Source organism: Pseudomonas sp. B111 (genome assembly GCF_026428275.1).
GTDB lineage: Bacteria > Pseudomonadota > Gammaproteobacteria > Pseudomonadales > Pseudomonadaceae > Pseudomonas > Pseudomonas aeruginosa.
Map to the genome: position 1 here is coordinate 6,524,366 of NZ_CP097857.1, position 52,076 is coordinate 6,576,441.

The window sequence follows — 52,076 nt, forward strand, 5'->3', positions numbered from 1 at the left end:
CGGATGCAGTCCCGCCAGGCGCCGATCAATGCCTCCCTGTCCATTTCCACGCTCCTTTGACGTCGATGCGCCTCAGCGGCCTTCGACGATGCGTTCGAAGCCCTCGCGGATACTGTCCTCCGGCAGGTTGTCGCCGATGAACACGATCACACTCTCGCGCGCCTCGTCGTCCCGCCACTCGCTATCCCAGTCGAAGCCGTAGAGTCGCAGCACGCCCTGGAACACCAGGCGACGCGGCTCGTCGGCGATGTTCAGCACGCCCTTGTAGCGCAGCAGGGAATTGCCATGCCACTGCAACAGGTCGTCCATGAACTCGCTCAGCCTTTCGAGATCGAGCGGCGTGTCGCTGCGCAGTACCAGGGTGCCGATGCGATCGCGGCTGTCCTTGGCTGCCACCGCTCGCAGCGGGCGCAGGCCGATGCCCGGACCGAGGTCGGCGTTGAGGTTGAAGCCACGTACGTCGAGCAGGTGCGCCAGGTCGATGCGGCCGTGCTCGACCACATGCACCAGCGCCCTCCGGTTGATCCGTTGCAGGCGCTGGCCCAGGGCCTCGAAGGTGGCGGCGTCGACCAGGTCGGTCTTGCTCACCAGGATGCGGTCGGCGAAGCCGACCTGGGCCTGGGCGATGGTTTCCTGCAGGTGACGCTCGGCGTTGGCGGCGTCCACCAGGGTGATGATGCCGTCCAGCACGTAGCGCTGGCAGAGTTCCTCGTCGGCGAAGAAGGTCTGCGCCACCGGCGCCGGATCGGCCAGGCCGGTGCACTCGATCACCAGGCGGTCGAAGTCGATCTCGCCGTTGTCGCGGCGCTCCAGCAGGAGGAACAGGGCCTTTTCCAGGTCGGTGTTGATCGAGCAGCAGACGCAGCCGTTGGACAGCGTCATCACCTGCACCGGCTCGACGCCGAGCAACTGGCCGTCGATCGGCGTCTCGCTGTACTCGTTCTCGATCACCGCGATCTTCATGCCGTGCTCGGCCTGCAGCAGGTACTTGAGCAGGGTGGTCTTGCCGGCGCCGAGGAAGCCGGTGAGCACGGTGACGGGAATCGGGGCGTGGTTGTCGTTGGCTACTTCGGACATGCGCAACTTCCAGAAAAGACGCGGGCCACGTCAGACGTGGCCCGCGGAAGGATGGGGATTCAGCAGCAGCGGATCGGCCGACCCTTGCCGCCACCGTAGCGCGCCTCCTGGCGCTCGCGGAAGAACTCCTCGTAGGTCATCACCGGCTTGTCCGGGTGCTTGTTGCGCATGTGCTCGACGTAAGTGTCGTAGTCGGGCATGCCGACCAGCATCCGGGCGGCCTGGCCCAGGTACTTGCCCATGCGGCTGAGGTCGTTGAACATGGCGAGTTCCTCGTTAAGGCTCCCCGGCGAACCGGGGAGCGCGGCCGGTCAGGCGTCGGGAATGGGCTCGAACGGGGTTTCCTTGTCGGTCCGCTCGCTCTTGCCCCAGGCCGCGATGCCGACCTTGATGGCGTAGAACAGTACGCTGAACACCACCAGCAGGAACAGCACGGTCAGACCGGCGTTGATGTAGGCGTTCAGCACCACGTGCTGCATCTGGCCGATATCCTTGGCCGGCGCCAGCACCTGGCCAGCATCCAGCGCGGTGGCGTACTTCTCGCCAAGGGCGACGAAGCCGACCGCCGGGTTGCTGTCGAAGATCTTGATCAGGCCCGCGGTGGTGGTGCAGATCAGCAGCCAGGCCGCCGGCAGGATGGTGACCCAGACATACTGCTGGCGCTTCATCTTGATCAGGACCACGGTGGCGAGCATCAGCGCGATGCCGGCGAGCATCTGGTTGGAAATGCCGAACAGCGGCCACAGGGTATTGATCCCGCCGAGCGGGTCGACCACGCCCTGGTACAGCAACCAGCCCCACAGCGCCACGCAGCCGCCGGTGCCGATGATGTTGGCGGTCCACGACTCGGTCTTCTTCAGCGCCGGCACGAAGTTGCCCAACAGGTCCTGCAGCATGAAGCGCCCGGCACGGGTGCCGGCGTCCACCGCGGTGAGGATGAACAAGGCCTCGAAGAGGATCGCGAAGTGGTACCAGAAGGCCATGGTGTTCTCGCCCGGCAGCACCTGGTGGAGGATGTGCGCGATCCCCACCGCCAGGGTCGGCGCGCCGCCGGCACGGGCCAGGATGGTGGTCTCGCCGATGTCCTGGGCGGTCTGGGTGAGTTGCTCCGGCGTGATGGCGAAGCCCCAGCTGCTGACGGTCGCGGCCACCGCGTTGACGTCGGCGCCGACCACCGCCGGCGGGCTGTTCATGGCGAAGTAGATGCCCGGCTCGATCACCGAGGCGGCGACCATCGCCATGATCGCCACGAAGGACTCCATCAGCATGCCGCCGTAGCCGATGTAGCGGGCGTCGGGCTCGCGGTTGAGCAGCTTCGGCGTGGTCCCCGAGGAGATCAGCGCGTGGAAGCCGGACACCGCGCCGCAGGCGATGGTGATGAACAGGAACGGGAACAGGCTGCCTTTCCAGACCGGGCCGGTGCCGTCGGTGAACTGGGTCAGGGCCGGCATCTTCAGTTCCGGCATGACGATCAGGATGCCGATCGCCAGGCCGATGATGGTGCCGATCTTGAGGAAGGTCGACAGGTAGTCGCGCGGCGCCAGCAGCAGCCACACCGGCAGTACCGAGGCGACGGCGCCGTAGCCGATCAGCATCCAGGTGATCTGGATTCCACTGAAGGTGAAATGCGGCGCCCATTCCGGACTGGCCGCGACCTGCCCGCCGAGCCAGATCGAACCGAGCAGGAGGAACACCCCGATGATCGAGATCTCGCCGATCCGGCCGGGGCGGATGAAGCGCATGTAGACGCCCATGAACAGCGCGATGGGAATGGTCGCAAGGACGGTGAACATGCCCCAGGGGCTGTCGGCCAGAGCCTTCACCACGATCAGCGCGAGCACCGCGAGGATGATGATCATGATCAGGAAGGCGCCGAACAGCGCGATGGTCCCGGCCACCTGGCCCATTTCCTCCCGCACCAGCTCGCCCAGCGAGCGGCCGTTGCGGCGGCTGGAGATGAACAGAACCATGAAGTCCTGCACCGCGCCGGCGAGGACTACGCCGGCGATCAGCCAGAGGGTGCCGGGCAGGTAGCCCATCTGCGCGGCAAGGACCGGACCGACCAGCGGACCGGCGCCGGCGATGGCGGCGAAGTGGTGGCCGAAGAGGATGTGCTTGTTGGTCGGGACGTAGTCCAGGCCATCGTTGTTGAGTACCGCGGGAGTGGCGCGGTTGGGGTCCAGTTGCATCACCTTGCTGGCGATGAACAGGCTGTAGTAACGGTAGGCGACCAGGTAGATGGCCACCGCCGCCACCACGATCCACAAGGCGTTGATCGCTTCGCCACGACGCAGGGCGACGACGCCCAGGGCCGCGGCGCCCACGATCGCCACCACCAGCCAGGCGAGGTGACGTAGCAGGCTATTGTTATTGTTCATAGTGTTTGGCTTCCGACAGATGGAGGGCGCAGTTCTGCAGCGAAAATTCTAGCCGCGAACCGACCAGGGGTCATACGACCTTAGTCTAGAGCGGTTACCGCACGATGGCGGTAGGCGCAATGTCGCAGGAATCCGCCGGAAAAGTCCATGGCCGACAAGGGCCGGCCAGGCGAAAACACTTCGGCGCGGCCTTGCCCTCTCCGTAGGAAGCGCCCTGGGAAAACGCCGTATGCCCAAGCCGTTCGTCTGCCGTGGCAACGGAGGCGGCAACCTCCGGCGGGCAGGCCGCGCACACGAAAAAGCCCGCCGTAGCGGGCTCTTTCCTGGGCCTGAAATCTCAGGCCGGTTGCTTGGCGTAGCGCGCCAGGGTGCCGTCGCGACTCATCACCGCCAGGGTGTTGCTCAGGACCTGCTCGCCCGTCGCATCCTTGCTCGCGAAGATCTCGCCGAAATGCTGCTGGGTGACCTGGGCGAAGTGCGCCCGGTCCTTGGCTTCCACGCCGAGCAGCACGGCATAGGCGTCGAGCGCTTCGCCCTGGCCCTTGGCCATGTCCTCGGCGATGTTGTCGAGCATCCCGTTCATGGCGAAGATCGAGCGGCCGCCGTAGCCCAGGCGTGCATTGGTGTTGCAACCGTTGGTCCCGGAGGTCATGCCGAAGGTGGCGTTGCCCGAGGTACCGTTGGTGGTGGTGGCCAGCAGGTGCGGGAACAGGCCGCGCTGGCCCTCGAACACCATGTTGCCCCAACCACAGCCATTACCGCCTGCCGCGTCGGCGTGTGCCGTCATGCTGCCCAGGCTCAGCAGCCCCAGAACCAACCCCTTGCTCAAAAGTCGCTTGTCCATGTCTGCGCTCCGCAGTTGTATTTTGGAGAAAAACGCTTTAGCAGCTTTGGCGAGACTTGACGAACTGTCAAACTCGGACACATGCCGCCGATCCAGCCGCACAGGCGAGGACGGACGGCACCGCCGATCGAATTCCGCCACTTCCCCGCCGGCATGGCTTGGCTATAGTGGTATCCAGCAGCGCGCACCGAGGGATCGCGACATGATGTAGCGCCGCGCGAAAAACTGTTGCCGTTTGCGCGATAAATGCTTGGCTCTGGCATTTTCACGCACGGCAACAGAATTGCCAAATCACGGTACCGGGTTCGTCCTGCTGAACTGGACTCGGTGCCGCTGCCAACTGTTCAACCCTCCCCGAACCGACCAGACCTCCAGAATGACCTGGCCCACATAGGTGGTGGTCAGCGTAGCGGTCGTGCCACTGATACCGGTCTGGCTTGCCAGCACACTGCTATTGTCAGCCCTGAGTAACCTGCAGCTGTAAGTGGTACCCGGTTCCGGGCCGATATCGCCTGCCGTAGTGTCGATCAACTGGTCGGCCTGGACGATGCGATCTCGGTGCGCCCAGTTGGCCACCACGTCACCAACGACCGACGCCGGATAGCTGGCACCACCAATAAGCAGCCGCCCCGGTGGGTACGGTAGCGCCTGACGCCCAACCAGCGCCAGCGTATCGATAGGAGCCAGCTCGGGGGCCAGCATGCCGCTGCTAGTGATCGTGCGCAGCCGCATCTGCACGCTGACGCCACTGGAGTACTCGGTAGGGTCGGCGCCGGCATAGTCATCGAAGAACCACACGCGCGCGCCAGCCAGGTGGGCGGCCGGTACCGTGTCCACGCAGCCACGGGCAATGGTCACCACCAACGTGCCGAGGTCGACCGACACAACCCGAATGATCTCGTCATCGATCAGCGCCGCAGTACCCACTGCTAACAGGTCGATGCTCTCTACCGACGTCAGCTGAATGCTGGTCTCGGTACGCCCAATTGCACCTACCAAAAGACCAGACGGGCAGAAGTCTCCGCTCTCGGCGCTGGAAAATGCGGCGGCACCCACCCGCGACTCGATGCCGAAGCCCAGGGACAAGGGCGTTGGCTTGAGAGCCAGGGCGGCAATGAATGCGCTGGTTTGATCGAATAGAGCGACGTTGGCGGGGTCGACGGTTTGCACCAGGTCGCGCCAAGTAACCTCTGTCAGTCGCCGGACAGTGGCGGCTGCCGGCGTCGTGTTTGGCGGCACCCAGCCTGGAGGCTGTGGAGGCGTCATGCTAGTGGCCGGCAACCCGAACACGTCTTGCACGGCCGTGATGGTGATCGCCCCACTGCCGAGGGTGCCATCCTCGAAACGGCCAGCCCTGACCACCATCATCTCGATGCCACGGCTCAGGCTGCGGATGCGGAATGCGCCACCAGGCTTGATGTCGCGGCCGCGCCGATCGAGCTGCACCTTGAAACGCTTCAGGCCGACCGACCGGGCCCGCAGATCACGAACAGCCACCCGGCCAGCCAGTTCATCAGTCGGTATGCCTGGGTACTCGATTGTGGTCGAGAGTATCTGGCCTGCGCCCTGGATCGCCGCGAGATTACGCTCCCGCTTCTGCCTGTTCGTGTTGTCGATCGGACTGCGCCACTTGATGATGACCTCATTCGCCGCACCAGCCGTCGCGGCGTTGTCATCCTCCATGATCGACAGCAGACCGCTGTCCTCGTCGAACAACGGGAGCAGCTCAGGATCGTAGTCGTCGCGTACCAAGGTCAGCTCAAACAGCCCCGTCCGACGACTGACGAAGAGATTGCCACCAATGTGATCGAGCACATGGCTGACGAACGTCGAGAGGCTATCCTGGCGCACCCAGCGCAGGCAGAGGCCGAAACCCTCAGCGTGCAACGCCGTTGCCGCAGCGCGAAAAGAGGCATCATCGATCCGGCTGCGATCCATGCCACCACCCCAGTCGCGGTTCGTGAGGCACTCATAGATGATGTGCGCCGGGTTCATCGCCTTGATCGCCCCGCTGGCCATCTCGATCACGCAGCGCTCGGCGTACCAGACTTCGCCGTCCCAGCCCTTCAATGCGCGGCGTACACGGAACGTCCAGGCCTTCGGGTAAGGGTTCAAACTGGTCACCAGGCCGTCATAGAACAACGTGCATACGCCACGGAAAGCCGGTACCAAACCGCCCAGCATGGCCGCCAAGCGCCCATTGAGCGGCTGATCAGGCGCGCCCATCATCACGTCGAGCGTTCCCTGGATGCCTCCCTCGCCGTTGTCACCTCCAAACAACTCCGGAGCGTTGATGTTGATGGTCTGGTTGCTGGTAACACTGCCAGACCAAGCACGCTTCTCACCGACCTTGATCTCGACCAACTCATCGATCGCCTTGCCGACACCCATGTGGATGCCGAAAAAGTAGCGATAGCCAACCTTGACTGCCTTCTTACTGCCCATTACGCACCTCCTGCCGCGCGAACTCGACCAGGTGTATAGCCATGGCATCACCCGTGGCGACCAGCTTGCTGGCCACGATGCCGCCATCGCTCACGATCTGCCCCCAGTCGAGCCCGTACCGCGCAGCCAGGGCGCGGCCGCCCTTGTGGCAGAAGCCCGCCCGACCATTGAATGCCGGCACGCTATGCATGTGGTCCAGGGTCACGAACAGTTCGTCGTCACTGATCATTTCTTGCCGCTCTTCGTCTTGATCGGTTGGGTCCGGTAATTGCCGTATGAGAGCACCATCCAGTCAGGCGTGTAGTTGTCCCCGAAGAACACGCACTGGGGAGTGCCTTCTTCGAACTGCGGGAAGCTGAAGTCCTCGAAGGCCACCGGCTTCGGTGCAACAGACTTGGGCCGGTTCTTGTACGAGACGTAGGCACTGATCGCCATGATGGCGATATAGGCCCAGGTATACGGATCCATGACTTGCCCCTAGAAAACCGGATTGCCATCGAACGGCGAGCGACCTGCGAGGTGCGGGATGCCGCCATGGTTGAGGATGTTGCCGAACTTGTCGTTGCACATCTGGGTAGTCTGATTGCAGCCGGGATAGACGCGGATGGCCTGGCCAGGCTGAAGCCCCGCGGTCCCACCCAGCAGGGCCAGGTTGCTGCCGGTGTGTCGCTCGATAGCACGGCGATCGAACTCACCTGAACCGACTGACCACTCGACCCAGCCAGCGGTGAAATAGCCGTCCGGGTAACTCGCGAACGCACCACTGCTGATCACCAGCCCGTTCTTGCTCTGGATCTCGGTCGTAACGCGGTACAGGTCTCGATTGACACCACAGCCGAGGTCGAATAGCGACCGATGGCAGGGCCGCTCCCAGCCTTGTCGCAGCCCCTGCATCGTCATGCGTGCAGAGAGTGGCTGGCAAACCAACTGAGCCTGGTCGCGCTTCGGCCAGTTCACGCTCTGTATACTGCCCACCCAGCTGACGACCTGCTCGTCCTCTCCCGCATGCCTGTCGAATATCGTCAGGGCGATCTCGTTCGACGGTGGCACCCCTCGATAGAGAGTGGCCACGTCGAGGTCGGCCGGCGCGGTGATCTTGAGCAGCTCAACGCTGGCCTCTCCTGTCTGGCGAATCCCGTCGTCCGATATACCGCCGCGAAGCGTGCGGAAGATCTGCGTGCCCACGACCTCGTCCCGGTCGCCACTGGTGTAAAGCCAGCGCATAACACCTCGGCTGAACTGGTAAAGCCTGATCGGCGCGCCATCAGCCAGTGAGTTCTCACGGCCGTTAAAACTCATCGTCACGCTCCTCGCGAAACACCGTTGCCCAGCCGGCAACGCCTTGGCTGTCTGTCATGTGCTCGATCTCCTGGACGTCGCTCTCGAACCGCATCAGGTTCATCCAGCTGATCCGCGCGATGTCGTCAGGCCGCAGCTCGATACCCAGGGCGGCATCGAGCGCCAAACGCTCGATTTGGGTATCCAGCTCGGTTGCGCCAGTGATGCGGCGCATCAGCACCGTGCCGTTCCACAGCTCGATGCGAATGTCGCGTCGGCCGGGCTTACCGTTGCTGAACCTGGTGTAACCGATGTTCACGATGTCAATGGTGGTGGCCACCGCAGAGGCCGTGGCGACGACGGTGAGGTCGTCCATGTGGCTCGGTACCCAAACCACCTTCTGTCGACCGTGCATGCCATAGATGAACGAGCGCACCAGGGCCCGTGCTTCTCGGCCGAGGTCAAGGTGGCGTTGGCCGAGAACCTGGAATGCGCGCTTGGCGGTGTCGGTGACCAATGGCTGGGCGAAGCCACTGTCGAGCGTCGATCGCAAGCGCTCGGCTGCGTGAGTGAGGTTCTCAGTGTCGTCTGGGCGTCGATCCCAAACCGGCAGCCCTCTATATAAGGTGGCCGGCAGCCACTCAGGCCAATCACAGACCTCGACCACCAAGAAGCGCACCTCGGCCTCGATCAGGCGATCGGTCAGCTTGCTGAGCGATGGCTCCTCAAGCAGTTGCGCGGCACGCGCAGGATAGATCCTGGAGCCAGCAGGCCAGGCCAACTGAGTATTGCGCTTCAGCTGCAGGCCATTGGTGAGGACTTCGAGGATCTCGACAGTCTCGCTGGTGAATGCGTCCTCGCCACGCAGCATTGCCAGGCCGCCGGCACGAAAGTCCAGGAACTGAGTGCTGCAGGGAATGAAGTCGACGTCGGCGCCGATGCCGGCATCGAGCAGCTGGATGTCTGGCCAGATCGGAATCGACCAGATGCGATCGCTCCAGCCAAACAGGGAGAGATCGAGCAACTGGCGCTCCCGGCCCTCGGCATACATCGGGCCGTTGAACTCACGGCGCGGCGAGCCACGCAGCTTGCGGCGCTGACTGACACCCGACTCGCTCTGCAGGATGTCAGTGGCGCCAGTAAGTCTTTCGCGGATGCTATCGCCCCAGTCGGGCACGAAAGTCCAGGCGATGATGCGGTTGGCGGTGATGCGCAGGCCTGTGCTGATGCCGCCATCGAACTGCCATTCGATTATGGCGTCGAGCACCGGCTGGCCGTCAGGGGTAACGGTCAGCTGCCAGGTCAGTTCTTTCAGCGCGGGGAATAACATGGGGGGTGCCGGCTGGCCGCTCACCTCGACTCCCTCATCCAACCCGGCGATGGCCGAGAGCGTGCGTGGTACGAGAAATGCGTTCCACAGGAACACCGGGGTGGTTTGGGAGGAAACGACATTACCTAGGTCAAGCTGCCGCGGGCTGATATGGATCCGGTGGTACCAGTCATCCACATGGGCGCGCAGGCGCTGTCCGGTGATCGCGCGGCCGCTGGCCTCGACCGGCCAGTGAGGTGTCAAGGTAGCCTGTCCAGCGCGCTGGGTACCGCTGACGTACGGCGATGGGGCGAACTGGTTGACCCAGGCAAACGCCCAGTGGTCGGCCGTCAGGTTGGGGTTGTCGTCTAGACCGCCCAGCGTACGCCGCGCGACCTGCCCGCTGAGCACTGGCATCTACGGCCCCTCGTAACGGATCGCCCAGCCAAATGTACCGGTATGATTTATCGATACACCACCGTTCCGAGCAGCGACGTTTTTCCTGTACCACGGAAATATTTTCCACCGCTCGCCGCCAATCGATATGACCTCTCCAGGGGTGTAATTATCTATTCGCGTGTTTCGAGCGTTTTCGAGGTCAACAGTCAAACTGAGCTTGTTGGAGGCGCGGATCTTATATGCGCGGATTGGCAGCAACACCGACTCGCTGTTCCAACTATTCGGTAGAATTCCCATAAGCGGAGCCATGGGTCTCCAGCCCTGCAAGGTGCCGGCCGCCGAGAGCCCTGATAACCATCCGCCACCGTCTAAATCTGAATGAATCCAGTAATCCTGCGTCGAGCTATTAGAGACCAGCTGGCGCCCGAATAATGCGCACCCTACCAATGACGATGCGGCACCAGAACCGCCATTTATACCGATATCTATCCCATTGACCGGCGAGGCCATGGCCGAAGCCCCACACCAAGTGCCAGTCCCAGGCAGACCGTCAACGCTAGACGTCCCAAACGCACACCACAGATAGAAATCGACGGCGAATCTCAGTACGCAGTAAACCTCCGTCTCAAACAGGAATAGCTCATAACTCACGGGGTATGTAATAGGCGTATCGAGCTTAACGGTGCCCATGCGTACAACCCCAGGAGCATCGCCCTCCGCTACACCGGTACGCCCCAGCAGCGTTAGATAGCCACTGACCACCTGCAACCGTAAAAATACCGGGGCCTTGCTCAGCACTTCAGTTGAGCTATTCCACGCCCAGCCCTCGGCCACGCACGCCGCTACCAACGCGGCACGAACTTCTGCCATGTCATTTGCCGAACCGCTGTAGTAGGCCATCAGTTATCCATCCTCAGTGCGTAGTAATCGGTATGCCCGGTGCGCCAAACGTCCTGGATCACCACGTAATCCACGCTGCCGATGGTCAGGGTATTTTCCACGGCGTTGTCGAACCCTGATATGTAGTAAATGCCGTCCAGCGCGCCCCAGAGGTTGGCGGTGTTGTCATGCAGCTCGACCGGCAGCAGCTGGTAGTTGCCGCCGGTGTCGCGCAGGTTGGTTTGGGTGGCGGAGCCGCCGGTGCCGGCGATGTATGTGTTACCCCACGGGTAGCAGCTTGGCTGCAGCCAGTTGTCGTTGCTACGCAGGGCCATGGCCGCTGTGACGCCCTTGAAATATCCGGAGTGCACGGTGTCGCTAAAACGGGCTACGGCGGCACCACTGAGCATGCCGCCGCAAACCACCGGGTACGGGTACTGGCTCGGGCGGCCGTAGGGCAGGCATTTGCCGACATAAGCAGACTCATAGACCGGTGTGCCGACCTTCATTGCCAGCGCAATGCGCTGCGGGTTGAGGGTCAACCAATAGTCGATCCGGTTGTTATGCGCCGGCACGCCGCTCAGGCGCGCACCTGGTTGGCTATCGAAGGTGTTGCCCGGCACATAGCCGGTGAATACAGCAGCAAGCAGGTTGTAATAGTCGGCGCCTGCGTCCTGGTACGTCCTGAACCCGACGAATATCTCCTCTTCCCCGGTGTAGCCCACACCCTTGAGGATCAACTCGCGGTTGGCCGGGGCGGTGTCGTAGCGCAGAACCGTCCAGCCGTTCGCCGAGGCGAAGTCGCGGATGGTCTCCAGCATCTTGTAATGGGCGAGCACGCCGCCCGAGTTGTCGACGAAGCCGATTTGATGAGGCATCAGGGATTCAGTCCTAGGATTTGGCGGAACTTGCCCGGCTCGCGGGAGATGGCCACGGCGATCGCCTCATTGCCGATCGGTCCGGACATCACGTCGCCGATCCGCTGCGGATCGTCGATCAGATAGAAGTTCTGGCTGTTCTTGAGCGTGGTACCCGACCCCTTCGCCGGCTCGGCCAAGCGGGTGCTGCCCAGGCTTGGCGCCGAGAGGGCCGGTGCCGGCACGCCAGCAAGGCCGCCGGTGTTGTGGCGCACGCGGTAGTCGTTGACTGCAGCCATACCGCGGGCGTTGAAGTCGTGCAGGAAGGCGAGCGCTCCGGGCTGCTGCACGACGGCGGCACGGGTGACGAACTCGTAGTTGGAGAGCCAGGCTGGAATGCTGTCGCTGGTGGTGGTACCAGGGCCGGTGATATGGCCACCGGTCGACGCTGCCACAGCAGCGACAGAGGCGACTCCTGAAATCGCATCGCTGGTCGAGCTTGCCGCTGATGCACCAATGATCGCCTGCGCCATCGCTGCGGCTGCCGTTGTGCCCGCAGTTGTGATTGCGCCTGCCATAGCAGTTGCCGCTGTCGTGCCACCAGCCGTGATCCCTGTACCCATTGCCGTGGCACCGGCAGTCGAAGCAGTGGTGATGGCCGTTGCCGTAGCCGTCGCAGCTGCAGTCTCTGCGGCAGCGTCCGCACCGCTGCCGAACATGCCCATCACACTATTGGTCAGCCCTTCGGCCAGGTTCTTGGCGGCCATCTGCGCCAGGGCATCGGCCACGCTCTGGCCGAGGGCGGTGACGGCCTCGCGCAAGGTCATGGTGCCGCGTGCCAGGCCCTGCAATGCTTCGGTCAGGCCAGAGGTCAACCCGTCGCGCAGCGTCTCTTGGAGCTTTGTCGTGGTCGCGAGCAGGCGCTGCTGCTCAGCCTCTAGCTCTGCATATGCACGAGATGCCGCCTCACCAACAGCACCAGGCTGCTGAGCAAGCTCTGCCAGGACGGGCTTCATTTGTTCAAGTTCGGCGTAGGTCTGGCGGTGGATCTCCAGGATGCGCTCGCGCGCCTGCAGCTCGGTGATCAGGCCAGCATCCTGCTGCACGTTGACCGACTGCTCCTGGCGCTGCTGCTCGGCCCGGATGCGGTCCATCTCGCGCTGCACGTCATCGACGCGCACCTTGGCTTCAGCCACCGGGATCAGCTTGTCGAGCCAGGCTAGGCCGGCTTCGTTGCCGGCCTTCTCGAACTCGGTACGCATGCCGGCGAACTTGGTGCGGATCTCCAGCAGCGCGGCATCTGTCTCGCGCCCTGCAGCACGCAGGAACTCAGCCTCAAGGCCGACATTGGTGCGGGCGTTGGCGTCGGCCTGGCGCTGTGCCTCGGCGGCATCGATCAGAGCCAGCGCAGCATCGGCCCGCGCACGCATGGCGCCGGTCAGGCCTTTCTCGGCCAGCTCGTACTGGCGCACTTCGGCAGCGGTCAGGCCGATCTTGGCGGCCTGATCCTCCAGGCCCTGCACGTAACTCAGCTGCTGGCGAACGCTCTGCTCGGTTGCACGCAGCGCGGCCTGGGCGGCGCGTTCTTGCTCGCGCAGGGCGGCAGTGGCCTTGCGCTGCTCTTCGGTGGCTGCACGTTTGGCATCGGCTTCGGCCTGGTTGGCCTCGCGCTGCTTATCGGTGGCTTCAGCCGCCTCCAGCATGCGCTTGCCCAGTTCACTGGTGGCCTCGATGTTCTGTTCCTGCATCACCCGCTGGGCGCGCTCAACGCTGGTCAGGTTCTGCAGGCTCTGCAGCTGAGCCTCGGCACCTTTGACGAAGGCGTCGGCAGCCTTGGTGCGCTCCTGGGAGGTTGCGATGGCCTCGCGCTCGGCCTCTGCCGCCTCTGCCGTCTGTTTCGCCTGCTCGTCACGCAGGCGAATCTGCTCGCGCAGGCCTTCTTCCTCGGCAGCCAGGCGCGCTTCCAGCGCCGGATCGATGCCACCGCCGACTCGGTCTCCACGCACGCCGAACATAGCGGTCTGCCGTTGACGCGCCACCTCGGCGAGTTTGTCTTCCAAGGTGTCAGCTCGGCCAATGTCGAGCATCGCATCCCAGGCTTCTGCGGCCACATTCTTGACCGCCTGCCAGGCAGATTCCACCAGCCCCAGGTTGCCAGCGATATCGGCAGCCCGACTCTGCATGGCTTCGGCCAGGGCCTCCATCGCTACCTGTGCCGCACCAGCCTGATCGCCCTGGGCTTCCAGCGCAGCGATCTGCTCGTACACCGCCAACGTCAGGTAGTTGTACTGCTCGTTGAGCTTGGCGGATGCCTCGGCCGGCTCCTCGGCCAGCTTCTTGAACTCGTCGACCGTGGTGCTGACAGCGCGGCCGATGCTGTTCTCCATCACCACAGCAGTAGTCGCGATGAGCTGGATCTGGTCGGCGGTGAACTTACCTGCAGCAGTTACTTCAGCCAGCGCTGCTGCAGCTTGGCGCTGGGTACCGGAGACCGCATCAATCTGGCGGGCCATTGCCGCCAACTGGTCAGCCGAGACGCCTGCCGAATTTCCCGTCAGGGCAATGGCCTTTTCATACTCGTAAGTCTCGGCCGCGCCCTGAACGGCCGCGATCACCGTCGCACCAATCGCCGCCGTGACACTGGCGATGGCCAGCGTCAGCGGATTGATGGTGCTGACCAGGGCCCGGCCGGCGTTGGCCCACCCGCCGAAGCTGTCGCGGATCTGGCCACCTTGCTGCACGGCCACCAGCCAGATCGGCATGCCGCTGGCCAGACTGGTGGTGATGTCGGTGATCTGCATCGGCAGCTGCCGCATGGCCTGCTGGTACTGCCCAGCCGTGATGCCGGCAACGCGCATTTGATCAGTGGTACCGCCCAGGAGCTGACGTTGCGTCTGCAGCTTGGCGTTGAAGTCGTCGAAGGTGTCCAGATCGATCTGGCCGGAGGCACGAGCGCGGCGTAGTTGCTGCTCCATGTTGTCCAGCTCGTCGAGCTTGCGGATAACCGGATCGATCTTGCCGAGCAGCTGCTGCAGCTCCTGGGCTTCTTTCTCGGTAGCCGCTGCGGCCTGAGCGGCGGCCTCGGCAGCTCGCAGATCGGCCTGGGCCTTCTCCTGGGCGGCGCGCTCGGCGGCGTGGTAGGCGCGCATCGACTCGTTCTGAGCCGCTGCGTTTTCCTGCCAGTTTGCGCCCGCCAGGCGCGTGGCGTTGGCGCTTTCCATCATGCTGGCCGCAGCAGCGTCGGCGGCGACCTTTTGCTGTACCGCCGCCTCGGCGATGCCACGCAGGCGCGCGGCTGCCTGATCTGCAGTCTCGCCCAGGTGATTGAGTTCAGCGCTTGATGTTGCTGCGCCCGCGCCGACCCCCTCGACGGTCTGAGCAAGCCCCTGCAGCTCGCGCTGGCCTTGTTCCAGGTCAGTCTTGAGGCGCAGAGCAAACTCGATATCACCGCGATTGTTCATCGGTCAGCATCCAGATGGGTGGGATGCCGACATGCTCGCGCGCGCGGGGCAGGATGTAATTTTGACGAGGCAAAAGCATGCACAGCCAGGCGCATCTAACGATATAGATGCACCTTGCTGTGTCGATGGCGGCTAGTTACCCGCCGCCAGGGTTCGGGTGTTACTTACAGGTCGGGAGAGTCGCCTTTCAACTGCTCGATCGCCTCGCGGCATTCCTGCGAGGTAGTGCGCTGCAGCTCGGCCTGGGCGGTGTCCCCGGCCTGCTCGCTGTAGGGCTGGTTATGTTCGGCAATCTCTGCAGTACGCTGCAGCTCGGCAATGGCCTGTTTCATGGTGCCTCCTACGGCAACAGCTCTTTGAAGTGCTTGTTGGCGGCCTCGCCACCGGCGAAGGCCAGGTTCATGTCCTTCAGCATCTCGGCACGCTCCGTGCGCCGGTGGCGCTTTTCAGCCTCGAACAGCAGCAGGATCTGCCGCTCGGTGTAGCGGCCTATTCGCTCGACGTCGCCGTAGCCGGCGCGGATGAGGCAGGCGTAGACGTCTGCCCAGCGCGCTGCTTTTCCGCCTCGGCCGCCCGGTAACGCTCGGCCAGAATCCGGCTTAGGGCGCGCCGATAGAAAAAAGGGCCGTTGGCCGTCCACCAGCGCATCAGCAGCAAGTCGCCTTCGTCCTGGTTCTTCAGCGTGCGCAGCTCTTCGACTTCGATGTCGGCCGAGGTGGCCACCGCCTGCAGGACGTCGCCCAGGTGCGCAACGACCAGCTCCATGATCTGTTCCAGGGGCGGCACCGATTCGGCCTTGATCAGCTCGTACAGCCCCTCCAGGAACGGCTTGAGCTGCTGGCGAACCTGCAGGCCCTCGACGAAGCCGTACTCGCGCACGACGACAATGCGCCCGTTCAGCTTCGCCTCCAGGTTGGGGTGAAGTTTCTGCAGGTCATCCGCGCCCTCGGCCGCTGGGGCCTCGGGCGCGGTAATGATGCCTTGCTTCTTCTTGCGCTGAGCCATGGTCAGGAAGCCATTTCAACGAAGCGGCCAAACTGACCCAGGTCGCCCGAGGCAGGCTTACTGGAATCCAGGAGCGTGGTGAAGGTAACCGGCGAGCCGGCCAACTGGTTGCCACTGGTTATCAGCGAGAGTTGCTGCAGCAGGCCGGCGCTGGTCTTGTACAGCTCGACCAGGACCGGCGCGCCGTTCTCGGCCAGGTTCTTGCCCTTGAATTTCAGGGCGTAGTTCTTGTCGGTGCCGGCCAGGAACGCGGCCTGCTTGGTTGCGCCATGGCTGTATGCGGCCAGCAGTGGAAAAGTCGGCGCGGGGCTGGTCGGCAGGGTGAGGATCTCGACATCACCAAAAATGTCGTAGTCGTAGTGAGTACCACGCACCAGCGTCGCCGGGGTCGGCGTGAGGCTGTCGGTGATCACCAGGTCGGTCACGTTCATGTAGTCGAGCGTGATCAGTTCACCATCCTCCACTGGGTTGGGCAGTTGCTCACCGGTCACGGTGCCGGCGATCTGCGCGCTCATGCGGGAGCGGGTGAAGCGGCCGACGTTGTCGGTGTCGAGCTGGTGCATGGTGGCGTTCCAGGTCATCCCAGCCTCTTTGCCAAAGTCACGCACCATTGCGTTAACGCCGCTGAACGACTCACGGTGTTGAACGCGGGTTTCGTTGCCCTGACCGGTCAGCTCAGACACATCACCCAACCATACCCAGTCGCCCAGGACACCGCCTGCGCCGATCTCAGCAATCCACAGCTTGCCTTGGCCGAAGTAGTAAGACTCAGACATTGTGCACCTCGTTATTCGGCAGCCGGAGCGGCGGCGTCGGTAGTTTCAGGGGTTGCGATCACACCCACGCGGATCAGAAAGTCGCGCTCGGGGGCGGTCACGTTGATGGTCGCGCCTTTGGGGTGATCCTCGCCGGCATGCTTGTGCGGCTTGGCCAGTTTCACCTTGTGCAGCTCGGGCTTGGCGGCCGGTTTGGCTGCGGTTTCGGGTTGCTTGCTCACGGGTTGCCCCCTAGTACGTGGGTGGTGGTGTAAATATCGATCCAAAGCACCCGGTCGCTATCGCTGTCGAGCACCTGGCCCTTGAGCCAGATGCAATCCTTCCAGCCGGCTGGGGCCCAGCCGATAAGTGCCTCTCGGGACTTACCGACATAAGTCATCACTTCATCCTTAGCCGCGTCCGCATGCACGTCGCGGTAATTCCTGGCGCAGATCACCACGCCGAACACGGCAGCAGCTGCTGCCTTGCGCCGAGGCTGGCCGCCATCGGCTGCCGGGTTGGTCTCTGCAGCCAGTACCACCCAGCAATCGCCGGTGCGGAAGTCCTGCAGGCCCTTGAGCGTGTGATACGCGGCGGCGCCGTTGACCTCGCCGAAGTCCTGCACCTGTTCGCGCAGGCGGTTCTCGACAAGGGTGGTATCCAGAGGCGCGAAGTTCATCAAAACACCCGCCTGCTTGTGCGATCGAACACGCTCGGCGCGGACTCGAAACGCACGTCGAGCTGGTTCGGGTTGCTGGTGATTGGATCTTCGGCGCCCAGGCTGAACTTGCCCTCGGCGACCAGACCCAGGAACTTCAGCGCATCCTTGTAGTTGCGCACGATCGGATCGTTGTCCTCTTTACCGCCGCGATCCTTGTGCAGCAGGTAGCGGGCGATGTCGCGCGTCCAGCCGGTGACCAGCTTCGGTACCGGGCTGAGCGGCAGCGGGTAGCTGCGCTTGGCCAGGTAGCCGTCGATCAGGCTTTCAGCCTCGGTGACGGCGTCCTGGATGCGCTGCAGGGCATCATCCGCAACGGCGACCAGGTCAGCCGCCCAGGCGCTGCGGTCAGCGCCGCGCAGGGTGGCCTCCATCAGATCGGTGGCCACCGCGCGCACGCCTTCCTTGGTGGCCACCTGGGCCAGTTCGCGTGCGCCTGGGCGTTCGGCCAGGTCGTCGAGGGTGATGTAGTTCATGGGTCAGTACACGCGCTCGCCGACACGGCCAGAGAAGATGCCGCGCTCAACCTTGAGGTTGGGCTCGGTCTCCAGCTGCTCGATCTGCTCGGCCGTCAGGGCGTCCAGGGCGATGCCGAAGCCCTCGCGGGTGAAGCGAAAACCGCAGCGGCGGAAGCCCTGCTCGGGAATCGCTGTCACCCACAGGCCCTCGATGTCGCCGTCGTCGTCCAGGCCATCAACAGCATCAGTGGCATTGCCACCTGCAGGCGATGCTGCTGCCTGCGCCTCCGCACCTGGTTGATTCACCACGGCATCGCCCACAGACGCCTGGGGCGCGGCAGATGCCGGTTGGCTGGTTGCGGCCGCCGTATCAGACGCGGCCGGGGCGGTATCGGTCGGGGCGTCCTGCCCCATGGAACCGTTCTCCAGAACGGATGCTTCATTCGCAGGTTGTTCGGTGCTGGCCGGCTCGGTCACCTGAGCCGGTGCAGCGTTCTCGGTAGATGCCACCGGCTGGTTGTCCAGCTGTTCGGCGGCTGCAGGGGCAGCCGCAGGGGCTGCCTTTTCTGCGCTCTTGGTGGGCGCCTTCGCAGGCGCCTTGGTAGTGGACGCTTTACCAGCCATGGATCACCTCCATCAGGCCAGCCACGGGGTGACGAGCACGTCGACCACGTCGCGGTTGATGTTGGTGGCGCCGGCCGCGTTGCGCTCGGCCTTGACCACTTCCAGGGCGGTAGCACGCATGCTTGGCGGCACCACCAGCAGCTTCGGACGGATACCCAGCGGGCGTGCGTTGTCGCCCTTGAGTTCCTGCATGGCGGCATAGGCCGCGTTGAAGCTGTCGGCATCCAACGCTTCCTTGGAGGCGTAGGCCAGCTGCCACAGGCCATAACCGACGTTCAGGCGTGCATCCACGCCCCATACGAACTCCTTGCGGTCGAACACGTTGGAGTCGGTCTCGCCGGTCTTGGAAACGAACTGATAGTTCTTGCGCTTCTGCAGGATGATCGGCCGCATCATGCGAGTGACGTCCAGCAGGAACCACGCCGTACCGCTACCACCCTGGAAGTTGCTCACCGACGTTTCCTGGCCGTTGGCGCCGATCACCGGGTGGTCGGTGTCGAAGAAGAACTGGCCGTCGTAGCACTTGCCGGTGAAACCGTTTTTCAGATGGGCATAAACCAGCTCGGCCGGGTGCTCCTTGGCGTCCTGGCCCAGTTGCGCCATCAGGGTGTTGTAGGTGCCGTACTGATCGTCCTCGATCGCCTCGCGGGGCACGCCCACGGTGTTCTCGAACGTCTTGTTCTTGATGCTGTAGTCATGCAGCGCCAGGTTCTGAATCACGCGGTCGCCCAGCCACTCACGGAAACGGGTGGTAGCGCCCAGCCAGCCGTAGGTTTCGATGGCGGTGCCGGACTGCACTTCCATCACGATCTGGTCATAGTCGATCACTGCGCCCTGAAATGCGCCTTGGAACGACGCCTTGTAGCCGGTGTGCAGGATGGCGAGGTTTTGCTTGTTGATGATCATCTGAGTCTTGCTCCTTAGATCTCGACCCAGACGCCATCGCTATCCACATCGCGGATAACGCCGGCAACCGAGCGGGTGTTGGTGGCGGAGGTCTTGGCGACCGTCTGGTCGTCGACGATGTAGGCGTTGGCGCCGATATCGGCACGGGTGATCTCGTCGGCCGAGGCGCTGTTGACGAACGGGAACACGCCACGGCGGGTTTCCACGCGCAGATCACCGGCACTGCCGGCCGAGTTGTCGACGTACTCCTGCGCCACGCCCCGAGCCTTCAGGGTGGTGGCGGTGCTGCCCGGCACGGCGTAGCCCGAGGCGTTGATGCACACCAGGGCGCCGGCAAAAATCTTGGTGCTGGCGGCTACCGGGTCGGAGTACTGCACGCCATCACGGCGCTTGGTGTTGCGGTCTTTGGCTAGCGCGGTCATGGCTTATTGCTCCTCTGCCTTGGCGGCCTTGAATTGCTCGGTGGTCAGGCCCATGGCCGAGCAAACAGCCAGCTCGTCCTGGGTCAGGCCAGTTTTCTCGTCCGCCACCGGCTGTTTGCCTCCGGTCTGGCTACCGGCGATGGCCGCGATGGGTTGCGCCTTGTCCAGGTAGGCAGTCAGCGCTGCGCGGTTGTTCTTGCCGAGGTCGCGCGCCCATTCCTCCATGGTCTTGTGCAAGCGACCATCCTCCAGGGCGCCCTGGATCTGGCTGTCGAGATCCTTCTCGTCGCGCTCACCCAGGCGGGCGGTCAGGGCGGCCATCTCGGCTTTCAGCCCGTCGACGACCGAGAGCGGCACGAACTGCGCCGGGTCGACACTGGTAGCGGCCTTGGCCTTGAGGCCGGTGCAGGCTGCCAGGACGGCCTTGCCATCAGAGGCCTCGCCTTCACCCAGCAGCTTGCGCAGGTCGTTGTTGAATGCAGTGAGCGCGGCGATGGCCTGCTCTTCGGTGGTTTTATCGGCCTGCAGGCCGAGCGCGGCACAGACCGCCAGCAGCAGTGGGTTCACGGGGTTTTCCTCTGGGGAGTCATCGAAACAGCCGAACGACGCGGCGGCGCGCAGGCTGAGTTCCTGCATGCCGTCGATTGCCGGGGCATTGGTGAGCGCGCCCATCTGCACGTCCAGGACGTCGCCGGTGGTCGGGTGGTAAAGGAACACGGGGGAGAAATACTGGTACTCGCCCTCGGCGATGTACTGCGCGGCGCGGGCGGTCAGTTGCACCTGGGCAAACAGGCCTTCGCCCTCACGCCACTCCAGGGCCTGGTACCAACCTGCAGCTGGAGCGGGCTGACCGTTCTCTTCCTTGAGCAGGGTCTGGTGTTCGTAGTCGACGACGCGCTTGTTCTTGCGGGCGTGGAAGCGCTCGATGACCTTGGTGGCCACCGCCTGGTTGATATGCCAGGACGGCACCTTGATCTCGCGGCCATCAGCCGGCAGGAAGTGGCCAGCCGGGGTCACCTGAACCCAGATGGTGTTGTCGGCAGCCGGCGCCCCCAGTACGAAACTGCAAGCGGCGAGTGCAACGGCGAGAGGGAGGCGTTTTGTCTTCATGCCGGCAGCTTGGCGCGGCAGGCCGGGCAAGTAATTTTGACGGGGCAAAAATCTCGCTGGCTGGCGAGGGCATTACGGCAGGAAATAAAGCCCGGCGTGAGGCCGGGCTAGGGAGGGTCAGCGCACGCGCAGGGTGTGGTCGGCGGGGTAGTCCAGCAGGGCCAGGGTGTTGTGTAGGGCTTGGTCGGCCAGTTCCTGCACCTTGTAGGCCTGCTGCTCCAGGTCGCCGGCCAGCACGTCCACCAGTTGGCACAGGTCGCTGCGCGACACATGGTCGAGCATGGCCGGGGTTTCGTCACCTTCGGCATCCACCGGCAGCGGCACGGCCAGCAGTTGTTTCAGGGCGCTCAGGGCGCCCATGCGTTCGGCCAGGCGGCGTGCGGCAAAAGCGTTAATCGCGGCCACTTGGTCGGGGCGCAGCTCATGCAGGCTCATTGCTCACCATCCTTGCTGCTCAGCGGCAGCAGGGCGACGGCGGCGGCCTGTTGCAGGTGCCGGCCAATGCGGTCGAGCTGGTCGGCCAGCGGCTGGTTGTGCGCCGAGTTGCAGAAGCGCTGGGCCAACCGCTGTTGCTGCTCGATCAGCCGCGCCTGCTCGTTCTGCAGGTGCTTAACCGCCACAGCGGCGAGCAGCTCGGGGCTGCACTGTGGTTCGCCAGCCGCCGGGGAAAACTGATACTTGGCATGCAGCAGCAGGTTGATGGCGGCAGCGGATAGCCCCACCTCAGCGGCAATGGCGCGCTGCCGCCAGCCGGCGACGAACAGCTCCAGCACCTGGCGTTCCATGGCACGGGTGATCAGCACCCTGCCGGACGGGCCACGCGCCGGTGCGGCGGGTTCCGGACGGGAGGCCAGCACCTGCTTGGCCCACACGCGGAACTCCTTGGCGCGGGCGGTGTTGGCGAAGAAGCCGAGCAGGATGCAACCGCTGGAGGAGAAAATGCGGCCCTCCTGGTGGCCACTAGCTGTCGCCAAAACGGCGACACCTGTGTCTTGCTCGGTGAACTCGTCGCTATGAGCGTTATAGAGCTTGTTTACGCCCTTACGAGCGTTGTCTGGCGCGTAGCCAAGGGCCAGGCCGATCTGCTCGGCAGTGAGCCAGCGCTGGCCGTTACGGTCGATAACATCGAGGCGGGTATCGCGGAAGGTGAGCGCGGTCATGATGACCTCCGTTTGGTTTAAGTGTCTTGCCTGACGGATTAGTAGCCCATCAGGTGGTCGGGATTCAACTAGGGTCCAAACGGGAACCCTGGCGCTTCTTCCCCCGAAGGGTGTTGTATCCGCGCTCTCATCCCGACCGTAAAAATGCAAACGCCAGCCCGAGGGCTGGCGGCAGGCTGCGAGGTCAGCGCAGTGACTGCCGTTTGGTTTAAGTACTTTTACCCTAGCCCAGCGTTACCACCTTGGCAACAGTTTTACCATTTTCCGGCATTTTCCCGGTTTTCCCAGGCTTTAGCCCAAAACTCACTCCAGGCCTGATGCAGAGCCGTGTTTATAAACGCCCAAACAGCCCCGGAAAGGGCCAGAGGCAGCCCGACGCGTACAACGGCAGCCCCCAAACGCCTCTAGGGGCCTTCCTGGCGCGTTTTCAGCCTCCGCCCCAAACGCCTGGCATCAGGTACTTCATCGCGATGTTGATCAACTCATAGGTGTCGTCGTCGCTGACACCCAACCAGGGGCGTGCAGGTATCTGGATGGTGTAGGCACCGATGGTGACCGACTGGGAAAAGTTGCTACGACTCTTGCTGACGAACTGGCTGCCCACTTCACCAGTCCGGCCATCCTGGCGGAAGTAGGCCTGCTGGCTGCGGGCGGCGATATCGATGCTGCCACCGAAGTGATGGATCGCCCCGTAGACCATGTTGGTGCCCACCAGCAAGTCGCCGCCTGACACCTGGAATCTAAGCCCGTTGCTCAGAGGGCCGTCACGCACCAGGATCTTGTCTTTGTTCTTCTTCTTGCGCTTTAGGTACGCCGGCGACAGCGCCTGCCAGGGCGTGCCATCCGGCGAGGACTGACTGGCGAAGCGGCTGGGTAATGCCTGGAAGGCCAGGTATTCACCCATGTTACGCAGCATTTCAGCAGGGTTTGTGGTTGCGGCTGCAGCCTCATTGATGATGGCCAATGCCCCAACCGCATCGAACTCAAGCGTAACGCCGGCCATGGTCAGTCCTCGCGCCGGTACAGGCGCACGCCCTGGCGCAGCAGCTCGGCCAGCCCTTCGCGGTCTGCCTCGATATCCCAGCTCCAGGCGTTGCCGGCCAGCTCGATGACCACCAGCTGCGTCAGCTGCTGGCCCAGGTTGAAGCGGCCGAGGTAGCGGCGCAGCACCTGGGATTTGCGCAGCGGTTCGGAGTACTCCAGGCGCGTCCAGATTTCGTCTGGCTGTAACAGCGTTTCCGCCAGCAGCGGCAGCAGCTCGCCCTGGCTCTGCACGGCCGGGGCGCCGCTGGGCTGCTGGAACATGCTCGGGCCAACAGCGATGCGCTCGCCCAGGACGTCGGTGAGCAGCTCGGCGGCATCGAGCTGGGCGCCGAAGGCATCGAGCGCGCGGCGGGCATATTCGGCATCGCTCATGCCTGCAGGCGGCAGGGTCTCGGGGTCGATCACACGCGGTACCGGCAGCGCATCCGGCGCACGGCGGTTGGGCAGGCCAGGCGCGGCAGACGGGATCAGCTCCTCACCCGGGCGCGGTACCGGCACCTGGCTTTCCAGCCGCGACTGGCCGGGAATGTGCTCGAAGCCAGGGTCGATGCCCACAGGCACCTCGACGGTGCGCGGGCCTTGCGGGCTGCGCTGGCCGATGGTGCGCTGCTCGAAGACGATCGGCGGCGCCGTGTCCGGCCCGGTCTTGCCCATGCGCACCAGGTCGTCATCGCTCAGCGCCCGCACGCTGCATTGGCAGCCCCAGGCGTTGATCGGGAAGTGGTACTGCCACCACGGGTCATCCCAGCGCAGCACCATGCCGTTCCAGGCTTCGTGCTCCTCTCGCGGGTACTCGACCGCGTCGCTGTGCAGGTACTGCCAGTAAGGGCGCTCCTCGCGCACGGCCAGCAGCTGCTCATAGCGGCCAGCCATGTAGCTGCTGCGCATGTTGGTTTCGTAGATCACCCGCGAGCGCCAGTTGCGGCCGCCGTTGTAGCTCCAGCCGTACTTGGCCACGATGCGGTCGAAGTCCTGGCGGAACGCCTCCAGGGTTGTGCCGCCCTCGATCGCTCGCTGCACCGCCTGGTGAAAGTCCGCCACCAGGTCGTTGCGGTTGGCACCGGCCACCACGAACGCATAGTCGTTCTCGCGGCCGTATACGTCCGTCCAGCCGTTTGTAGGCAGGTTCAGCTTGCGGCGCAGGAACTCGTTCTGCTCGCGGAACGGCAGCGACGTGGCGCTAACGGCCATTGGCAGCCTCCTGGACGATGTCCAGGCGCCCCTGCAGGGCGGCAGCGGCCAGCGCCTGCGCCATGGCCTCGGCGTACTGCTCCAGGGTCATGTCCGGCAGCAGCTCGGCCAGGCCGTCGCGGATCTGCTCCAGGCTCTCGGCCTGTTCCACCAGCTGGCGAATGCGCATGATCCACTGGCCGGTGATGGGCTGCAGGTCATCGTCCAGGCGCTGGGCTGCGGTGGTGGCAGGCTTTTGTGCGGTAGCTGCCGCACGCACGGCTGGCGGTTCGGGGGGGGTCTGCGCCGATGCTTCGGCCTGCAGCTGCAGCACGTCCTCTTGCTCGGATGGCTCGGGGATGCCCACTTTCTCCTGGGCCCACTGGCGCGGAATCCTGAAGCCCAGCTTGACCAGCTGCGGCAGCGAATCGGCGTAGGACTTGAGATCCTCGGGTTCGTCGGTGGGGAACACTAGGCGCGGGCAGCGCTTCCAGCTGTCGGCCAGGCCGTTGAGCACGGCGATCGGATACACCAGGTCACGGCTGATGGTGGCGGCCAGCTGCTTGGCGTCTGAGTCGCGCAGGTCGAGGCGCACCTCGTTGTGCACGTTGCCCAGGGCGTTGGTGTTGGTGCCCTCGCCAGTCCCGCTGGTGAGCGTCCCGCCCAGGATCACCTTGCTCTGAGTGCGCTCACACCAGTCGATCATGAGCTTGAACGCGGCCGGGTCACCCTGCGCGGCGTTGAGGAACTCCATCTCCATACCGATGGGGATGATGCCTGCTGCGCTGTGCCCGAGCTGTGCCAACGCGCGCAGCAGGGTCAGCTTCTCCTTCTCGGTGGCGCCACCTGGGTATTTACCCACGCGCATGGGGATGCCGTAGATCTCCAGGAACTCGGCCAGGTCGCCGACGCTGTAGTTCTTGAACAGGTACGGCCACACCAGCACACGCATCAGTGCGCTGCGCTCCAGGTAGCCGCTCTTGGCCTTGTGGATGTGGGTGATCCAGCCAAACGGCTGCAGCGGCTCGCCGCCCATCGAGCCGCGCAGGCGGATCTCCTGACGGCGTTCGCCACGGGTGAGCTGGAACCAGGTCTGCGGCCGGTGATCGATCGCCTTGGGCAGCCAGTCACCGTCTACCCGGTGCCAGCCGTCGAACTCCAGGCAGGCAAAGCCCTTGCCAATGGCGTCGGTCACGTCGAACAGCATCGCCTCGAAGTCATCCAGCCCGGCCAGCAGGCTCTCCAGAGCGGCGGCGGCTTCTTTCTCCTTGGCAGTAGGGTTGTCGGGCGGGACGATCTGCCATTCAAGCTGGGACACCGCGCGGCGGCGTTTGCCCATTTCGGCGAACACGTGGCCGTCCTTCTCCTCGATATCCTCGAACAGCTCGTACTGAGCAATCACGTCGCCCTGTTCCGCCTGGTCGAGGATGCCTGCCAACCGGCTGGGCGTCAGGCCGCGCGAGGGGTGATTGCCTACCTCATGATGCAGGCTGGTGAGGTGGGCGGTCTGCGGCTCGCGGATCTCGGCCAGTTGGATCGGCTGGCCATCGGGGCCCAGGATGCGGGATGTGGTCACCATGCTGAAGGTTCCGGGAGAGTGAGGTCAGTGTCGTTGTCGTCGACGTTGTCGAAGCCACGGCTGTGGCGTGGCAGTGCGGTGAACTCGATGGCGCCGCCTTCCATAAAGCTGGCCCGCACCGCCATGGCCAGCGATACGGCGCTGTCGCCGTGGCGCTTGGCCTTGCTGTCCTGCGCCTGCAGATCCTTGGTGCGGCCCTTCTCGATAACCGGCACGCCCTTGTCCACCTTGATCGACAACAGATCGTCGAGGCGGGTCTGGTGGCGGGCGATCTGCAGGTTGAAGGCCTCCAGCTCGCCCTTTAACTTGGGCATCCACAGCGCATACCAGGCCAGGCTGAGTTGCACCTGGTCGACCAGGCCGGCGCCATAGCGCAGAGCTGCCTGCTCGGCCAGATACCCGCCGTTGCCGGTGGCGTCGAACGCCAAGCCGCTCAGACGCGGCAGGCGATCGCAGATGTAGAACATGATCTGGCGCTGCGCCTCGTAGGTGAGGTTGCGCAGCTCAACCTCGAAGGGCACGCGCTTGCGCAGCAGCGGATCGATCTGCAGTGGCGTGAACACAGTCAGGTCGCCACGGCGGGCGAAGTCTTCACCGAAGGTATGGCGGTTGCGCGCGTTCAGGCGCGCTAGCTCGGGCGCAAGGTTCTCCTCGCACCATGCGCGGATCTCAGCCTCGCGCATCTCAGGCGTCCACTGTTCGAAGCCCTCGGGCGCCTCATAGCGGTAGATTCGGATGGAGTGGTCATTGACCATGGCCTGCTCGATCAGTACCCGGCTCAGGTAGGTACCGCCCGATTTCTTCGGTACGCAGCCGTACTCCTCCTCGGCCGACTCGACGTTGGGGGCGTTCTTGTACAGCTTGTCGCGCCATTGCTTCTCGGCTTCGGGCGACCATTCCTGGTTGGTGACGTAGCAGATACGCTTGTACAGCCCCTGGGCCAGGGCATCGTCCAGGGTGATGCGGTGGATGCTGTAATCCTTCCGCCCCTCGCGGGCGTCCTGGATGTAGCTGTTGAAGGCGTTGTCCACACCGTTGTGGGTGCTGATCAGCCGCACCTTGTTGCCCCACATGGTCAGCGCCAGGGCGGCCTTGAGCAGCTCTTCCAGAGACTCGTGGAACGCCGCTTCGTCGATCACCACATCACCCTGCAGGCCGCGCAAGTTGCTTGGGCGCGAGCTGAGCGCCTGGATTTTGAAGCCGCTCTTCGGGAAGCGGATCATGTACGCCAGGATCTCCTCGCGGCGCCCGTCATCCCAGAAGGTCTGCTCGTAGACGTCGGCCTGGGCCATCTCGTTGAAGGCACGGGCGAACAACGCGCAGGCGGCGATGTACTCCAGCGCCATCTCCTGCTTGCTGCCCACGTAGAAGGTATTGCAGCCGCCACGGCGGCGGGGCTTGGCGGCGTTGATGACGTTGCGCCCGGCCTCGGCCCAGGTCAGGCCGGTACGGCGCGACTTCTCGGCGATCATGATCTGGCTGGTGTCGTCGAACCAGCGCTGCTGGTACGGCAGGAAAACGCCTTCTTTCTCTGGTACCGCATCGGCCATGTCCTGGGGCACGACAACGCCATGCAGCTCCAGCTCGGCGGCGAGATCGATCTTGCGGGGCTTGGTCAGCGCTTTCAGCGCCTTGGCTTCTGGCTCACTCACTGGGCTCTTCCTTCGATTCGATGGCGGTGCAGCGGTAAACGGTTTTGCCGACGAAAAAGGCGCCGAGGCGCTCGCACTCTGTAGCTACGGTGAGATGGGCATGGCGCCAGCCCAGCAGCCAGCCGATCCAGAGCAAACCGATAATCGCCAGCAGTTTCATCAGGCTTTACCCATCAGTACGCGGCGAATACGGTCTTCAAACTCTTCGCTCATGCCGTCGGTACCACGCATTTCCTCCAGGCGCTGTTCCTGCTCTTTGAGCTGCTGGGCGCGGGCCTCCTTGGCCACCTCGGCGCGCTCTTTCCTGCTCAGGGCTCGGGACTCCTGGGCGTACTTCGCCGCGCGGGTCAGGTCGAGCACGTCGCCGATATCGATCTCTTCCTTCTCCAGGGCGGAGTGCGAAGCACGGGTGGCCAGGGTCGTGACGGCCTGGGCCAGCAGCGCGCCGGACTTGTCGTCGAAGTTCTCGCCCAGCTCGGCGACCAGCGCGTCACTCGCCACCTGGATCTCGCGGTGGTGGCGCATGATTTCGGCGAAACCCTTCTTGTACCGATGGAGCGCAGTGCGGCTCGGCACCTCTTCGCCGGGGAACTGCTCCTCGAGCACGTCCCGCATCTGGTCGAGCGTCAGCCGGTTGTCCCGCAGCATGCGGTGGATGAGGTCGCGAACCTCATCGCGCGCCTTGTCGACGCTGCTCTTGCGCGCCATGGTCAGGGCCCCGGCTTCTTGACGCCCGGTACCGAGGCGCGGCCAGCGGCCACGTCGGCGCCGCGCTCGGTCAGGGTGACGACCAGGACGGAGCCGATATCTTCCACCTTCACCAGGCCCTGTTCGCCCAGCCAGGTCAGTTCGCCCTTGACCTGGTCCCGGCTCGGGTGATGCCCGAACTCGCCCAGCAGGCTGGTGATCACCGACGAGTTGGCGCGGTACTGCGGCAGCTCAGAGAGGATGCGCAGCATCACCAGGCGCTGATCCTGGCGCAGGTAATCGGCGAAATTTTGGTTGTTCATCGCAGCCTCACTTGCTGTGTAGGAGGTAGTCGTTCAGACGGTCCACTGAGCGATTCAGCGGGTCCAGGGAGCGGTTGATGCCCGAGATATCGGACTTGATGCCCTTCATGTCGCCACCCAGCTCGGCCAGCTTCTCGGCAAGCTCGGTGAGCTGCTCGCTGGTCGGCAGGTGCTTCATCTGCTGCTCAAGCACCAGCAGGCGGTTATCCTGGCCTGCCAGGCGCTTGGCCAGCGCCTCGGCCTCGACCTTCGAGCTGGCCCGGCGCGCCGCCATCAGAGAAAACAGGCCCACCAGGACGGTGAACAGAAACTGGCCGAGGCGCAGCAGGTAGTCGAAGTCCATCAGGGCTTGTCCTTGTCGTGTAGGTCGATCAGCGCGTTCAGCTGCGCAAGGTTGGCGAGCGCCCAAGCGCCGTAGTCACGCGCATGGGCCAGGATGTCAGCCGCGGTAACGCCGCTTTCCAGTAGTTCGGCGTCAGAGCTGGGGGCGGGCCAGGCCGTTTCTTGAGAGCCGGCGTAGGTTCGGCAGCCGGGTGGAGCTGGGGCGGTGGCTCCAAGCGCTGCGTTGAAGTCGCGCAGCCAGCCACAAGTGACAACGAAGCGAGGAGCAGCCACAGGGGCAGCGCCGCGCGCCGGGGTGTATTGAGTCGAGACACGGTTGATGCGCTCCTGTGTGAATTGCTGCTTGAGCCGGCCGATCTCGTCCTGGGCATCCAGGAACACCAGCTCGGCCTGGTTGGCGCGCTCCACCTGCTGGCGGTAGAGCACCAGGTTCTGTTCGGCGGCGTCGGCGCGTAGTTTCTGGTGCTCTTCGCGCAGGTCAGCCAGGGCCTTGTCGCCCTTGGCCTGGGCGGTGCTGTGCCCCAGGTCGTACTGGCTTTCGCCGTAGGCCCACATCAGGTACATCAGCGCCACGAAGATCGGCACGTACCAGTAGTCAGCGACCCAGCCGATGACGTTTTTCATCACCGCCCCTTACGCTTGAGCCGGCGCCGCAGCCAGCGCGGCATGGGCGGTCGTTTGTCCACGCGCTCGGGCGGCCAGAGCTGGGCCGGGCGAACGCGGGGCGGTGGCGATGCGAACAGCTCGGCGGCAGCCAACCAGTTCCGGGAGCAGGCGGCAGGCGAACTGGTGGTCAACGTGGCGAGCAGAAACAGCGTTGGGATCTTCATGGCGGCTATACCTGTCGGCGCACACGCCAGGCCCCCAGCCGGCAGCCGCATACATGGGCTCCCAGCGCAGCAGGATGGCGCGCGGGTAATGGCGGTTCTCGCGGAAGTTGGCGATCGAGCGGCCAGCGTTGTGCCGCTCGACGGAATCGAACCAGGCCAGCGGATCGGCGCCCTTTGCCGATGCCAGCCTGCGGTCACGATTCACCCAGCCATTGCCGCCGTTGTATCCGGCCAGCACGAAGGCCCAGCGGTCACACTCGCTCACGGCCTGGTTTCGTTCGTAGAGCCAGCGGTCGAACGCCACCATCGCCCGCAGTGCCCAGCCTGGGTTGTACGGCTGCGCCGGGCCCAGGCCGCGCGGGTAGATCTCGGCCATCCAGTCAGCAGTAGCCGGCATGAACTGCGCCAGGCCCTCTGCGCCGACCGGTGAGCGGGCATTCACCCGCCAGGCGCTTTCCTGATGCACCTGAGCTGCGAACGTCGCCACAGGCGCCCCCAGGCCCCACTCAGCATGGGCGGCGCGCACAAGGGTGCGGCGGTGCTGCTCAGCAGCGGTCGGGATGCTGGCGGCTTCGACTGAAGGCACCAGAAACACACTCAAAATCAGAACCACCAGAAGCAGCACCTGAACCGTTACCAGCCCTGGCGAGATCAGATAGGCCGAGTACAGATCAGATGCTCGATCAGCAATCCAACGCTTGAGGCGCCCCATGATCAGAGCCCCAGCGTCATGCCGAGCACACACGCCAGCACGATCAGTGCACGGCGCAGCCAGGCGCCCACGATATGGATGCCACCGATGCACTGGTGGGGACGAGACTGGACCAGGAACAGCGCGCGGTCGATGTAGTAGCCCAACACGGCGCCGATGGTGATGAGGCTGGCCTTGTACAGCACCACCTGCAGCTGCTCAGGCCGCACATACCAGATGGCCAACAGCAGCAGGATGGAGATAACAGCGAAAACGGTCATGCGCGGCAGGAAGCGGCGCTTGGGCTTGTTCTGGCAGGTGGCCATGGGTTGCGCTCCGAGGTTGGCCAATCCCTGGCCGTTGCTGTGCTCATACCGGCAGTCCGACCGGGGGAGAGATCACAGCTTCGCCTCGCGCGCGCGCGGAGTAATTTGGACGCGGCAAAAATACATTGCCCAGGCAGGGGCGCAGGATCGGCAGCCAAACCAGCAGAGGGCAACCGATATGCAGACGACCGACGCCGACCGCCTGGCGATACTTCGCCAGATCATCGACTACAGCATTGAGAACGGTGAAAGCCTGGCGACCTTCAGGTCACGGGCCGAATCGATATTGCGCGAGTTCGATCAACCGCGCAGGGGCCTGCTGGAGCAGGCCCTTGAGTTGCAGCGCGCCGCGCCTGCCAGACGTGCCGCCGTCGAGGCAGAGGCGCAGCGCAGGCTCAGTCAGGCTTCTTCCCAGGAATCACCCGAGGCGTCCAGCGAGGTGGCGGGGGCGGCTGCTGCCCCTTCACAACCTCAAGCATGCGCGAAAGGGGGAGTTGTGTGCCAACCCGCAAATCATCCCTGGCCAGCGCGGCTTCAAGCCTGGCTTGCAGGCCTGCGCGATCAAGCGCGCCGGTATGTAAAAGGCTCATAGCCAGGTACTCCTGGGCCTGCATCACCCCTTCGAACATGGTGAACAGCAGGTCCAGGTCACCTTCGCCGTAGTCGCTCATGTGCCCTCATGGCTCTCGGTGGTATTTGGCTTTGTACTTGTCACGCAGCATGGTGCAGGTCCCAGCGACAATTGGGTTGCCTGGAAACTTCTTCATATCCTGCAGACATAGCTCATAGGCCATTTGATCCTGGCGCTGCTCCTTGGTAGTAACCGTGCTGTACCAAACAAACCCAGCCAGCAGAATCAGGATCGTCCACAACCACGCATAACTCTTTGGTTCTCTGGGCGCCTTAGCGCCACAACCAGGGCAAACCTTAGCCTGGTCGGATATTTCCTTCTTGCATTCGTGGCATTCAATTAGCGCCATTGGTAACCCTCCTAGTTAAAAGACCTTCCCAAGCAACGCCCCGACCACAAACACTGCGGTGAAGTGCCAGGGGTGGCGAACAGCGAGCATACGAAAACCCGCGACGGACAACGGCGCCACCAGCGGCGCCGGGGGCTGGTATTCATCAACGTAGCGCAGCGCCTGGCTGAGCTGCTTGATGCTGAGGCCAGCCAGCGACTGCTCGCCGAACTCGCGCAGGCAGTAGCGCGACAGCTGCTTGGCCATGCTGCGCTCAAGGGCGGCCTGCTCCAGCTCCTTGATCAGCAACCCGGCGCGGACCTTCTCCAGGTGCCGGTCCCGCACGGCCTGCAGAGCGGCCATCGCGTCCTGGAACTGGTCCTTCTTTACCTCGCCGACAGTCTTGACGCCTGTGCTCTCATGCACGCTGCGCCAGAGCATCCGCGGGTCAAGGCTCAACTCTTCGGCGAGCCTGGCCACTTCCTCGTTCAACCGCGTCCGCTGCGCCTGGGCCAAGGGCTCACGCTCCGGTGTAGCCAGATTGATCTCGACGTAGTCCCTTCCAGCTACTCGGTTCTGATCGCCATCCAACTCGATCCCGCTCACGTACTACTCCTTCTCGTGATAGTCCCTGCCCGCGACACGGTGGCCGCTTCCTAAAACCTTGATGCCATCACTTTGTGGCTTGGGTCTGACCGACTTGCCGCCAGTGAGCAAGTCCGCCAATAGCGCCTTGCGCGCGCTCGTTGTCAGGCCGCGATAGGCCTCCAGCAACAGCTGCTCATCAGGCTTCAGCGCCTCTTGCATCGCATAGGCGGCCACCTCGGCAATGCTGGCCGGCTGCCCTGGGTGATCTCGCTCATAGCGCATACGAGCGGTCTCGCCGCGCAACACGTACTCAACATCTATGGGCAGATCCGGGCGGCGGTGCGCCAGCGCGCGCAGCTTCTCCTCGGGGAAGGAGTCGCGCTTCTTCCTGTCCGAGAACGCCGCCTTGCTCATATCCAGCAGTGCGGCCACGTCTTGGTCGCCCGTGACGCCCAGCATGGACTTGAGCCGCATCAGCTGCTGATCGAATTGCTTCATTCTCACCTTGACTCAGTCAAGATATCTTGACTATATTCGTACCACATCAAAAAACTTCAAACAGCCGCCGAGGAGCCACCGCCATGGCAACCCAGCAAAAACCCAAGACCGCAGAGCAGGTTAAGGCTCAGTTCAAGGCCAAGGGTCTGACCGTCACCCAATGGGCGAAAGACCACGGTTTCCCGCCCACCGCCGTTTCCCAAGTGCTCAACGGCTTTTCCAAGGGCAACTACGGCCAGTCGCATGACATCGCCGTCGCCCTGGGCATCAAGGTCGGCGAGCCGGTAGCCGCCTAACCCGTCCTCTCACCCCAACCACAACAGCAGCGAGGGTCACTGCCATGACCGACAAGCCGCAAGTTGCGCTCGAAGAGATCGAGCTTATTCCCCACCCCATGGACGCCTGGCGCGCTGCGCTCAACGCGCTGATCGCCTGCGCACCTGGTGATGGCCCGGCCATCGCCGCTCACCTGGCCGAAGCCCGCCAGCAGGCCCTGGTGTTCGTCGATCGCACCCCGGCCAGCGCCGGTACTGCAAAGCTGATCGATCGCCTGATGCTGATCGGTGCAGGTCGGCTTGTAGGGCAGCAGTTGAATGCCAGAGCTCGGGGCGCCGCAGCACATCCATCTCTGACCGATACCGAGGCACAAGAAATCAGCGAACGACTGATGGATGGCCTTGGCCGGCGCAAGCGCCTGGCGCAGGCGATGGGCACGTCTACCCAATCTGTCTATCGCCATGTGCTTTCCCTGGCTGACGCTCTGGGTGTCAGCGAAGACGAAGCACTCAAGCATCTGGAGACTCGGCATCTGCATGGTGCTGATCAATGAGCAGCTCCGCCCACGCATCCAACTCCTTCAGCAGCAAACGCCCTGCGCGGGGATCTGCCGCGATGGACGTAGGGCTGGCACGCCGCTCGCGGCACTCATCGGCCAGCGCCTGCGGGTCAATGATGCCATGCCGCATACAAGCGACCAGTAAGTGGTTGATCACACAACCCTGCGCCTCTACCTGGGCACGTAACTGCTCTACGTCGTCCATCGCTTATCCCGCCCTGCGTCTGTTGATGAATGTACCTGATTCCATTGTGCCAATGGCAACGCTTTTGCCCAGCAGCAAAAACGTAATTTGTTTGGCGCCATGCCATGGCGCGTCTCTGGAGGCCTTCCAATGAAGAAGTGCAATTGGAAGAACGCCCAGCCCAGCAGCATCCGCCAAGCCATGGAGTGGTCGCTGGAGTTCGCCAAGGAGCGGCACAACCTCAGTGTCGAGCGTATTGCTGAGCGCATGGGCCAGGCCAACCACTGGGCCCTCTACAAGTGGCTAACAGAAGGGCGCATGCCTGCGGTGCTGATCCCGGCCTTCGAGCATGCCTGCGGTATCGCCCTGATCTCGCGCTGGCTGGCATCCACCAGCGGCAAGCTGCTGATCGATATCCCGTCCGGCCGTACCTGCACCGCGCAGGACGTAAACGAGCTGCAGGCCGTACTCAACGCCACCACGGGCGCCCTGATCGCCTTCTACCAGGGCCAGGTCGATGCCGACGCCGCCCAGGCCGCGCTGCAGGCCGGCCTCACCAGCCTGGCCTGGCACCGCACAAACGTGCAGCAGCACGCAAACCCGCAACTGGATCTAGGAGAGCAGGCATGAACGCCGTAGAGCTGACTCAGGTGATGGACATGCACGAAGCTCTGGAGCCGTTCGCCGGCTTCACCGACTGGTGGTGTGGCTCGCGCCAGAAGCTGTTTGCACAGCGCGCCATGGCGCTGGGCAAGCCCCTGCGCGACCTCACCGTTGGCGAGCTGCAGGCCATCGCAGCCGAGGTGAGCGCCGAGATGAAACCGTTCTACACCTCCACCGGAGCCCAAGCATGACCACCCCACGCACCTCCGATAGCGGCGCGCGAATCCTGCGCGTGCTCAAGGCCCTCAAGGGCTACAGCCTCACCGGCATCAGCAACGGCGAGCTGGCCAAGGGGCTCGGCGAGAGCCCGGCCAACATCAACCGCGCCATCAACACCCTGATCGCCGAAGGCCTGGCCGTGAAGCTCGACAACGGCCGCTTCGCCCCGTCCATCGCGCTGCTGCAGATCGCCCAGGCCCACGCCAACGAGATGGGCGCCGCGCAGCACCGCATCAACGAAATCAACCAACGCGTGCTGGCCGGTGCCAGCCGCTAACAACAAGGAGCACGCCATGAACTACACCAAACTGGCCCAACACCTGCTGCGCGGTGGCGACCGCCACAGCAGCGTGTATGTCGAAGGCCTCTGTGCCGCGCTCAAGCTGCGCATTGAGGGTGAGCCCACCACCGTCAACTACCCGCAGGGCAGCCTGGAGTTCGATGCCTATTACTACGGCTGCCGCCGTGGCGCCGACGAGTTCCGCAATACCCTGATCGAAGCCAACGGCAACCGTGTCGAGGCCATCGAGCGTCTGCGTGCGCTGGCTGGCTATGCGGCAAAGAGGGCTGCCTGATGGAGCGTGATGACCTGAACCGCGCCTTCGCCGAGCTGGCGACCTCTCTCAATTACCGACTGCTGAGCCTGGCCATGGCAGGAGACGGGATACGCACTTTGACCAGCATCGGCCATCGTCCCGACGCCGTGTCTGCTGCAGGCGGCAACGAGTTGAAAGCGCAACTGTTGATCGGCCTGGTCAACCGCCTTGAAGAGCTTGTCCGTAGCGGTCTTTCCCTCAAGGAAAGCCTCGACGCGCTGCGTCATGAGGGCTGGATGAAGCGTTTCGACAACTTGGATATGCAGGAGTAGCAACATGGCCCGTACTGCCAACAAGCCAACCGGGATCACCCCGGATGCAGACCTTCCCGAACAAGCCTTGTCGGAGCTGCAGAACACATCGAGCAAGCTGGAGCAGGCTTTCACCGAAGAAATGCGCCATGTCACTCAGCTGATCGGCGAACGCATCGGCCGCCGCTCCATGGCGCAAATGATCACAAAACTGCTAACCGTTAGCGATGTTCTCGACCTGCAGCACATCAAGGAATCCAGGCAATACAAGGGTTTCATCCATGTTGACGCATCGGGAAACCGCCAACCGGTTAGCACTTGGGATGAATACTGCGAACTGGTTGAGGGCAAATCCCGTCAGGCAATTGACCTCGAAATCAACAACCTCAACCAGCTCGGCGAAGAGCTGTTTGACAGTATGCGCAAGGTCGGAATCGGCCCCGGCAAGATGCGGGAGATCCGCAAACTGCCCGACGACGCCAAGTCCGCCCTGATCGAAGCCTCCAAGCAGGGCAACCTCGAAGCCGTGCAGTACCTGGCCGAAGAGCTGATCCACACCCACACCAAGGAAAAGGACGAGCTGCAGAAGAAGCTCACAGACACCCAGGCCGACTACGACGCCCTAGGCGAGGTGCTCAGCAAGAAGAGCGCCGAGCTGGATCGCACCAAGCAGGATCTGGAGAAGGCCAAGCGCCGCATCGAGACCATGTCGGCCGACGACGCCGCCAAGGAGCTGCGCCAGGAGGTAGTCGGCATCGCCTTCGAGGCCGAGGCCGACATCAGCGGCAAGCTGCGCGCCGCCTTCGCCAGCCTGGAGCAGCACGGCAGCGAGACCGGCAGCGACCACCGCAACTTCCAGGCCCAGCTGATCGCCCACCTGCAGCGCCTGCTCGGCGAGCTGAAGGCCGAGTTCCAGTTGCCCGAGGTGGGCGAAGAGGAGGACTTCTCCTGGATGCACCAGGAAGGCGTCCAAACCATCACGGATGCCGAGGCTTAACCCATGAGCGCCGTCATTACCCAACGCCTGGTCGACCTGGACCGCTCGCTGCAACGCGCAGCGCGCGGCCAGCGTACCGCCCTGTGCCGGGCTGCGGCGCAGGAGCTGGGCCTGAGCCTGGCAACCCTATACCGCAAACTGGAGGAAGTGACCGTGGCCGCTGCTCCCCGTAAACGCCGCGCCGATGCCGGCCAGAGCGCGCTCACCCGTGAGGAGGCGCTGACCATCAGCGCCACCTTGATCGAGTCCGCCCGCCGCAACGAAAAGCGCCTCTATTCCCTGGGTGATGCCGTCGAGGCGCTGCGCGCCAGCGGCATGATCCGCGCCGAAGCCATCGACAAGGTCAGTGGCGAGATCCGCCCGATGTCGCTCAGCGCCATCAGCCGCGCTTTGTACGCCTACAAGTTACACCCGGACCAGCTGCTGGCCCCGGCGCCGGTGACCGAGCTGCAGAGCCTGCACCCCAACCACATCTGGCAGGTGGACGCCTCGCTGTGCGTTCTCTACTACCTCAAGCCCACTGCCGAGAAGAACGCCAACGGCCTGCGCGTGATGGAGGCGGACCAGTTCTACAAGAACAAGCCCAAGAACCTCGCTCGCATCGCCGCCGACCGCGTCTGGTCGTATGAAATCACCGACCACGCCAGCGGCTGGATCTACCTCCAGTACGTGATGGGCGCCGAGAGCGGCGAGAACCTCAACAGCGTGCTGATCAACGCCATGCAGGAGCGCGGCGGCGCCGACGTCATGCATGGCCGGCCCTTCGGCTTGATGATGGACCCAGGCTCAGCCAACACCGCTGGCATGACCAAGAACCTCTGCCGCAGCCTGGGCATTCAGATGATCGTCCACGCACCTGGTGCTGCTCGCGTCACCGGCCAGGTGGAGAACGCGCGGAACCTGATCGAGCGCAAGTTCGAGGCTGGCCTGCGCTTCCAGCCGGTGGCTGACCTGGACGAGCTGAACGCCCTGGCAGCCAAGTGGCGTATGCACTTCAACGCCACCGCCAAGCACAGCCGCCACGGCAAGTCGCGCACCGACGTGTGGCTGACCATTCGCCAGGAACAGCTGATCAAAGTGCCCAGCGTCGAAGTCTGCCGCCAGCTGGCCGTGGCCGAACCCGAGAGCCGCAAAGTCAACACCAAGATGCGCGTCAGCTTCCAGGGCCGCGAGTTCGATGTATCAGTGGTGCCGGATGTCATGGTCGGCGACAAGATCATGGTCACCCGCAACCCCTGGAACGATCAGGCCGCCCAGGTGGTGACCGTCGATGCCCACGGCCACGAGGTGTACTACGTCGTGCCGGTGGTCGCCCGCAACGAGCTGGGCTTCGACGTCACCGCCCCGGTGATCGGCGAAGCCTTCAAGCGCATGGCCGACACCCCGGCCCAGGTGGCACGCAAGGAGGCCGCCAAGCTGGCCATGGGTGCCGAGACCGAGGAAGACGTGGCAGCGGCCCGCAAGGCCAAGGCCATCCCCTTCGGTGGCCAGCTGCAGCCCTACAAGCACATCGACGATGCACAGTTGCCGACCTTCATGCCGCGCCGTGGCACCGAGCACGAACTGGCAGCGCCTACCGTCGTCACGCCGCCGCTCAGCATCTTCGCCGCCGCCAAGCGCCTGCAGGCGCGCTTCACCGACTGGAGCCCGGAGCACTACGCCTGGCTTAGCCAGCACCACCCGGCCGGCATCCAGGAAGAAGCCCTCGACAGCGTCGAGGCCAGCCTGCGCGCCGCCTTCACCCGCCGACCAACCCTTTCCGTCGTAGGAGGTGCGTGATGCTCAAGCTCAAAGCACTGCTGCGCTACCACAACCTGGGCCAGGCCGACCTGGCCCGCGAGTTGGGCCTGAGCCGCCCGACCATTTCCCAGCTGATCAACCACAGCATGTGGCCCAAGACCATCCCGCAGGAGGACTTGAAGGCGCGCATCGTCGCCTGGCTGGAGAGTTTCAACGTCACCGGCATGCAGCTGGTGGGCATTTTCGAAGAGGAGGAGAACCAGGAGCAGAACACCAAGGTGGCCGCTGGGCGCTGCAACGCCCAACGGCCTGAGCACCGCAATCCCAAGAAGCCAATCGAGGAGCCCGACACAATGCTACTACGCGCAACCAAACTGACACAGCAGGCACGCCAGCACTTCGGCATGTTCGGCGACCCGTTCGCAGACCCGCGCACCAGCGCTGATCTGTTCGTCTCGCCGGATATCCGCTACGTGCGCGAAAGCCTCTACCAGGTCACGCGCTACGGCGTATTCCTGGCGATCCTGGGCGAGTCCGGCTCGGGTAAGTCCACCATCCGCAAGGATCTGCACGAACGCCTGCGCACTGAAGACAAGCCGGTGATCGTCATCGAGCCCTACGTCATCGGCATGGAGGATGACGACTTCAAGGGCAAGACCCTCAAGGCCATGCACATCTGCGAGGCCATCCTGGCCACCGTAAGCCCTGGCAGCAAGATGCCGCGCGGCCTGGATGCCCGGTACCGCGCCGTGCACAACGTGCTGCGCGAGTCGCACCGCATGGGCAACCGCCACGTCCTGGTGATCGAGGAGGCCCACGCCATCCCGGTACCGACCCTCAAGCACCTCAAGCGCTTCTTCGAGCTGGAGGACGGCTTCGAGAAGCTGCTCAGCATCGTGCTGATCGGCCAGAGCGAGCTGGCCAACAAGCTCAGCGAGAAGCGCGCCGACGTGCGCGAGGTGGTGCAGCGCTGCGAGGTGGTGAAGCTCAACCCGCTCGACCAGCACCTGGGCGACTACCTCAAGCACCGCTTCAAGCTGGTCAACAAACCGCTGGAAGAGGTGATGGACGAACCGGCCATCGAAGCCCTGCGCAGCAAGCTCACCGGTACCGGCTCCAAGGAGAACGGCTCGGTGCTGTACCCGCTGGCCGTGCACAACATGCTGGCCGCTGCCTTCAACCAGGCCGCCCTTGTCGGCGCCACCCGCCTGTCGGCGGACATCATTGCGGAGGTGTGAGCCATGGCCATCACCATCGAACAAATCATGGATCAGGCCCAGGTTTACGCCTCGGCCTGGAGCATGGTCGGCGGGCCGTTCGACCAGGGCAATCAGCTGCTGCGGGCTCACGAGGAGAAACAGCTCCTGGAGGAGATGCTCGGACTGTTCCAGGAGCAGACCGACATGAATGCCGCTCCCGGAAACATGAAGGAGATCGCCGAGGGCCTGGTGCAGTGGCACCAGAACCGCCTTGGCAACCTCGACAAGATGATCAACGCCACCGAAGGCACCCAGGTGTGCCTGGGCGTCGACGATGCCAACCCAACAGTTCTGGATGGAGAGCTGCACAAGGTATGGCGTCTGGCGCTGCGCCTTGCCCGGCTGCAGTTCGAGAAGTTCCCGCTGTCCATCGAACGCACCGCCCCGGCCAGCGACGAGGAGGAGTGACCATGCGCGCCCCCAACGTCATCCCGCTCAGCGCCAAGATCGCCGCCGAGATCTCCATCCAGCACGCGCTACCGATGTGCACCGTGCTGACCCCGGAACTGGCCGACAAGCTCCGCGCCCTCAACGACATGACCCGCCGCCTTCGCGCGGCGGGCGTTCGCATCGAGGCCGCATCGCCGCTCGACGGCAAGATCTTCATCAACGCCGAGGACTCCGACCAGCTCGCCGCATCGTTCCGCAGCGAATGGCGCGGCGTGAGCTGGAGCACTAAAGGCGTCCACACCATCAACAGCGTCCGCCTCGGCGGCTGCTACGTCTGCTGGCTGACGCCGGCAAAGGGGCTGCCGTCATGAGCCAGGCCGAACAACTGCAGCAGGAGCTGACCGAGATGCGTGAGTCCATGCAGCGCATGGACGATCGCTACAACCAGCTCTCGCTCGCGCTGCACCACCTCACCCAGGCCAGCAATCTGCTCTGCGCTCAGATCGCTGTGATGTGCGAGGCCCACATGGCCGGCGATAACGCGCTGGTCATGCGCCAGGTCGAGCAGTTCACCCAGGCCTACCGCGCCAACCTCAAGCTCGCTGACGGGAGGGTGCATTGATGAACCTCGAAGCACGCCTGCGCGAAGCCCTGGAGCTGCTCAAACGCAGCGCCGGCTACGCCTCGGCCTACCCGAGCATCGGCGGCCACAGGCTGAGTACCGAGATCAGCGAGTTCCGCGGCCAAGTACTGGCCGAACTCGACCACGCCACCCAACAAGCCGAGGAAGAGACCCATGGCTGAGCAAATCGACATCCCCGCCGGCTTCGTCAAGAACGCCGCCGGCCACCTGGTGCCGGAGCACCAGGTGCGCGAACACGACAAGTTGCGCGACCAGGTCGCCGGCGATCTGGCCAAGCAGGCCGTGGCCATCAGCGAGTCCCTGGCCGCCTTCAAGGCCAAGGCCCTGGGCGATATCGCCGACCTGATCGCCATCTCGGCCGAGAAGTACCAGGTCAAGCTCGGCGGCAAGAAGGGCAACGTCTCGATCGTCACCTACGACGGCCGCTACAAGATCGAGCGCGCCATGGCCGAGCGCATCACCTTCACCGAGGAGATCCTCGCGGCCAAGGAGCTGATCGACCAGTGCATCCGCAAATGGAGCGAAGGCGCCGACCAGCACCTGCGCATCCTGGTCGACCGCGCCTTCCGCGCCAACCGCCAGGGCCAGATCAAGACCGGCGACGTGCTCAGCCTGCTGCGCGTCGAGATCGAAGACCCCGACTGGCAGCGCGCCATGGAGGCCCTGAAGGACTCCATCCAGGTCAACGGCACCGCGGTGTACATCCGCGTCTACCAGCGCGTCGGCAACACCGACCGATACGACCCGATCAACCTGAACATCGCGGCGGTGTGAGATGGCTACCCCGACGAAAAAGCAGATTGCAGCCGGGCAGCGGCGCAGCCTCAAGGCGATGCGGGCGAAGCTGCTGGAAATGGCGGCGGCCTGGGATGAGGTCGACCAGTACCACCTGAACATCCTGGAAGAAGCTGCAGACAAGCTGCTCGATGTTCATAGCGAGCTGCTCGAAGCCGCAGAGGAGGAGTGACATGCCAACCCTCGAATGCACCGTGAAGTACTACATGGGTGCCTACCAGACCAACACCGTGCGCAGCCAGCGCGCTAGCTGCAGCCACTCCGAGGACGAGGCCGTGCGCCACCTGGGCGTGAAGCTGTTCGGCGAGCAGCTCGACCACGTCGAGCGCATCGACATCAAACCCGGCGATAAGCCGGGCATGAGCCGCTGGCTGATCGTTGGCCGGGAGGCGTGATGTCTATCTCGAAAGGCGTACTCAGCAAGATCCACATCGCCAAGGGCCAACTGGGCATGGACGACGACAGCTATCGCGCGCTGCTGCGCCGCGTGGCAGGCGTCGAGTCGGCAAAAGACCTCAACTCGCGCCAGGCCGGGCGGTTGATGGTCGAGCTGGAGCGGCTCGGGTTCAAACCAAAGCCCAGCAGCAAGGCAGCAGGCAAGCCGCACAACGCCCAGCAGCTCGGGCCGCGCATCGACAAGATCGAGGCCCAGCTCGCTGACATGGGGCTGCCGTGGGCCTATGCCGACGCCATGGCGTTGCAGATGTTCAAGGTTCAGCGGGTGGCCTGGCTGAAAAAGGCCGAGCAGCTCGACGCCCTGATCGCTGCACTGCACGTCGAGCAGGAGAAGCGCCAGCTGCTCAACCAGGTGGAAGCCCTGTGCAAGCGCCTCGGGGTGGACACTCCAGAACGCCTGGAGGGTTTGGAAGAACTGCCCGAGGGGTGGCGCAGGCAGCGTCCAATCCTCAAGGCCCTGGTGGATGCCCTGAATGCGGCGGTCAACGCGCAGGAGGGCGACTGATGCAGCTGCAATGCCCATGCTGCGGCGAGCAGTTTCCGATCGAGGCCGGCTTCGCAGACGCGGACGGCAAGAAGCTGGCGGCCATGCTCGCCGGCCTCGATCCGAAGCTGGGCCGGGCGGTGCTCAACTACCTGCGCCTGTTCAGCCCGGCCAAACGCGGCCTGCGCATGACCCGCGCCATCAAGCTGCTGGAGGAGCTGCTCGACCTGGTCAACGCCGGCACCGTGCAAAAGGACGCCCGCACCAACGACACCAAGCCGGCGCCGCCCAGGATCTGGACGGCCGGCATCGAGCAGATGCTGATTGCCCGTGATCGCCTGACGTTGCCGCTGGAGAACCACAACTACCTGCGCGCGGTGGTCTACGGCATCGCCAGCGACCCCGCCCAGGCCCAAGCCGCCGCGCCGGCCAAGCCGGCCCGCGCGGCTGCCACCACTCAACAGATCCTGCAGGACGCCCTCGGCCGCATCGAAGCCGATCGCCGCCTGGGCCTTATTAATGAAGAGGAAGCCGATCGCCGCATTCAGGCGGCAAGGGGGAACGCATGAGCACCAAGCCCACAGCGATGGCGGAGAAGCGCCACGAACTACTCAGCGATATCGCCGACCACGTCGCGGCTGTGGTTTCGGAGCACGGTGTCGACGCGAAGATCGCCGAGCAGGCTGGCGCGGCGGTGGTCGAGCATCTGTCCAATACCTGGGCGGGAAGCTGCGTCACTTTCCCGAAAGACTTCCGCTGGCGGATCACCCAGCGGGATCTTGAGATCCTGAGCAAATTCAACGGCCGCAACCACCACGCGCTGGCCGTTGAATACGACATGACAGAGAATGCGATATACAAGCTGCTCAAGCGGACGCAGGACAGGAAGTTCGACCGCGACCAGCACAAAATCGACTTCGGCGACGGCCTGTAACCCAGGTCGCCGCCGTTTCACCTACGGCAACACTGTTACAAACCCCATCCCGCTATTTTCCCCTTCGTTCCTTTATATCCCGCCTTTATCGCGCTTTCCCTGTGTTATTTTTCTCAAGCCTGCACAACATGAGTGACCAGCACGACGAACGTCGACGTTTCCACCGGATCGCCTTCGACGCCGACAGCGAGATCCTCCAGGGCGAACGGCGCTGGGAGGTCTTGCTCCACGACGTCTCCCTGCACGGCATCCTGGTCGGCCAGCCGCAGGACTGGAACGGCGACCCGCAACGGCCCTTCGAGGCCCGCCTGTACCTGGGCCTGGATGTACTGATCCGCATGGAGATCAGCCTGGCCTGGGCTCGCGACGGCCTGCTCGGCTTCGAATGCCAGCACATCGACCTCGACTCCATCAGCCACCTGCGCCGCCTGGTGGAACTGAACCTGGGCGACGAGGAACTCCTCGAGCGCGAGTTGGCCCTGCTGGTCAGCGCCCACGACGACTGAGGCGGATCACTCGAAGAGGGCGTCCAGGGCCTGCTCGAGGCGCGTCACGGCGATCACCTGCAATCCCGCCGGCGCCTCCTTCGGCGCGTTGCCGAGGGGTACGATGGCACGCTTGAAACCATGCTTGCCGGCTTCCTTCAGGCGCTCCTGGCCGCTCGGCACCGGACGCACCTCGCCGGACAGCCCGACCTCGCCGAACACCAGCAGGTCGTGCGGCAGCGGGCGGTTGCGCAGGCTGGACATCACCGCCGCCATCAACGCCAGGTCGGAGGCGGTTTCCAGCACCTTGACCCCACCCACCACGTTGAGGAACACGTCCTGGTCGTAGGTCGGGATACCGCCGTGCCGGTGCAGCACCGCCAGCAGCATCGCCAGGCGGTTCTGGTCGAGGCCCAGGGTCACCCGCCGCGGATTCGCCAGGTGACTGGTGTCGACCAGCGCCTGGACCTCCACCAGCATCGGCCGCGAGCCTTCCCAGGTGGCCATCACCACGCTGCCGGGCACCGCTTCCTGGGCCCGCGTGAGGAAGATCGCCGAAGGGTTGCTCACTTCCTTCAGGCCTTTGTCGGTCATGCCGAACACTCCCAGTTCGTTGACCGCGCCGAAGCGGTTCTTCACTGCCCGCAGCAGACGCAGGCGGCCGTCTGACTCGCCTTCGAAATACAGTACGGTGTCGACCATGTGTTCGAGCACCCGCGGGCCGGCCAGGGCGCCTTCCTTGGTCACGTGGCCGACCAGGAAGATCGCCGTGCCGCTCTGCTTGGCATAGCGCACCAGCATCGCGGCGCTCTCGCGGACCTGGGCGACGCCGCCCGGCGCCGATTGCAACTGCTCGGTGAAGATGGTCTGGATCGAGTCGATCACCATCACCCGCGGCTGCTCCTGGCGCGCGGTGGCGATGATGGTCTCGATGCTGGTCTCGGTCATCACCTTGAGCTTGTCTTCCGGCAACGACAGGCGCCGCGCGCGCATCGCCACCTGCTGCTGGGATTCCTCGCCGGTGACGTACAGCGCCGGGACGCGGCTGGCCAGGTTGCAAAGGGTCTGCAGGAGAATGGTCGACTTGCCGATGCCGGGATCGCCGCCGATCAGCACCACCGACCCGTCCACCAGGCCGCCGCCGAGAACCCGATCCAGTTCGGTGGAACCGGTCGTGAAGCGCGGCATCTCCTCGACGCTGACCTCCGCCAGGGTCTTCAGGTTGGCCTGCTGGCCGGCCCAGCCGCCGCGCCCGGAGCCGCTCGGCGCGGCCTCGACGACGGTCTCCACCAGGGTGTTCCAGGCCCCGCAGTCCGCGCACTGGCCGGCCCATTTCGGGAAGGTCGCGCCACACTCGGTGCAGCCGTACATGCGCTTGGCCTTGGCCATGGGAACTCCTCTCGCGGGCAAAGCGCAGATGATAGCCGCTGGCTTGATTCCGATCAGCCTCGATCGACCGCGCTTCGCGCGACACTGATGGCCGGACAAGGAGACTTCCATGCGCACACTGCTGTTCCTGCACCTGCTGGGTGCCGCGATCTGGGTCGGCGGCCACCTGGTCCTGGCCCTCGGCATCCTCCCCCGCGCCCTGCGCCGCCGCGATCCCCAAGCGATCCGCGCCTTCGAGCAGGTCTACGAGCGGATCGGCATCCCCGCCCTGCTGCTGCAGGTGGTCAGCGGCCTGTGGCTGGCCAGCCTGTGGCTGCCGTTCGACCACTGGTTCGGCGCCACGCCGGTGGCCCGTGCCCTGCAGCTCAAGCTGCTGCTCCTGGCGGCGACCGCCGCCCTGGGCGTGCATGCGCGCCTGCGCCTGATCCCGAACCTGGACGCCGAGAGCCTGCCGAAGCTGGGCTGGCACATCGCCGCGATCACCCTGGTGGGCCTGTGTTTCGTCGCGGTCGGACAGAGTTTCCGTTTCGGCGGCGCCTTCTGAGCATGCCCACATGAAAGAGGGCGCCGGAGGCGCCCTCTTTCATGCCGTTGTCGTGAATGAATCAATGGCCTTTTCCGTTGGCCTTCCTCAGCCTCTCGGCGATTTCGTCCTTGAGTTGCACCCGTTGCTGCTTCAACCCCTGCAGCGCCAGGTCGTCGAGGGGTTCGCGACCGCCCTCGACCTCGTAGATGCGCTTGTCGAGGCTCTCATAGTCCGTCGCCAGGCGAGTGAAGTGGGCGTCGTTGCCATGAAGTTGCTTCAGTTCGGCATGAAAATCCGGAAACTCCCGGGAAAGCGGATGTTGCTCGAGCGGCATGACGGACCTCCTCTGACGTTGTATACGACACCTCCAGACTAGCCCAGCAGGCCTCCTCCGAACATTGCCCCCGATCACTTCGCCGCCGCAGTGCCGTTCAGTTCGCCGCGTCGCAGGCTTTCCACGCTGTTGCCCAGCGCATCGCGGGCGCCAAGGTCGGCACCGCGCGCCGACAGCGCCTGGAGCAGCTCCTCGCGCTTGAACAGCGCCGCGTACATGGCCGCGGTCTGCCCTGCGCCGTTGCGCTGGTCGGGGCTGCATTGCGCGCCGATCAGGCGCCGGGCGATGCGGACCTCGCCCTTGAAGATGGCGCCCATCAGGGCGGTGTTGCCGCGCGCATCCTGGACGCAGGGGTCGGCACCGGCCTCCAGCAATTGTTCCACCGCTCCGCCATGGCCGTGGTAGGCGGCCAGGATCAGCGCGGTATAGCCCTTGGCATCCTGCACATCGAGGTCGAAGCCGGCCTCGACGAATTCCTTCAGCATGGCCTGGTCACCGCGTCGGGCGGCATCGAAGAAGTAGTCGCGCAACCGCGCTTCGACCTCGACCCCATGCACCTCGCCACCCTGCGCGGCCAGCGCCGCGAGCAGCAAGCCTGCCAGAATCCAACCTCGCATCGTCGTCATCTCCCGCCAAACCGATAGAGGAAGGGCGGCCTGGATGGCCGCCCCGGTTGCGATCAATCCTGGAGCTTCGCCGCCAGTTGCCGGACGCGCTGCAGATCGGCCCCAGCCACCTTGGCCAGGCCCGTACCGTAGTCGCTGTCAGCCTTGTAGAAGTAGGAAAGCATGATGTACTTGCTCTCGTCGTCGGTGATCGCCAACGCCCCGCCGAGACTGGCGATCAGGTCGGCCTGGTCCTTCTTGCCGTAGGAGCGGAACAGCTCGCCGGTCTGCTTGAAGTTCTGCTCGCGCTGGATCTTCGCCTGCTGGGTGGTGCCACTCAGCGGGGTCCGCACGTAGCGGGCGCTGGCCTGCTCCTCGCGCGGATCGAGCCGGCTCGGCTGGTAGTTCACCCCGCTGGTACTGTGTCCGGCGTTCAGCGCGCCGTCCTGGTTGACGGTATTGACCTCGCTGCGCGGGCGGTTGACCGGCAGGCCCAGGCCGTTGGCGCCGACCCGGTACATCTGGGTGTCGGCGTAGGCGAACAGCCGTCCCTGGAGCAGGCGATCCTCGGAAGGCTCGATGCCCGGCACCAGGTTCGACGGCGCCATGGCGACCTGTTCGGTTTCCTGGAAGAAGTTGTCGACGTTGCGGTTCAGCACCATCTGGCCGATCTTGCGCTCGGGAATGCCCGGCCAGATCTTGGTCGCGTCCAGCGGATCGAAGTCGAATTTCGCCAGGTCCTCGGGCTTGAGCACCTGGATGTACAGGTCCCATTTCGGGAAGTCGCCCTTCCGGATCGCGCTCACCAGGTCATTGGTCATGTGGCTGTAGTCGCGACCCTGGACTTCCGCCACCTGTTTCGGATCGAGGTTCTTCTGGCCCTGCAGGCTCTTCCAGTGGAACTTCACGTAGTGCACTTCGCCCCTGGCGTTGACCAGCTTGTAGGCATGCACGCTGTTGCCGTCCATTTCCCGGTAGCTGGCCGGGGTGCCCTCGTTGGAATACAGCAGGGTCAGGGTGCGGGTCGCCTCCGGCACGTGGGAGAAGAAATCGAAGCGTCGCGAGTCGTCGTCGAGGTTGCTGCGCGGGTCCGGCTTGAAGGCATGGACCATGTCCGGGAACTTGATCGCATCGCGGATGAAGAAGGTCGGGAAGTTGTTGCCCACCAGGTCCCAATTGCCGTCGGCGGTATAGAACTTGGTGGCGAAACCGCGCGGATCGCGCAGGGTTTCCGGGGAGTGGTTGCCGTGCACCACCGCGGAGAAGCGCACGAATACCGGGGTCTTCTCGCCCTTGCGGAAGACCTTGGCCATGCTCAGGTCGCTGATATCGGCGCTGGCGACGAACTCGCCATGGGCGCCGGTGCCACGGGCATGCACCACGCGTTCGGGAATGCGCTCGCGGTCGAAACGTTGCAGCTTCTGCAGCAGTTGCACGTCCTGCAGCAACACCGAACCGTTGGGCCCGGCGGTCTGCGAGTTCTGGTTGTCGCCCACTGGCGCACCGTTGTCACGGGTCAGGGTCGCGGCCTGCACGGACAGCGACAGGAGGCTGGCGGTCAGGCTTGCCGCCACCAGCAGGCGGCCAGGACGGAAGGCGTTCAGGGAAGGGTTCATGGAAGAGCTCCTAATGGCTTTGTCAGGCGTCTTGTTGCGCCCGACCAAGGTAAGGAGCGCCGCCGGCGACGCTAAATTGAAAAACCTCACCGCGCCGATTAGGAATATCAATGCGCCCATGAATCGCAAAAAGAAATAAAAAAGACCGCCAGCCGAAGAAAGCCCGCGCTGATGCACCAGGCACTCCCAGTCCGCTCGCCGGTAAACGAGTTCACCTTCTTATTTGCCTGCGAAGTTAGGTCGGAGAACCTCGCCACTCCAACTTCAACTTCCGGCATCGGCATGGCGCAGTTCCAAGTTGCCGAAGTTGCTTTGTCTTCTTTCTTGGCGAATTCCTGAAAATCGACATGAGTGTAATGTTTTTCCTCTAAACTTCGTTTCTCCCCACAAGACCCGACGCAAACGTATGCCTTGCGAATTTTCGCGTTGCCGGGGGGAACCAAAACACCAATCTTCCAGCCTGAGCAACTTGCCGAAGGCTGCATTAGACTGCCTTTACCTATTAGCGAAATACAGGGAGTGAACCCATGGGTCTTCTGAGTGAATTCAAAGCCTTTGCCGTCAAGGGCAATGTCGTGGATATGGCTGTCGGTATCATCATCGGCGCGGCCTTCGGCAAGATCGTCTCGTCCTTCGTGGGCGATGTGATCATGCCGCCGATCGGACTGCTGATCGGCGGAGTCGACTTCTCCGACCTGGCGATAACATTGAAGGCCGCCGAAGGCGACGTGCCGGCGGTGGTGCTGGCCTATGGCAAGTTCATTCAGACCATACTCGACTTCGTCATCGTGGCCTTCGCCATCTTCATGGGGGTCAAGGCGATCAACCGCCTCAAGCGCGAAGAAGCCGTCGCGCCGTCCGAACCGCCAGTGCCGAGTGCCGAGGAAACCCTGCTGACCGAGATCCGCGACCTGCTGAAAGCCCAGCAGAACAAGTCGTGATCACGTCGGCGGAACAATGAAAAAGGGCCCGAACGGGCCCTTTTTCATTGCCGGACAACAGGCCGGGCGGCGGCGCTATCCGCCGCTACTCCGCGGGCACGCACCTACCAGTAGTTCTCCACCGCCACCTGCCCCGGGCGCCGGGTCAGACTGAGGTTCATGCCGCGAGCCTTCAGCACGGCGCGGGTGTCCTCGATCATCTGCGGGTTGCCGCAGAGCATCACTCGCGAATGCTCCGGGGTCAGTTCCAGGTCGGCGATACGCTCCAGATCGCCGTTCTCGATCAGCGTGGTGATACGTCCGTTCAGGCAACCGGGTACCTGCTCGCGGGTCACCACCGGGATGAACTGCAGCTTGCGGGCATGCTCGGCCAGGTATTCGCGCTCGGCGAGGCCGGCGATCAGCTCGCGGTAGGCCAGCTCCTTGCTCTCGCGCACGCTGTAGACCAGCTTGATGCTTTCGAAGCGCTCCCAGACCTCGAAGTCCTGCAGGATCGAGACGAACGGCGCCACACCGGTCCCGGTGGCCAGCAGCCAAAGGTCACGACCATCCACGAAGCGGTCGAGGGTGAGGAAGCCGAAGGCCTGGCGATCAACCAGCAACTGGTCGCCCTCGCGCAGGCGGCTGAGTTCGCTGGTGAACTCGCCGTCCGGGACGACGATGGAAAAGAAGTCGAGGAATTCGTCATGAGGCGCCGAAACCATCGAGTAGGCGCGCCAGACGATACTGCCGCTGGGCTTGTACACGCCGAGCCGGGCGAATTGCCCGGCGCGGAACCGGAATCCCGCGTCGCGGCTGGTACGCAGGGTGAACAGGTTGGGAGTCAGAGGCTGCACGTCGAGCAGCGTCTGGCGGGTGAATTTCTCTTCGCTGGCGGTCATGGTCCGCTCCGGATACCGATACTCCCCTAGTGTCCCGCAAAGCACCCGGCAGAAACACCCGCAAGGCTTGTGGCTATCCCCGCTGACGGGGATAGCCAGCGGCCGATCAGCGCTTGCGGTTGACCACCTGGGCCGCGCGCAGCACGTCGCTGCCGATCTGCGCCTCGTAGTTCTTCCACAGCGGCTTCATGGCGTTGCGCCAGGCCTCGTGCTCTTCCGCGCTGAGGCTGACCAGGCGGCTCTTGCCGGCGGCCAGCAGGTGCTCGCGCTCCTTCTGGTTGAGCGCTTCGGCTTCCTTGTTCACCACCAGGGTGACCTCGTCGACGATGCTCTCCAGTTCAGTGCGGGTCTGGTAGGGGATGCTGGTCCAGAATGCCGAGCTGGTGATCAGCATGTAGCTGAGCGCGCCGTGATTGGTCTCGGTGATGTACGGCTGCACGCTGTCGATCTTCTGTCCGGCGAGGTTCGACCAGGTGTTCTCGGTGCCCTGCACGCTGCCGGCCTGCATAGCCTTGAGGGTCTCGGCGTAGGACAACTGCTTGGCGGTGGCGCCGAGCATGGCGAACTGCGCTTCCAGCACCGACGACGGCTGGATACGGAAGACCAGGCCCTTGGCATCGTCCGGCCGGTGCAGCTCGCGAGTGGCGGAAAGCTGCTTCATGCCGTTGTTCCAGTAGGCCAGGCCATAGATACCGTGCTTGGCCATGGAGCGCAGCAGTTCGCGGCTCTTGTCGCGCTTCTGGAAACGCTTCAGGGCCTCCAGGTCATCGAACAGGAACGGCAGGTCGAATACCTGGAGTTGCTTGGTATAGGGCTCGAACTTGGACAGTGAGGTGGCCAGCATCTGCACCTTGTTGGCGCGCAGGGCCTCGATCTCGTCGGCGTCGCCGAACAGCGTCGAGTTGGGGTAGACCTCGACCTTGACCTTGCCCGGCAGACGCTCCTCGGCAAGCTTCTTGAACAACAGCGCCCCCTTGCCCTTGGGCGTGTCGTCGGAGACCACATGGGAGAACTTGATCACGATCGGGCCGGCGTCCTCGGCATGGGCGACGGCGGAAACGGCGAACAGTGCGGCGAGCGCCACACCGACAAACGGCTTGAACATCGATGTACCTGTGCGATGGCAACGACGAGCCCCGCGACGGCTCGCACGGGTCTCGTTCGGAAAACGGGTTGGGAGACGGTCGCCGCTCGAAGTGGCGAAGGCGCCCGTCCAGGCGCTACCGGGTCATGACAGGCGCTATCGAAGCCCTAGCCCGGTTATTATTGGCGTGCCCGGCTGGATGACTCGTCGGTAAGGAAACGACTAACCAGAGCCGGGTAAAGAATTTTTCGGCATATCCGTGTGCCGCACAAGCTGGAGAACTCCAACCAGCTCTCAGTTTCGACAGATTGTTAATTGACGAGCGGGATTCGCCCCGCCGGGAACCCGATGCCTCTATTCGCCACCCCCTTCGCCCAGCTCGATCTGGTCCGCCAGCCCGAGCAGGACGGCGAGCCCCTCCAGGCGTTCGACGCCGCCGACGAATACCTGCTCAACCAGTTGCACGAACGGGGCGTGACGGCGCAATGCCGGGTGCTGGTCCTCAACGACGCCTTCGGCGCCCTCGCCGCGAGCCTGGCGCCGCACGTCCAGGTCACCAGCAGCGGCGATTCGCACCTGGGCTTCCTTGCCCTGCGCAAGAACCTCGCGCGCAACGGCCTCGACCTGGGCTCGGTGCGCTTCGTCCCGGCCAGCGAAACCGCCGTGGGGCCCTTCGATCACGTGTTGGTCAAGGTGCCGAAGACCCTCGCGTTGCTGGAGGAGCAACTGATCCGCCTGCACGGCCAACTGGCACCGGGCGCGCAGGTCGTCGCCGCGGGGATGGTCAAGCACTTGCCACGCGCCGCCGGCGACCTGCTGGAACGCTACATCGGCCCGATGCACGCTTCGCTGGCGGTGAAGAAGGCCCGCCTGCTGATCGCCGAGGCAGCGGAGCGCCCGCAACCGCGCTCGCCCTATCCGACCCGCTATCACCTGGAGCAGCCGCCGCTGACGCTGCTCAACCACGCCAACGTATTCTGCCGAGAAGGTCTCGA

The 52,076-nt window shown here is 64.1% G+C and carries 71 protein-coding genes and 1 pseudogene (2 of these 72 running past the window's edge); 24 read left to right on the forward strand and 48 right to left on the reverse strand.

The genetic code is table 11. From position 1 onward, the window contains the following. The 40 genes and pseudogenes from M6E97_RS30255 to M6E97_RS30450 all read right to left on the reverse strand — a co-directional run. Positions 1-50, reverse strand: partial view of a hypothetical protein gene (locus M6E97_RS30255; protein ID WP_077149023.1) — the 5' end (the start) only. The gene continues 331 nt to the left of window position 1, outside the view; only the first 50 of its 381 coding nucleotides appear in the window; it begins with the start codon at positions 48-50; the stop codon falls past the left edge of the window. Positions 51-72: 22 nt separating this feature from the next. Beyond that, complete coding sequence (gene yjiA / locus M6E97_RS30260; protein WP_003094852.1) at positions 73-1,077, reverse strand: GTPase; 1,005 nt, start codon at positions 1,075-1,077, stop codon at positions 73-75. A gap of 59 nt (positions 1,078-1,136) precedes the next feature. Further along, positions 1,137-1,340 (reverse strand): YbdD/YjiX family protein, encoded by a 204-nt coding sequence (locus M6E97_RS30265; RefSeq protein ID WP_003094856.1) that lies wholly within the window; start codon positions 1,338-1,340, stop codon positions 1,137-1,139. Between the two features lie 48 nt (positions 1,341-1,388). Next, a complete protein-coding gene (locus M6E97_RS30270; protein WP_003094859.1) occupies positions 1,389-3,455 on the reverse strand; it encodes a carbon starvation CstA family protein in 2,067 nt (688 codons plus the stop codon). 337 nt (positions 3,456-3,792) lie between these two features. Further along, on the reverse strand, positions 3,793-4,299 hold the full coding sequence (locus M6E97_RS30275; RefSeq protein WP_003094862.1) for a DUF3015 domain-containing protein: 507 nt from the start codon (positions 4,297-4,299) through the stop codon (positions 3,793-3,795). A gap of 291 nt (positions 4,300-4,590) precedes the next feature. Continuing rightward, entirely contained in the window at positions 4,591-6,744 is a 2,154-nt protein-coding gene (locus M6E97_RS30280) for a phage tail protein (protein ID WP_267262444.1), read from the reverse strand. Further along, on the reverse strand, positions 6,734-6,973 hold the full coding sequence (locus M6E97_RS30285) for a hypothetical protein (protein ID WP_267262446.1): 240 nt from the start codon (positions 6,971-6,973) through the stop codon (positions 6,734-6,736). Before M6E97_RS30285 ends, M6E97_RS30280 begins: the two co-directional genes overlap by 11 nt. Next, positions 6,970-7,212, reverse strand: a complete 243-nt coding sequence (locus M6E97_RS30290) for a hypothetical protein (RefSeq protein ID WP_096309388.1) — start codon at positions 7,210-7,212, stop codon at positions 6,970-6,972. The genes M6E97_RS30285 and M6E97_RS30290 overlap by 4 nt, the downstream gene beginning before the upstream one ends. A 9-nt stretch (positions 7,213-7,221) precedes the next feature. Further along, positions 7,222-8,043, reverse strand: a complete 822-nt coding sequence (locus M6E97_RS30295) for a phage BR0599 family protein (RefSeq protein WP_267262448.1) — start codon at positions 8,041-8,043, stop codon at positions 7,222-7,224. Next, positions 8,033-9,748, reverse strand: a complete 1,716-nt coding sequence (locus M6E97_RS30300; protein ID WP_267262449.1) for a hypothetical protein — start codon at positions 9,746-9,748, stop codon at positions 8,033-8,035. Before M6E97_RS30300 ends, M6E97_RS30295 begins: the two co-directional genes overlap by 11 nt. Beyond that, complete coding sequence (locus tag M6E97_RS30305; RefSeq protein WP_267262450.1) at positions 9,749-10,630, reverse strand: hypothetical protein; 882 nt, start codon at positions 10,628-10,630, stop codon at positions 9,749-9,751. Next, positions 10,630-11,487 carry a hypothetical protein gene (locus M6E97_RS30310; protein WP_267262451.1) on the reverse strand — a complete coding sequence of 286 codons (858 nt, stop codon included), beginning with the start codon at positions 11,485-11,487 and terminating at the stop codon, positions 10,630-10,632. Before M6E97_RS30310 ends, M6E97_RS30305 begins: the two co-directional genes overlap by 1 nt. Further along, entirely contained in the window at positions 11,487-14,927 is a 3,441-nt protein-coding gene (locus M6E97_RS30315; protein ID WP_267262452.1) for a phage tail length tape measure family protein, read from the reverse strand. Before M6E97_RS30315 ends, M6E97_RS30310 begins: the two co-directional genes overlap by 1 nt. 164 nt (positions 14,928-15,091) lie before the next feature. After that, positions 15,092-15,259 (reverse strand): hypothetical protein, encoded by a 168-nt coding sequence (locus tag M6E97_RS30320; protein ID WP_267262453.1) that lies wholly within the window; start codon positions 15,257-15,259, stop codon positions 15,092-15,094. Positions 15,260-15,416: 157 nt separating this feature from the next. Beyond that, positions 15,417-15,932, reverse strand: coding sequence for a DUF6631 family protein (locus tag M6E97_RS30325; protein ID WP_267262454.1), 516 nt, complete (start codon positions 15,930-15,932; stop codon positions 15,417-15,419). A gap of 2 nt (positions 15,933-15,934) precedes the next feature. Next, positions 15,935-16,708, reverse strand: coding sequence for a hypothetical protein (locus tag M6E97_RS30330; protein ID WP_196474630.1), 774 nt, complete (start codon positions 16,706-16,708; stop codon positions 15,935-15,937). 11 nt (positions 16,709-16,719) lie between these two features. After that, positions 16,720-16,929 carry a DUF7210 family protein gene (locus M6E97_RS30335; RefSeq protein ID WP_252636149.1) on the reverse strand — a complete coding sequence of 70 codons (210 nt, stop codon included), beginning with the start codon at positions 16,927-16,929 and terminating at the stop codon, positions 16,720-16,722. After that, complete coding sequence (locus tag M6E97_RS30340) at positions 16,926-17,366, reverse strand: hypothetical protein (protein ID WP_267262455.1); 441 nt, start codon at positions 17,364-17,366, stop codon at positions 16,926-16,928. Before M6E97_RS30340 ends, M6E97_RS30335 begins: the two co-directional genes overlap by 4 nt. Next, entirely contained in the window at positions 17,366-17,881 is a 516-nt protein-coding gene (locus tag M6E97_RS30345; protein ID WP_267262456.1) for a gp436 family protein, read from the reverse strand. The genes M6E97_RS30340 and M6E97_RS30345 overlap by 1 nt, the downstream gene beginning before the upstream one ends. A gap of 3 nt (positions 17,882-17,884) precedes the next feature. Continuing rightward, positions 17,885-18,487: an HI1506-related protein gene (locus tag M6E97_RS30350; protein WP_267262457.1), complete on the reverse strand. Its 603-nt coding sequence runs from the start codon at positions 18,485-18,487 to the stop codon at positions 17,885-17,887. 12 nt (positions 18,488-18,499) lie between these two features. Beyond that, positions 18,500-19,393, reverse strand: a complete 894-nt coding sequence (locus tag M6E97_RS30355; RefSeq protein WP_267262458.1) for a Mu-like prophage major head subunit gpT family protein — start codon at positions 19,391-19,393, stop codon at positions 18,500-18,502. Positions 19,394-19,407: 14 nt separating this feature from the next. Continuing rightward, positions 19,408-19,815, reverse strand: a complete 408-nt coding sequence (locus M6E97_RS30360) for a hypothetical protein (RefSeq protein ID WP_267262459.1) — start codon at positions 19,813-19,815, stop codon at positions 19,408-19,410. Positions 19,816-19,818: 3 nt separating this feature from the next. Beyond that, positions 19,819-20,925 carry a phage protease gene (locus tag M6E97_RS30365; protein ID WP_267262460.1) on the reverse strand — a complete coding sequence of 369 codons (1,107 nt, stop codon included), beginning with the start codon at positions 20,923-20,925 and terminating at the stop codon, positions 19,819-19,821. 117 nt (positions 20,926-21,042) lie between these two features. Next, positions 21,043-21,360, reverse strand: a complete 318-nt coding sequence (locus M6E97_RS30370) for a hypothetical protein (protein WP_267262461.1) — start codon at positions 21,358-21,360, stop codon at positions 21,043-21,045. Then, complete coding sequence (locus M6E97_RS30375) at positions 21,357-22,085, reverse strand: Bro-N domain-containing protein (RefSeq protein ID WP_267262462.1); 729 nt, start codon at positions 22,083-22,085, stop codon at positions 21,357-21,359. Before M6E97_RS30375 ends, M6E97_RS30370 begins: the two co-directional genes overlap by 4 nt. A 427-nt stretch (positions 22,086-22,512) precedes the next feature. After that, a complete protein-coding gene (locus M6E97_RS30380) occupies positions 22,513-23,088 on the reverse strand; it encodes a phage virion morphogenesis protein (protein WP_267262463.1) in 576 nt (191 codons plus the stop codon). Positions 23,089-23,090: 2 nt separating this feature from the next. Then, complete coding sequence (locus tag M6E97_RS30385) at positions 23,091-24,320, reverse strand: PBECR2 nuclease fold domain-containing protein (protein ID WP_267262464.1); 1,230 nt, start codon at positions 24,318-24,320, stop codon at positions 23,091-23,093. Next, entirely contained in the window at positions 24,310-25,878 is a 1,569-nt protein-coding gene (locus tag M6E97_RS30390; protein ID WP_267262465.1) for a DUF935 domain-containing protein, read from the reverse strand. Before M6E97_RS30390 ends, M6E97_RS30385 begins: the two co-directional genes overlap by 11 nt. After that, complete coding sequence (locus M6E97_RS30395) at positions 25,872-27,530, reverse strand: hypothetical protein (protein ID WP_267262466.1); 1,659 nt, start codon at positions 27,528-27,530, stop codon at positions 25,872-25,874. Before M6E97_RS30395 ends, M6E97_RS30390 begins: the two co-directional genes overlap by 7 nt. Then, positions 27,523-27,690 carry a hypothetical protein gene (locus M6E97_RS30400; RefSeq protein ID WP_267262467.1) on the reverse strand — a complete coding sequence of 56 codons (168 nt, stop codon included), beginning with the start codon at positions 27,688-27,690 and terminating at the stop codon, positions 27,523-27,525. The genes M6E97_RS30395 and M6E97_RS30400 overlap by 8 nt, the downstream gene beginning before the upstream one ends. Beyond that, complete coding sequence (locus tag M6E97_RS30405; protein WP_267262468.1) at positions 27,690-28,238, reverse strand: phage protein Gp27 family protein; 549 nt, start codon at positions 28,236-28,238, stop codon at positions 27,690-27,692. Before M6E97_RS30405 ends, M6E97_RS30400 begins: the two co-directional genes overlap by 1 nt. Before the next feature lie 2 nt (positions 28,239-28,240). After that, entirely contained in the window at positions 28,241-28,540 is a 300-nt protein-coding gene (locus tag M6E97_RS30410) for an ArsR family transcriptional regulator (RefSeq protein WP_252636139.1), read from the reverse strand. A 7-nt stretch (positions 28,541-28,547) separates the two neighbouring features. After that, positions 28,548-28,883: a DUF2730 family protein gene (locus tag M6E97_RS30415; RefSeq protein WP_267262469.1), complete on the reverse strand. Its 336-nt coding sequence runs from the start codon at positions 28,881-28,883 to the stop codon at positions 28,548-28,550. Further along, positions 28,883-29,506: a lysis protein gene (locus tag M6E97_RS30420; protein ID WP_267262470.1), complete on the reverse strand. Its 624-nt coding sequence runs from the start codon at positions 29,504-29,506 to the stop codon at positions 28,883-28,885. Before M6E97_RS30420 ends, M6E97_RS30415 begins: the two co-directional genes overlap by 1 nt. 213 nt (positions 29,507-29,719) lie before the next feature. After that, positions 29,720-30,337: pseudogene (locus M6E97_RS30425) on the reverse strand (transglycosylase SLT domain-containing protein); the annotation flags it as partial. An 89-nt stretch (positions 30,338-30,426) separates the two neighbouring features. Next, complete coding sequence (locus M6E97_RS30430; RefSeq protein ID WP_267262472.1) at positions 30,427-30,729, reverse strand: putative holin; 303 nt, start codon at positions 30,727-30,729, stop codon at positions 30,427-30,429. 395 nt (positions 30,730-31,124) lie between these two features. Then, on the reverse strand, positions 31,125-31,400 hold the full coding sequence (locus M6E97_RS30435) for a hypothetical protein (RefSeq protein WP_267262473.1): 276 nt from the start codon (positions 31,398-31,400) through the stop codon (positions 31,125-31,127). Between the two features lie 6 nt (positions 31,401-31,406). Beyond that, entirely contained in the window at positions 31,407-31,709 is a 303-nt protein-coding gene (locus M6E97_RS30440; protein ID WP_267262474.1) for a hypothetical protein, read from the reverse strand. A gap of 15 nt (positions 31,710-31,724) precedes the next feature. After that, positions 31,725-32,294, reverse strand: a complete 570-nt coding sequence (locus M6E97_RS30445) for a hypothetical protein (RefSeq protein WP_267262475.1) — start codon at positions 32,292-32,294, stop codon at positions 31,725-31,727. A gap of 3 nt (positions 32,295-32,297) precedes the next feature. Beyond that, positions 32,298-32,774, reverse strand: coding sequence for a helix-turn-helix domain-containing protein (locus M6E97_RS30450; RefSeq protein WP_267262476.1), 477 nt, complete (start codon positions 32,772-32,774; stop codon positions 32,298-32,300). 83 nt (positions 32,775-32,857) lie between these two features. Here M6E97_RS30450 and M6E97_RS30455 point away from each other — a divergent pair, with 83 nt between their 5' ends. Then, positions 32,858-33,070, forward strand: a complete 213-nt coding sequence (locus M6E97_RS30455) for a DNA-binding protein (RefSeq protein WP_267262477.1) — start codon at positions 32,858-32,860, stop codon at positions 33,068-33,070. A 44-nt stretch (positions 33,071-33,114) separates the two neighbouring features. Further along, positions 33,115-33,603, forward strand: a complete 489-nt coding sequence (locus M6E97_RS30460) for a hypothetical protein (RefSeq protein WP_267262478.1) — start codon at positions 33,115-33,117, stop codon at positions 33,601-33,603. Here M6E97_RS30460 and M6E97_RS30465 read toward each other — a convergent pair. Next, the gene (locus M6E97_RS30465) at positions 33,560-33,814 is read right to left on the reverse strand and encodes a hypothetical protein (protein WP_125878665.1); all 255 of its coding nucleotides are present in this window, start codon (positions 33,812-33,814) and stop codon (positions 33,560-33,562) included. The genes M6E97_RS30460 and M6E97_RS30465 overlap by 44 nt on opposite strands. A 129-nt stretch (positions 33,815-33,943) precedes the next feature. On the opposite strand from M6E97_RS30465, the gene M6E97_RS30470 reads away from it, so the two are divergent. From M6E97_RS30470 to mapZ, 19 genes are all read left to right on the forward strand, one after another. Continuing rightward, a complete protein-coding gene (locus M6E97_RS30470; protein ID WP_267262479.1) occupies positions 33,944-34,423 on the forward strand; it encodes a hypothetical protein in 480 nt (159 codons plus the stop codon). Then, positions 34,420-34,647 (forward strand): hypothetical protein, encoded by a 228-nt coding sequence (locus tag M6E97_RS30475; RefSeq protein ID WP_267262480.1) that lies wholly within the window; start codon positions 34,420-34,422, stop codon positions 34,645-34,647. Before M6E97_RS30470 ends, M6E97_RS30475 begins: the two co-directional genes overlap by 4 nt. Beyond that, positions 34,644-34,952, forward strand: coding sequence for a helix-turn-helix domain-containing protein (locus M6E97_RS30480; protein ID WP_024308355.1), 309 nt, complete (start codon positions 34,644-34,646; stop codon positions 34,950-34,952). Before M6E97_RS30475 ends, M6E97_RS30480 begins: the two co-directional genes overlap by 4 nt. Before the next feature lie 16 nt (positions 34,953-34,968). Continuing rightward, positions 34,969-35,250 (forward strand): hypothetical protein, encoded by a 282-nt coding sequence (locus M6E97_RS30485; RefSeq protein ID WP_267262481.1) that lies wholly within the window; start codon positions 34,969-34,971, stop codon positions 35,248-35,250. After that, positions 35,250-35,543 (forward strand): hypothetical protein, encoded by a 294-nt coding sequence (locus M6E97_RS30490; protein WP_267262482.1) that lies wholly within the window; start codon positions 35,250-35,252, stop codon positions 35,541-35,543. Before M6E97_RS30485 ends, M6E97_RS30490 begins: the two co-directional genes overlap by 1 nt. 4 nt (positions 35,544-35,547) lie before the next feature. Further along, entirely contained in the window at positions 35,548-36,519 is a 972-nt protein-coding gene (locus M6E97_RS30495) for a hypothetical protein (protein WP_267262483.1), read from the forward strand. A 3-nt stretch (positions 36,520-36,522) separates the two neighbouring features. Beyond that, complete coding sequence (locus tag M6E97_RS30500; RefSeq protein WP_267262484.1) at positions 36,523-38,298, forward strand: integrase; 1,776 nt, start codon at positions 36,523-36,525, stop codon at positions 38,296-38,298. After that, positions 38,298-39,497 carry an AAA family ATPase gene (locus tag M6E97_RS30505; protein ID WP_024308351.1) on the forward strand — a complete coding sequence of 400 codons (1,200 nt, stop codon included), beginning with the start codon at positions 38,298-38,300 and terminating at the stop codon, positions 39,495-39,497. The genes M6E97_RS30500 and M6E97_RS30505 overlap by 1 nt, the downstream gene beginning before the upstream one ends. 3 nt (positions 39,498-39,500) lie before the next feature. Beyond that, positions 39,501-39,926, forward strand: coding sequence for a host nuclease inhibitor protein (locus M6E97_RS30510; RefSeq protein WP_267262485.1), 426 nt, complete (start codon positions 39,501-39,503; stop codon positions 39,924-39,926). Between the two features lie 2 nt (positions 39,927-39,928). Then, the gene (locus M6E97_RS30515; protein ID WP_267262486.1) at positions 39,929-40,279 is read left to right on the forward strand and encodes a hypothetical protein; all 351 of its coding nucleotides are present in this window, start codon (positions 39,929-39,931) and stop codon (positions 40,277-40,279) included. After that, positions 40,276-40,530, forward strand: a complete 255-nt coding sequence (locus M6E97_RS30520) for a hypothetical protein (protein ID WP_267262487.1) — start codon at positions 40,276-40,278, stop codon at positions 40,528-40,530. Before M6E97_RS30515 ends, M6E97_RS30520 begins: the two co-directional genes overlap by 4 nt. Beyond that, positions 40,530-40,712, forward strand: coding sequence for a hypothetical protein (locus M6E97_RS30525; RefSeq protein ID WP_024308347.1), 183 nt, complete (start codon positions 40,530-40,532; stop codon positions 40,710-40,712). The genes M6E97_RS30520 and M6E97_RS30525 overlap by 1 nt, the downstream gene beginning before the upstream one ends. Next, the gene (locus M6E97_RS30530) at positions 40,705-41,325 is read left to right on the forward strand and encodes a DUF3164 family protein (RefSeq protein WP_267262488.1); all 621 of its coding nucleotides are present in this window, start codon (positions 40,705-40,707) and stop codon (positions 41,323-41,325) included. The genes M6E97_RS30525 and M6E97_RS30530 overlap by 8 nt, the downstream gene beginning before the upstream one ends. Position 41,326: 1 nt before the next feature. After that, the gene (locus tag M6E97_RS30535) at positions 41,327-41,518 is read left to right on the forward strand and encodes a hypothetical protein (protein WP_024308345.1); all 192 of its coding nucleotides are present in this window, start codon (positions 41,327-41,329) and stop codon (positions 41,516-41,518) included. A gap of 1 nt (position 41,519) precedes the next feature. Next, a complete protein-coding gene (locus tag M6E97_RS30540; protein WP_267262489.1) occupies positions 41,520-41,741 on the forward strand; it encodes a hypothetical protein in 222 nt (73 codons plus the stop codon). Next, positions 41,741-42,307 (forward strand): gp16 family protein, encoded by a 567-nt coding sequence (locus M6E97_RS30545; RefSeq protein ID WP_267262490.1) that lies wholly within the window; start codon positions 41,741-41,743, stop codon positions 42,305-42,307. The genes M6E97_RS30540 and M6E97_RS30545 overlap by 1 nt, the downstream gene beginning before the upstream one ends. Beyond that, positions 42,307-42,855, forward strand: coding sequence for a hypothetical protein (locus M6E97_RS30550; protein WP_267262491.1), 549 nt, complete (start codon positions 42,307-42,309; stop codon positions 42,853-42,855). Before M6E97_RS30545 ends, M6E97_RS30550 begins: the two co-directional genes overlap by 1 nt. Continuing rightward, complete coding sequence (locus tag M6E97_RS30555; protein ID WP_267262492.1) at positions 42,852-43,220, forward strand: Mor transcription activator family protein; 369 nt, start codon at positions 42,852-42,854, stop codon at positions 43,218-43,220. Before M6E97_RS30550 ends, M6E97_RS30555 begins: the two co-directional genes overlap by 4 nt. Before the next feature lie 128 nt (positions 43,221-43,348). Next, a complete protein-coding gene (gene mapZ, locus M6E97_RS30560) occupies positions 43,349-43,726 on the forward strand; it encodes a cyclic di-GMP-binding protein MapZ (RefSeq protein ID WP_003094864.1) in 378 nt (125 codons plus the stop codon). Between the two features lie 6 nt (positions 43,727-43,732). Here mapZ and radA read toward each other — a convergent pair whose 3' ends face one another. Next, positions 43,733-45,094: a DNA repair protein RadA gene (radA, locus tag M6E97_RS30565; protein ID WP_003094867.1), complete on the reverse strand. Its 1,362-nt coding sequence runs from the start codon at positions 45,092-45,094 to the stop codon at positions 43,733-43,735. Positions 45,095-45,203: 109 nt separating this feature from the next. Here radA and M6E97_RS30570 point away from each other — a divergent pair, with 109 nt between their 5' ends. Next, entirely contained in the window at positions 45,204-45,638 is a 435-nt protein-coding gene (locus M6E97_RS30570; RefSeq protein WP_009316247.1) for a CopD family protein, read from the forward strand. Positions 45,639-45,699: 61 nt separating this feature from the next. Here the strand turns inward: M6E97_RS30570 and M6E97_RS30575 are convergent, their stop codons facing one another. The 4 genes from M6E97_RS30575 to M6E97_RS30590 form a co-directional block, all read right to left on the reverse strand. Continuing rightward, complete coding sequence (locus M6E97_RS30575; protein ID WP_003094873.1) at positions 45,700-45,954, reverse strand: YdcH family protein; 255 nt, start codon at positions 45,952-45,954, stop codon at positions 45,700-45,702. Positions 45,955-46,028: 74 nt separating this feature from the next. Next, on the reverse strand, positions 46,029-46,580 hold the full coding sequence (locus M6E97_RS30580; protein ID WP_016562360.1) for an ankyrin repeat domain-containing protein: 552 nt from the start codon (positions 46,578-46,580) through the stop codon (positions 46,029-46,031). A gap of 53 nt (positions 46,581-46,633) precedes the next feature. Continuing rightward, entirely contained in the window at positions 46,634-48,175 is a 1,542-nt protein-coding gene (gene katB / locus M6E97_RS30585; protein ID WP_003094881.1) for a catalase KatB, read from the reverse strand. Positions 48,176-48,282: 107 nt separating this feature from the next. Then, a complete protein-coding gene (locus tag M6E97_RS30590) occupies positions 48,283-48,660 on the reverse strand; it encodes a hypothetical protein (RefSeq protein WP_126620935.1) in 378 nt (125 codons plus the stop codon). Positions 48,661-48,702: 42 nt separating this feature from the next. Here M6E97_RS30590 and mscL point away from each other — a divergent pair, with 42 nt between their 5' ends. Beyond that, a complete protein-coding gene (gene mscL / locus M6E97_RS30595) occupies positions 48,703-49,116 on the forward strand; it encodes a large-conductance mechanosensitive channel protein MscL (RefSeq protein ID WP_003094890.1) in 414 nt (137 codons plus the stop codon). A 104-nt stretch (positions 49,117-49,220) separates the two neighbouring features. On the opposite strand, the gene M6E97_RS30600 is transcribed toward mscL, so the two are convergent. Together M6E97_RS30600 and M6E97_RS30605 are read right to left on the reverse strand one after the other, a co-directional pair. Then, complete coding sequence (locus tag M6E97_RS30600; RefSeq protein WP_003094892.1) at positions 49,221-49,997, reverse strand: ferredoxin--NADP reductase; 777 nt, start codon at positions 49,995-49,997, stop codon at positions 49,221-49,223. 106 nt (positions 49,998-50,103) lie between these two features. Beyond that, entirely contained in the window at positions 50,104-51,102 is a 999-nt protein-coding gene (locus M6E97_RS30605; RefSeq protein ID WP_003094894.1) for a DctP family TRAP transporter solute-binding subunit, read from the reverse strand. A 327-nt stretch (positions 51,103-51,429) separates the two neighbouring features. On the opposite strand from M6E97_RS30605, the gene M6E97_RS30610 reads away from it, so the two are divergent. After that, positions 51,430-52,076 carry the 5' portion of a methyltransferase gene (locus M6E97_RS30610; RefSeq protein ID WP_021264096.1) on the forward strand. It continues 478 nt past the right edge of the window, so the window shows 647 of its 1,125 coding nt (coding positions 1-647); the start codon lies at positions 51,430-51,432; its stop codon lies off the right edge, out of view.

Bases quoted from the DNA above. Each gene is read 5' to 3' on its own strand.
- yjiA (WP_003094852.1), bottom strand. From the start codon at position 1,077: ATGTCCGAAGTAGCCAACGACAACCACGCCCCGATTCCCGTCACCGTG.
- M6E97_RS30265 (WP_003094856.1), bottom strand. From the start codon at position 1,340: ATGTTCAACGACCTCAGCCGCATGGGCAAGTACCTGGGCCAGGCCGCC.
- M6E97_RS30270 (WP_003094859.1), bottom strand. From the start codon at position 3,455: ATGAACAATAACAATAGCCTGCTACGTCACCTCGCCTGGCTGGTGGTG.
- M6E97_RS30275 (WP_003094862.1), bottom strand. From the start codon at position 4,299: ATGGACAAGCGACTTTTGAGCAAGGGGTTGGTTCTGGGGCTGCTGAGC.
- M6E97_RS30280 (WP_267262444.1), bottom strand. From the start codon at position 6,744: ATGGGCAGTAAGAAGGCAGTCAAGGTTGGCTATCGCTACTTTTTCGGC.
- M6E97_RS30285 (WP_267262446.1), bottom strand. From the start codon at position 6,973: ATGATCAGTGACGACGAACTGTTCGTGACCCTGGACCACATGCATAGC.
- M6E97_RS30290 (WP_096309388.1), bottom strand. From the start codon at position 7,212: ATGGATCCGTATACCTGGGCCTATATCGCCATCATGGCGATCAGTGCC.
- M6E97_RS30295 (WP_267262448.1), bottom strand. From the start codon at position 8,043: ATGAGTTTTAACGGCCGTGAGAACTCACTGGCTGATGGCGCGCCGATC.
- M6E97_RS30300 (WP_267262449.1), bottom strand. From the start codon at position 9,748: ATGCCAGTGCTCAGCGGGCAGGTCGCGCGGCGTACGCTGGGCGGTCTA.
- M6E97_RS30305 (WP_267262450.1), bottom strand. From the start codon at position 10,630: ATGGCCTACTACAGCGGTTCGGCAAATGACATGGCAGAAGTTCGTGCC.
- M6E97_RS30310 (WP_267262451.1), bottom strand. From the start codon at position 11,487: ATGCCTCATCAAATCGGCTTCGTCGACAACTCGGGCGGCGTGCTCGCC.
- M6E97_RS30315 (WP_267262452.1), bottom strand. From the start codon at position 14,927: ATGAACAATCGCGGTGATATCGAGTTTGCTCTGCGCCTCAAGACTGAC.
- M6E97_RS30320 (WP_267262453.1), bottom strand. From the start codon at position 15,259: ATGAAACAGGCCATTGCCGAGCTGCAGCGTACTGCAGAGATTGCCGAA.
- M6E97_RS30325 (WP_267262454.1), bottom strand. From the start codon at position 15,932: ATGGCTCAGCGCAAGAAGAAGCAAGGCATCATTACCGCGCCCGAGGCC.
- M6E97_RS30330 (WP_196474630.1), bottom strand. From the start codon at position 16,708: ATGTCTGAGTCTTACTACTTCGGCCAAGGCAAGCTGTGGATTGCTGAG.
- M6E97_RS30340 (WP_267262455.1), bottom strand. From the start codon at position 17,366: ATGAACTTCGCGCCTCTGGATACCACCCTTGTCGAGAACCGCCTGCGC.
- M6E97_RS30345 (WP_267262456.1), bottom strand. From the start codon at position 17,881: ATGAACTACATCACCCTCGACGACCTGGCCGAACGCCCAGGCGCACGC.
- M6E97_RS30350 (WP_267262457.1), bottom strand. From the start codon at position 18,487: ATGGCTGGTAAAGCGTCCACTACCAAGGCGCCTGCGAAGGCGCCCACC.
- M6E97_RS30355 (WP_267262458.1), bottom strand. From the start codon at position 19,393: ATGATCATCAACAAGCAAAACCTCGCCATCCTGCACACCGGCTACAAG.
- M6E97_RS30360 (WP_267262459.1), bottom strand. From the start codon at position 19,815: ATGACCGCGCTAGCCAAAGACCGCAACACCAAGCGCCGTGATGGCGTG.
- M6E97_RS30365 (WP_267262460.1), bottom strand. From the start codon at position 20,925: ATGAAGACAAAACGCCTCCCTCTCGCCGTTGCACTCGCCGCTTGCAGT.
- M6E97_RS30370 (WP_267262461.1), bottom strand. From the start codon at position 21,360: ATGAGCCTGCATGAGCTGCGCCCCGACCAAGTGGCCGCGATTAACGCT.
- M6E97_RS30375 (WP_267262462.1), bottom strand. From the start codon at position 22,085: ATGACCGCGCTCACCTTCCGCGATACCCGCCTCGATGTTATCGACCGT.
- M6E97_RS30380 (WP_267262463.1), bottom strand. From the start codon at position 23,088: ATGGCCGGCGTTACGCTTGAGTTCGATGCGGTTGGGGCATTGGCCATC.
- M6E97_RS30385 (WP_267262464.1), bottom strand. From the start codon at position 24,320: ATGGCCGTTAGCGCCACGTCGCTGCCGTTCCGCGAGCAGAACGAGTTC.
- M6E97_RS30390 (WP_267262465.1), bottom strand. From the start codon at position 25,878: ATGGTGACCACATCCCGCATCCTGGGCCCCGATGGCCAGCCGATCCAA.
- M6E97_RS30400 (WP_267262467.1), bottom strand. From the start codon at position 27,690: ATGAAACTGCTGGCGATTATCGGTTTGCTCTGGATCGGCTGGCTGCTG.
- M6E97_RS30405 (WP_267262468.1), bottom strand. From the start codon at position 28,238: ATGGCGCGCAAGAGCAGCGTCGACAAGGCGCGCGATGAGGTTCGCGAC.
- M6E97_RS30410 (WP_252636139.1), bottom strand. From the start codon at position 28,540: ATGAACAACCAAAATTTCGCCGATTACCTGCGCCAGGATCAGCGCCTG.
- M6E97_RS30415 (WP_267262469.1), bottom strand. From the start codon at position 28,883: ATGGACTTCGACTACCTGCTGCGCCTCGGCCAGTTTCTGTTCACCGTC.
- M6E97_RS30420 (WP_267262470.1), bottom strand. From the start codon at position 29,506: ATGAAAAACGTCATCGGCTGGGTCGCTGACTACTGGTACGTGCCGATC.
- M6E97_RS30430 (WP_267262472.1), bottom strand. From the start codon at position 30,729: ATGGCCACCTGCCAGAACAAGCCCAAGCGCCGCTTCCTGCCGCGCATG.
- M6E97_RS30435 (WP_267262473.1), bottom strand. From the start codon at position 31,400: ATGAGCGACTACGGCGAAGGTGACCTGGACCTGCTGTTCACCATGTTC.
- M6E97_RS30440 (WP_267262474.1), bottom strand. From the start codon at position 31,709: ATGGCGCTAATTGAATGCCACGAATGCAAGAAGGAAATATCCGACCAG.
- M6E97_RS30450 (WP_267262476.1), bottom strand. From the start codon at position 32,774: ATGAAGCAATTCGATCAGCAGCTGATGCGGCTCAAGTCCATGCTGGGC.
- M6E97_RS30455 (WP_267262477.1), top strand. From the start codon at position 32,858: ATGGCAACCCAGCAAAAACCCAAGACCGCAGAGCAGGTTAAGGCTCAG.
- M6E97_RS30460 (WP_267262478.1), top strand. From the start codon at position 33,115: ATGACCGACAAGCCGCAAGTTGCGCTCGAAGAGATCGAGCTTATTCCC.
- M6E97_RS30465 (WP_125878665.1), bottom strand. From the start codon at position 33,814: ATGGACGACGTAGAGCAGTTACGTGCCCAGGTAGAGGCGCAGGGTTGT.
- M6E97_RS30470 (WP_267262479.1), top strand. From the start codon at position 33,944: ATGAAGAAGTGCAATTGGAAGAACGCCCAGCCCAGCAGCATCCGCCAA.
- M6E97_RS30475 (WP_267262480.1), top strand. From the start codon at position 34,420: ATGAACGCCGTAGAGCTGACTCAGGTGATGGACATGCACGAAGCTCTG.
- M6E97_RS30480 (WP_024308355.1), top strand. From the start codon at position 34,644: ATGACCACCCCACGCACCTCCGATAGCGGCGCGCGAATCCTGCGCGTG.
- M6E97_RS30485 (WP_267262481.1), top strand. From the start codon at position 34,969: ATGAACTACACCAAACTGGCCCAACACCTGCTGCGCGGTGGCGACCGC.
- M6E97_RS30490 (WP_267262482.1), top strand. From the start codon at position 35,250: ATGGAGCGTGATGACCTGAACCGCGCCTTCGCCGAGCTGGCGACCTCT.
- M6E97_RS30495 (WP_267262483.1), top strand. From the start codon at position 35,548: ATGGCCCGTACTGCCAACAAGCCAACCGGGATCACCCCGGATGCAGAC.
- M6E97_RS30500 (WP_267262484.1), top strand. From the start codon at position 36,523: ATGAGCGCCGTCATTACCCAACGCCTGGTCGACCTGGACCGCTCGCTG.
- M6E97_RS30505 (WP_024308351.1), top strand. From the start codon at position 38,298: ATGCTCAAGCTCAAAGCACTGCTGCGCTACCACAACCTGGGCCAGGCC.
- M6E97_RS30510 (WP_267262485.1), top strand. From the start codon at position 39,501: ATGGCCATCACCATCGAACAAATCATGGATCAGGCCCAGGTTTACGCC.
- M6E97_RS30515 (WP_267262486.1), top strand. From the start codon at position 39,929: ATGCGCGCCCCCAACGTCATCCCGCTCAGCGCCAAGATCGCCGCCGAG.
- M6E97_RS30520 (WP_267262487.1), top strand. From the start codon at position 40,276: ATGAGCCAGGCCGAACAACTGCAGCAGGAGCTGACCGAGATGCGTGAG.
- M6E97_RS30525 (WP_024308347.1), top strand. From the start codon at position 40,530: ATGAACCTCGAAGCACGCCTGCGCGAAGCCCTGGAGCTGCTCAAACGC.
- M6E97_RS30530 (WP_267262488.1), top strand. From the start codon at position 40,705: ATGGCTGAGCAAATCGACATCCCCGCCGGCTTCGTCAAGAACGCCGCC.
- M6E97_RS30535 (WP_024308345.1), top strand. From the start codon at position 41,327: ATGGCTACCCCGACGAAAAAGCAGATTGCAGCCGGGCAGCGGCGCAGC.
- M6E97_RS30540 (WP_267262489.1), top strand. From the start codon at position 41,520: ATGCCAACCCTCGAATGCACCGTGAAGTACTACATGGGTGCCTACCAG.
- M6E97_RS30545 (WP_267262490.1), top strand. From the start codon at position 41,741: ATGTCTATCTCGAAAGGCGTACTCAGCAAGATCCACATCGCCAAGGGC.
- M6E97_RS30550 (WP_267262491.1), top strand. From the start codon at position 42,307: ATGCAGCTGCAATGCCCATGCTGCGGCGAGCAGTTTCCGATCGAGGCC.
- M6E97_RS30555 (WP_267262492.1), top strand. From the start codon at position 42,852: ATGAGCACCAAGCCCACAGCGATGGCGGAGAAGCGCCACGAACTACTC.
- mapZ (WP_003094864.1), top strand. From the start codon at position 43,349: ATGAGTGACCAGCACGACGAACGTCGACGTTTCCACCGGATCGCCTTC.
- radA (WP_003094867.1), bottom strand. From the start codon at position 45,094: ATGGCCAAGGCCAAGCGCATGTACGGCTGCACCGAGTGTGGCGCGACC.
- M6E97_RS30570 (WP_009316247.1), top strand. From the start codon at position 45,204: ATGCGCACACTGCTGTTCCTGCACCTGCTGGGTGCCGCGATCTGGGTC.
- M6E97_RS30575 (WP_003094873.1), bottom strand. From the start codon at position 45,954: ATGCCGCTCGAGCAACATCCGCTTTCCCGGGAGTTTCCGGATTTTCAT.
- M6E97_RS30580 (WP_016562360.1), bottom strand. From the start codon at position 46,580: ATGACGACGATGCGAGGTTGGATTCTGGCAGGCTTGCTGCTCGCGGCG.
- katB (WP_003094881.1), bottom strand. From the start codon at position 48,175: ATGAACCCTTCCCTGAACGCCTTCCGTCCTGGCCGCCTGCTGGTGGCG.
- M6E97_RS30590 (WP_126620935.1), bottom strand. From the start codon at position 48,660: ATGCAGCCTTCGGCAAGTTGCTCAGGCTGGAAGATTGGTGTTTTGGTT.
- mscL (WP_003094890.1), top strand. From the start codon at position 48,703: ATGGGTCTTCTGAGTGAATTCAAAGCCTTTGCCGTCAAGGGCAATGTC.
- M6E97_RS30600 (WP_003094892.1), bottom strand. From the start codon at position 49,997: ATGACCGCCAGCGAAGAGAAATTCACCCGCCAGACGCTGCTCGACGTG.
- M6E97_RS30605 (WP_003094894.1), bottom strand. From the start codon at position 51,102: ATGTTCAAGCCGTTTGTCGGTGTGGCGCTCGCCGCACTGTTCGCCGTT.